Source organism: Sphingomonas sp. FG14, from assembly GCF_057809675.1.
Map to the genome: position 1 here is coordinate 1 of NZ_JBMDKK010000026.1, position 46011 is coordinate 46011.

Annotated in this window: 42 protein-coding genes and 1 pseudogene; 9 read left to right on the plus strand and 34 right to left on the minus strand. The window is 64.3% G+C overall.

Going from position 1 to position 46011, the window contains the following annotated elements; translation table 11 throughout:
• Window positions 1-222 precede the first annotated feature (222 nt).
• From ACODTA_RS28155 to ACODTA_RS28175, 5 genes are all read right to left on the minus strand, one after another.
• On the minus strand, window positions 223-1689 hold the full coding sequence (locus ACODTA_RS28155; protein WP_489070768.1) for a serine hydrolase domain-containing protein: 1467 nt from the start codon (window positions 1687-1689) through the stop codon (window positions 223-225).
• Window positions 1686-2906, minus strand: coding sequence for an alpha/beta hydrolase (locus ACODTA_RS28160; protein WP_489070770.1), 1221 nt, complete (start codon window positions 2904-2906; stop codon window positions 1686-1688). Before ACODTA_RS28160 ends, ACODTA_RS28155 begins: the two co-directional genes overlap by 4 nt.
• 28 nt (window positions 2907-2934) lie before the next feature.
• Window positions 2935-5973, minus strand: coding sequence for a TonB-dependent receptor (locus ACODTA_RS28165; protein ID WP_489070772.1), 3039 nt, complete (start codon window positions 5971-5973; stop codon window positions 2935-2937).
• Between the two features lie 99 nt (window positions 5974-6072).
• A complete protein-coding gene (locus ACODTA_RS28170) occupies window positions 6073-7128 on the minus strand; it encodes a FecR family protein (protein ID WP_489070774.1) in 1056 nt (351 codons plus the stop codon).
• Window positions 7125-7649 (minus strand): RNA polymerase sigma factor, encoded by a 525-nt coding sequence (locus ACODTA_RS28175; protein ID WP_489070776.1) that lies wholly within the window; start codon window positions 7647-7649, stop codon window positions 7125-7127. The genes ACODTA_RS28170 and ACODTA_RS28175 overlap by 4 nt, the downstream gene beginning before the upstream one ends.
• Before the next feature lie 566 nt (window positions 7650-8215).
• Here ACODTA_RS28175 and ACODTA_RS28180 point away from each other — a divergent pair.
• Window positions 8216-9214 (plus strand): GlxA family transcriptional regulator, encoded by a 999-nt coding sequence (locus ACODTA_RS28180; protein ID WP_489070778.1) that lies wholly within the window; start codon window positions 8216-8218, stop codon window positions 9212-9214.
• Window positions 9215-9287: 73 nt separating this feature from the next.
• Window positions 9288-11156: a putative bifunctional diguanylate cyclase/phosphodiesterase gene (locus ACODTA_RS28185; RefSeq protein WP_489070779.1), complete on the plus strand. Its 1869-nt coding sequence runs from the start codon at window positions 9288-9290 to the stop codon at window positions 11154-11156.
• 192 nt (window positions 11157-11348) lie between these two features.
• Here the strand turns inward: ACODTA_RS28185 and ACODTA_RS28190 are convergent, their stop codons facing one another.
• From ACODTA_RS28190 to groES, 5 genes are all read right to left on the minus strand, one after another.
• Complete coding sequence (locus ACODTA_RS28190) at window positions 11349-11852, minus strand: S1C family serine protease (RefSeq protein WP_489070781.1); 504 nt, start codon at window positions 11850-11852, stop codon at window positions 11349-11351.
• Between the two features lie 344 nt (window positions 11853-12196).
• Entirely contained in the window at window positions 12197-14095 is a 1899-nt protein-coding gene (gene htpG / locus ACODTA_RS28195) for a molecular chaperone HtpG (RefSeq protein WP_489070783.1), read from the minus strand.
• A 116-nt stretch (window positions 14096-14211) separates the two neighbouring features.
• Window positions 14212-14391: a YdcH family protein gene (locus ACODTA_RS28200; protein WP_489070785.1), complete on the minus strand. Its 180-nt coding sequence runs from the start codon at window positions 14389-14391 to the stop codon at window positions 14212-14214.
• A 210-nt stretch (window positions 14392-14601) separates the two neighbouring features.
• Window positions 14602-16218, minus strand: coding sequence for a chaperonin GroEL (gene groL / locus ACODTA_RS28205; RefSeq protein ID WP_489070787.1), 1617 nt, complete (start codon window positions 16216-16218; stop codon window positions 14602-14604).
• 54 nt (window positions 16219-16272) lie between these two features.
• The gene (gene groES / locus ACODTA_RS28210; protein WP_489070789.1) at window positions 16273-16587 is read right to left on the minus strand and encodes a co-chaperone GroES; all 315 of its coding nucleotides are present in this window, start codon (window positions 16585-16587) and stop codon (window positions 16273-16275) included.
• 268 nt (window positions 16588-16855) lie between these two features.
• Here groES and ACODTA_RS28215 point away from each other — a divergent pair, with 268 nt between their 5' ends.
• The 3 genes from ACODTA_RS28215 to ACODTA_RS28225 are packed head-to-tail and all read left to right on the plus strand — an operon-like array spanning window position 16856 to window position 17711.
• Entirely contained in the window at window positions 16856-17092 is a 237-nt protein-coding gene (locus ACODTA_RS28215) for a hypothetical protein (protein WP_489070791.1), read from the plus strand.
• Entirely contained in the window at window positions 17089-17358 is a 270-nt protein-coding gene (locus ACODTA_RS28220) for an usg protein (protein ID WP_489070793.1), read from the plus strand. The genes ACODTA_RS28215 and ACODTA_RS28220 overlap by 4 nt, the downstream gene beginning before the upstream one ends.
• A complete protein-coding gene (locus ACODTA_RS28225; protein WP_489070795.1) occupies window positions 17355-17711 on the plus strand; it encodes a hypothetical protein in 357 nt (118 codons plus the stop codon). Before ACODTA_RS28220 ends, ACODTA_RS28225 begins: the two co-directional genes overlap by 4 nt.
• 227 nt (window positions 17712-17938) lie before the next feature.
• Here the strand turns inward: ACODTA_RS28225 and ACODTA_RS28230 are convergent, their stop codons facing one another.
• The 8 genes from ACODTA_RS28230 to ACODTA_RS28265 form a co-directional block, all read right to left on the minus strand.
• On the minus strand, window positions 17939-18454 hold the full coding sequence (locus ACODTA_RS28230; RefSeq protein WP_489070797.1) for a hypothetical protein: 516 nt from the start codon (window positions 18452-18454) through the stop codon (window positions 17939-17941).
• A gap of 49 nt (window positions 18455-18503) precedes the next feature.
• Entirely contained in the window at window positions 18504-19037 is a 534-nt protein-coding gene (locus ACODTA_RS28235; RefSeq protein ID WP_489070799.1) for an NADH dehydrogenase ubiquinone Fe-S protein 4, read from the minus strand.
• Window positions 19000-19518, minus strand: coding sequence for an Hsp20/alpha crystallin family protein (locus ACODTA_RS28240; RefSeq protein WP_489070845.1), 519 nt, complete (start codon window positions 19516-19518; stop codon window positions 19000-19002). The genes ACODTA_RS28235 and ACODTA_RS28240 overlap by 38 nt, the downstream gene beginning before the upstream one ends.
• 84 nt (window positions 19519-19602) lie before the next feature.
• Window positions 19603-20079, minus strand: coding sequence for an Hsp20 family protein (locus ACODTA_RS28245; protein WP_489070847.1), 477 nt, complete (start codon window positions 20077-20079; stop codon window positions 19603-19605).
• A 492-nt stretch (window positions 20080-20571) separates the two neighbouring features.
• Window positions 20572-22719 (minus strand): TonB-dependent receptor, encoded by a 2148-nt coding sequence (locus tag ACODTA_RS28250; RefSeq protein WP_489070801.1) that lies wholly within the window; start codon window positions 22717-22719, stop codon window positions 20572-20574.
• On the minus strand, window positions 22716-23858 hold the full coding sequence (locus ACODTA_RS28255) for a PepSY-associated TM helix domain-containing protein (protein ID WP_489070803.1): 1143 nt from the start codon (window positions 23856-23858) through the stop codon (window positions 22716-22718). The genes ACODTA_RS28250 and ACODTA_RS28255 overlap by 4 nt, the downstream gene beginning before the upstream one ends.
• A complete protein-coding gene (locus ACODTA_RS28260) occupies window positions 23855-24298 on the minus strand; it encodes a DUF2244 domain-containing protein (RefSeq protein ID WP_489070805.1) in 444 nt (147 codons plus the stop codon). Before ACODTA_RS28260 ends, ACODTA_RS28255 begins: the two co-directional genes overlap by 4 nt.
• Window positions 24299-24734: 436 nt before the next feature.
• The gene (locus tag ACODTA_RS28265; RefSeq protein ID WP_489070807.1) at window positions 24735-24977 is read right to left on the minus strand and encodes a hypothetical protein; all 243 of its coding nucleotides are present in this window, start codon (window positions 24975-24977) and stop codon (window positions 24735-24737) included.
• Here ACODTA_RS28265 and ACODTA_RS28270 point away from each other — a divergent pair.
• The gene (locus tag ACODTA_RS28270; RefSeq protein WP_489070809.1) at window positions 24964-25221 is read left to right on the plus strand and encodes a hypothetical protein; all 258 of its coding nucleotides are present in this window, start codon (window positions 24964-24966) and stop codon (window positions 25219-25221) included. The genes ACODTA_RS28265 and ACODTA_RS28270 overlap by 14 nt on opposite strands.
• A gap of 507 nt (window positions 25222-25728) precedes the next feature.
• Here the strand turns inward: ACODTA_RS28270 and ACODTA_RS28275 are convergent.
• The 12 genes from ACODTA_RS28275 to ACODTA_RS28330 all read right to left on the minus strand — a co-directional run bounded on the left by ACODTA_RS28275 (window position 25729) and on the right by ACODTA_RS28330 (window position 40192).
• Window positions 25729-26097 (minus strand): hypothetical protein, encoded by a 369-nt coding sequence (locus ACODTA_RS28275; RefSeq protein WP_489070811.1) that lies wholly within the window; start codon window positions 26095-26097, stop codon window positions 25729-25731.
• A gap of 228 nt (window positions 26098-26325) precedes the next feature.
• Window positions 26326-26649, minus strand: coding sequence for a hypothetical protein (locus ACODTA_RS28280; protein ID WP_489070813.1), 324 nt, complete (start codon window positions 26647-26649; stop codon window positions 26326-26328).
• Between the two features lie 106 nt (window positions 26650-26755).
• The gene (locus tag ACODTA_RS28285) at window positions 26756-27445 is read right to left on the minus strand and encodes a response regulator (protein ID WP_489070815.1); all 690 of its coding nucleotides are present in this window, start codon (window positions 27443-27445) and stop codon (window positions 26756-26758) included.
• On the minus strand, window positions 27442-30111 hold the full coding sequence (locus tag ACODTA_RS28290; protein ID WP_489070817.1) for a DUF4118 domain-containing protein: 2670 nt from the start codon (window positions 30109-30111) through the stop codon (window positions 27442-27444). Before ACODTA_RS28290 ends, ACODTA_RS28285 begins: the two co-directional genes overlap by 4 nt.
• Entirely contained in the window at window positions 30108-30698 is a 591-nt protein-coding gene (gene kdpC, locus ACODTA_RS28295) for a potassium-transporting ATPase subunit KdpC (protein WP_489070819.1), read from the minus strand. The genes ACODTA_RS28290 and kdpC overlap by 4 nt, the downstream gene beginning before the upstream one ends.
• A gap of 13 nt (window positions 30699-30711) precedes the next feature.
• Complete coding sequence (kdpB, locus tag ACODTA_RS28300) at window positions 30712-32742, minus strand: potassium-transporting ATPase subunit KdpB (protein ID WP_489070821.1); 2031 nt, start codon at window positions 32740-32742, stop codon at window positions 30712-30714.
• An 11-nt stretch (window positions 32743-32753) separates the two neighbouring features.
• A complete protein-coding gene (gene kdpA, locus ACODTA_RS28305) occupies window positions 32754-34457 on the minus strand; it encodes a potassium-transporting ATPase subunit KdpA (RefSeq protein ID WP_489070822.1) in 1704 nt (567 codons plus the stop codon).
• Window positions 34458-34472: 15 nt separating this feature from the next.
• On the minus strand, window positions 34473-34562 hold the full coding sequence (gene kdpF / locus ACODTA_RS28310) for a K(+)-transporting ATPase subunit F (RefSeq protein WP_489070824.1): 90 nt from the start codon (window positions 34560-34562) through the stop codon (window positions 34473-34475).
• 107 nt (window positions 34563-34669) lie between these two features.
• Window positions 34670-35518 carry a TorF family putative porin gene (locus tag ACODTA_RS28315; RefSeq protein ID WP_489070826.1) on the minus strand — a complete coding sequence of 283 codons (849 nt, stop codon included), beginning with the start codon at window positions 35516-35518 and terminating at the stop codon, window positions 34670-34672.
• A 148-nt stretch (window positions 35519-35666) separates the two neighbouring features.
• A complete protein-coding gene (locus ACODTA_RS28320) occupies window positions 35667-37568 on the minus strand; it encodes a potassium transporter Kup (RefSeq protein WP_489070828.1) in 1902 nt (633 codons plus the stop codon).
• 424 nt (window positions 37569-37992) lie between these two features.
• Window positions 37993-39177: a Na+/H+ antiporter NhaA gene (nhaA, locus tag ACODTA_RS28325; protein WP_489070830.1), complete on the minus strand. Its 1185-nt coding sequence runs from the start codon at window positions 39175-39177 to the stop codon at window positions 37993-37995.
• Between the two features lie 745 nt (window positions 39178-39922).
• Window positions 39923-40192, minus strand: coding sequence for a hypothetical protein (locus ACODTA_RS28330; protein WP_489070832.1), 270 nt, complete (start codon window positions 40190-40192; stop codon window positions 39923-39925).
• A gap of 1 nt (window position 40193) precedes the next feature.
• On the opposite strand from ACODTA_RS28330, the pseudogene ACODTA_RS28335 reads away from it, so the two are divergent.
• Window positions 40194-40565: pseudogene (locus ACODTA_RS28335) on the plus strand (MBL fold metallo-hydrolase); the annotation flags it as partial.
• Window positions 40566-40641: 76 nt separating this feature from the next.
• Here ACODTA_RS28335 and ACODTA_RS28340 read toward each other — a convergent pair.
• The 4 genes from ACODTA_RS28340 to ACODTA_RS28355 form a co-directional block, all read right to left on the minus strand.
• Window positions 40642-41565 (minus strand): alpha/beta hydrolase family protein, encoded by a 924-nt coding sequence (locus ACODTA_RS28340; RefSeq protein WP_489070834.1) that lies wholly within the window; start codon window positions 41563-41565, stop codon window positions 40642-40644.
• The gene (locus ACODTA_RS28345) at window positions 41562-42353 is read right to left on the minus strand and encodes a sterol desaturase family protein (protein ID WP_489070836.1); all 792 of its coding nucleotides are present in this window, start codon (window positions 42351-42353) and stop codon (window positions 41562-41564) included. Before ACODTA_RS28345 ends, ACODTA_RS28340 begins: the two co-directional genes overlap by 4 nt.
• A gap of 37 nt (window positions 42354-42390) precedes the next feature.
• Window positions 42391-42816 (minus strand): EF-hand domain-containing protein, encoded by a 426-nt coding sequence (locus ACODTA_RS28350; protein WP_489070838.1) that lies wholly within the window; start codon window positions 42814-42816, stop codon window positions 42391-42393.
• 70 nt (window positions 42817-42886) lie between these two features.
• Window positions 42887-43369, minus strand: a complete 483-nt coding sequence (locus tag ACODTA_RS28355) for a hypothetical protein (protein WP_489070840.1) — start codon at window positions 43367-43369, stop codon at window positions 42887-42889.
• A 158-nt stretch (window positions 43370-43527) separates the two neighbouring features.
• Here ACODTA_RS28355 and ACODTA_RS28360 point away from each other — a divergent pair, with 158 nt between their 5' ends.
• Both ACODTA_RS28360 and ACODTA_RS28365 read left to right on the plus strand, forming a co-directional pair.
• Window positions 43528-44244, plus strand: coding sequence for a response regulator (locus ACODTA_RS28360; protein WP_489070841.1), 717 nt, complete (start codon window positions 43528-43530; stop codon window positions 44242-44244).
• Window positions 44241-45581 (plus strand): ATP-binding protein, encoded by a 1341-nt coding sequence (locus tag ACODTA_RS28365; RefSeq protein WP_489070843.1) that lies wholly within the window; start codon window positions 44241-44243, stop codon window positions 45579-45581. The genes ACODTA_RS28360 and ACODTA_RS28365 overlap by 4 nt, the downstream gene beginning before the upstream one ends.
• The last annotated feature ends 430 nt before the right edge of the window (window positions 45582-46011 follow it).

Below are 46011 nucleotides of genomic sequence, written 5' to 3' on the forward strand. Positions count from 1 at the left end.
CTTCATCGTGAACTCCGCCGCAACGATGCCGCAGCTGCCTTTTTCAACGGAATTGGGCGCATAGCCGACCGGCTGCTCGACAGTCAGAGCCGCTGGCACCGTAGGACGGTGACAATCTCCAATACGGGGCAAATGACGAACTGCAGACACAGCCCTCGCAAACAGGCCCACCTGCCCGCCCAATATGTCCGGCCCGCATGTTACCCTCCAATTCAAGCCGCTTCAATTGCTGAGATATGTTTCCTTCTCCACGCGCTGTCGAGGAATGACGCTCACCTCAGCCCCTGCAGTCTTAAGCGCCGCTGCAATGCCAGCTATGTACTTGTTCTTGTCGAACTTCGTACCAATCGGCGTCCAGCCGAGCCTAACGATGACGGCGTCCTGCGACGGGATGACCACCACCATTTGTTCGTTATGTCCATGCGCCGCGAAGCTATCGTCAGGCAGATCGGGGAACAGCCATTTCATCGCAGTGTCTGATTGGCCGCGGTTCAGCCAAAACTGCCCGCCATAGGGCGGTTGTGGTGTAGCCGCGACCGGGGTTCGCACAAAGTCGGCCCAGTCGCGAGACAGCACCCGCTTCCCGCCAGCCACCCCATGATCGAGGAACAACTGGCCGAACCGCGCCCAGTCGCGTGCAGTGGCGTAGGCGTACGAGCTGCCGACCGGCACTCCTACCTCGTCCGGCTCGATCAGGGCGCTATGCATGCCGGCAGGTTCGAACAGCCGCTTGCGGGCGAAGCGGGTCACGCCCTCCAGCGTCCCACCCGTCGCGCGAAAGACGATCCCGGCAAGTATGTTCGTAGTGCCCGAAGAATAACTCCACGTCGTCCCCGGCGCGTGCTCCAAAGGCCGCGACGCGGCATAAGCGCCCATGTCGCCGGCTTCGAACAGCATCCTCAGGGAATCGCTGCCGGGTTCGTAGCGTTCCTTGAACGCCAGCCCACTGGCCATGTTCAGCAACTGACGCACCGTGATCGCGGCGCGCGGATCCCCGGCGCCCTGCCATTCCGGCACCGGCGCGGGCGCGTCGAGGCTCAGCGTGCCGTCGTCGACCAGCAGACCGACGAGCGCCGCGGTGATGCTCTTCGTCGCGGACCAGCCGAGCATAGGGGTGTTGCGATCGAAGCCGGGGGCGTAACGCTCGGCCACAATCGTGCCATGCTGCACGACGACGATCGCGCGGGTGTCGGGATAGCCGCCCTTATTCTGCTCCTCGAACACGCGCAGCACCGCCGCGTCCAGAGCCGCGCGGTCTATCACCGAGCGCGGCGCAGCGCCGGACGTCAAGCGCATGCCGTCATCCCGCCGCAACTTTCCCGGGCGAAGCCGCGCGGCCTGGCGTTCCAAAACGGCGATGGGCGTGTCGCCCGTCAGCAGCGTGCAGCCGACTGCGGGACGGTAAAGGGCGGTGCGTGCCTTTGCGCCCGGTGCGGCGGCGAGGACGGTGCGGCGTTTTCGATCGACCGACAGCGTCACGGCGCGCGTGGACGGGGCCATCGCCTGGACATCGTCGCGCAGCACGTCGGCCTCAGCGCGCCCGCCGACGAAAATCCCTCCACAGGCGATCTGCGCGGCGACGGCCGTGTCGAGATCGGTGGATTGAGCGGCCGTCTGGGCTGTAGCAACACCCGTACTGGCCGCCAAACCGGCCGCAGAAAGGAAAAGGTAGGACGTAAACCCAATCATGATGACGCGCCTTTCGCAGCGGAAACGATCGGGTGAGATCGCGGGCATAGCTCCGCCTCGGCGGGAACCTGGCCTCGGGTCAGCGGCAGCACCTTTTCTGCGAGCGTCCGCGAAAGCCGGCCCGGCTCCTCGCTGAGCATCGCGTGGGCGGAATGCGGCATGTCGATCCAAATCTTGGCGGGAGCGCAGAGCGTGTCGAAATAGGCCCGCGCCAGCGTGACCGGGGTCTGCCAGTCATGACGGCCCATGATCATCACGACCGGCACCTTCATTGTCGTTCCGACCGAACCCTCCAGAGTCCAGTCACCGAGCGAGGCCACGATCTCCTCATTGCCGTTGAAGGGAAGGCCGCCGCGCCCGAGAAAGACGTCGACGAGTTCCCGGTTATCGACATCAGGCGACATGGCGAACATCGCGATGAAACGAGAGGTCCAGTCCCCCGTCCCCCTGAAATTATGCCAGGAATGACCGCTGGCGGTGATGTCGCCCTGCACGGCCTTGATCCAGGCCTGATATTCAGCGGTGTCTTCTTTCGCGTTGGGCAGCGGCCCCAGCGCTGCCAGTCTTTGGTAGCGAGCCGTGTCGCGGGTCCGGCGCGCCTCGTCCAGCGCCAGGCGACGCCCCTCCTCGAAGTTTCGCTTCCAGCCGGTCACCTGCCCGGTCGCGACATAGGCCGAGATCAGGTCGGGGCGCCTCTTCGCCACCTCCGCACCGAGTATCGTGCCCCAGGACTGCGCGAACACCACCACCTTGCGACCAAAGCGGCGGTTCAGCCGCGCGATGAGGTCGACGGTGTCGGAAACCAATTGCTCCTTCGTCATCGTGCCCTTCAGCGCGGCCCCATCGATCGCCGATCGCCCAGCGCCGCGCTGATCCCATTGCACGACGACGAAATCATCCTCCCATGGTCGCTGGAACGCATAGGACACGCTCGACAGCGCTCCGCCGGGCCCGCCATGGAGGAACAGCAGGATCGGCGCGTCACGGTCCTGCCCGCGGATCGTGATCCACTGGCGGGCATTGCCGAGCCGGATATGGCCGGCCTCGTCGATGCCGTTCGGCGAGACGATCCGCCCGATATCGCGGTTTGCCGTCGTGACCATGTTCCGGAACTGGATGAAGCCCATGCCGAAACCGGCGATAAAGATTCCCGCGACCGTGAACACGATCGCGACGACGATAGCGGCTCGCTTGAGCCGGAGCTTCCACCTGGGCATCATGCCGATCCTTCCGCTGCTGCCCGCGTCAGAACTTCAGCTTCACGCCGCCCGACATGTATCGGCCGATGACATCGTAGATCGCCGAGGTGTAGGTGACATAGGGTGGATCGCGATCGAACGCGTTCGAGACGGCGCCGTAGATCGAGAAGTTGCCGATATTATACTGGGCGTTGAAATCGACATAGGTCCGGTTGGCGATGTCGTTGTTCACGATCGGCTGGAGATGATTGTACTTGCCGCCGCCGACATAGCGCACGCGCGTGTCGAAGGAGAAATTGTCGGACTCATATCCAATGCTGGCGGTCGCTTTCCATTTCGGGGTCGTGAAACCCGCATTGTCGCCGACGTCGCCGGCACGATCATAGGTGTTCACGCCGTCGTTGATAATCAGCTTGTTCACATAGGATGCCAGCAGGCGCAGCCGCAACGATCCCGGCACGCTACTGGCGATCCGCTCGAACGGCATGCGATAGGCAAGGTCGAAATCGACGCCGTCGGTCTTGTAGGATGCCAGGTTGACCTGCGTACCGTACATTGTGGTGATCGTTCCCGTCGAATCGCGGACAATGGTCGCACAGGCGGGCTGGAAACCGGCGAAGCAGCGATTGACTGCGTCCTGAGCGGAAATTGTGCCGATCACATCGTCGATCTCGATCGAATAATAGTCGATCGAGAAGCTCAGCCCTGGCAGGAAGCGCGGCGAATAGGATCCGCCATAGCTGAGCGTGTGCGAGATTTCGGGCCTCAGGTCGGGATTGCCGCCTGTGTAGCGCGTGACCGGCACCGAGGCATTGTTGCGGAACGGATCGATGATAGTCGGGAGGGTTATCGACTGCGCCGTGAAGAGCTCGGCGATACCGGGCGAACGGATGTCGCGCGAATAGACGCCCCGCAGGCGGAGATCGTCGAAAAGGCGCACCGTGCCGCCCGCTTTCCACGACCAGATGCCACCGCTGTTGCTATAGTCGCTATAGCGCGCGGCACCGTTCAGTTCGGCGACCGCGGTCCCTTCCAGGTTCAGCAGGGGGATGACCGCGACCGCGAAGCCTTCCTTCACGTCGAACGCTCCATCGAGCGGGGTGCGGTTGTCGAGACTGAACGCTCGGGTGGGCGACATGGGATCGATGTAGGTCGTCTTGTTGGCCTGACGCCGGGCCTCCATGCCGATAGCCACCGAAACGGGGCCCGCCCAGGTGGAGAAGGGATTGCCGCGAAGCGTCACCCCGCCCGCGTCGAGCTGGGTCACCAGACGCTGCCGCGCATTGCCGAACGCATAGGCGATCGCCGCCGCCGACGCGTTGCCCGAGCCCAGAAGGTTCAGCGGGCGACAGGCGGTGGAGGGATCGGTGAGCGCAATGCGGCAGATCGCCTGTCCACCCGGGCTGATCACAGCGTCCACGGCGAGGTTGAAATTGGCGACGATGCGCTGGTTCGTGGGCGTCTCGTTATTCGTCAGGCGGCCATGATCGAAATAGGCGCTGTAGCTCCATCCGCCGCCCAGATCGCCATCCACGCCGAAGCCGATATCCAACGTGTCGCGCCGATAGGCGAAACTGAACATCTTCGATGGCCCGATATCGTCGAGCAGGCGCACCAGCGTGAAGCCGCTGGCGCCGCCGAGCGCGGACCTGAGCTGCGGCGAGAGAAAGGCATTGTCCCGCTGGATCGTCACCACCGCATTTTCAGGCAGGAAACCGAATTGCGATTCCACGCGATTGAAATTGCCGTCGATCCAGAGTTTCGCGGCCGGGCTGATCTCGAAGCTGGCGCGCGCATAACCATTATAGCGTGTATAGGGCGACGACACCGCGAAATAGTCGTTCACGCCCCGCGTGCTGCCACCCACTGCCTGTGATCCGTTGCTCGGACTGCCCACGATAATCGGGGAAAGCGTGCCATCGCTGTTGAAGACATTCCCGGCAAAGGGACCGCTGGCCACCAGGCCGCCGGGCGCCGTGACGATCAGATTGACGTCGTTCCGGAGCGAAAGCTGCCCGGTGCTGCTCGTGAACAGCGCGGAATCCAGGTTCGGACGACTGCCGTCGTTGCGGCCAAAGGCACCGCGTTCGCGGAGATAGCCGGCAGCGGCGATGAAATGGCCCCGCCCATCGGCGAAGCCTGCGCCGTAGGTCGCCGTCACATTGTACCGCGCAGCATCGCCCCGAGACGAAATGCCGGTATCGGCGCCGATCGTCAGCCCGGTGAGCTTGTCGTTGAGGATGATGTTGACGACACCGGCGACCGCGCCCGATCCCCAGTCGGCCGATGCGCCGCCGGTGACGACTTCGAGCCGCTGGACGAGTCCCATAGGAACCGATCCGAGATCGGCGCTGCCGATGAACCGGCGGCTGTTGAGCAAGGTCAACGTCCGCTCCGAACCGAGGCCGCGCAGATCGACGGCCGAGGTGCCCGAATTCGTGTTCACCGGCGTGGTGGCCGGCGTAATGGTGCCCCGGAAGGCAGGCTGGTCGTTCAGCAACAGCGCGACATTCGTGCGATCGCCCTGCCTGATCTCGGCGGCGCCCAGAACGGTGACCGGCGTCGGCGCCTGGAATCCCTTGCGATCGACGCGCGAGCCGGTGACCACGATCGGGTCGGCGGCTGCGTCCGCCGCCGCCTGGGCGTTGGCCAGCTGTAAGTTGGCCGCCTCGTTCTGCGCCGCGGACGACGGTTGGGACGGTTCGCTCGCGACCGCGGCCTGCGCATAGGCTGGACTTCTGACGGCGGCGGTGCGCCCGACCGGACGGGCGATGGCGAAGCCACCTGATGCCGTCCGTCGCAACTGCAGCCCCGAGCCGCCGAGCAACGTGCGCAGCGCGGCTTCGGCGCCCAGCCGTCCCCGCACACCCTGGCTCGTCCGGCCGCGAACTGCCGCGGGATCGAAGGCCACATCGACGCCGCTCTCTATGGCAAAGCGGCGGAGCGCATTTCCCAGATCCTGACGCTCGATCGCATAGTCGCGCATCGCGGTGGTTTGGGCGGCGGCAACAGCGCTCTGGGTGATCCCCATCACGGCGATTGCCGCGCCCAGCATGATCGACGCCTTCATGGCTTTAACGCCCATTCCCATATCCCCCCAAAGAGTTGTGGGCGGCGCTCTGTGCACCTGACCCTCCCTCCCCAGGGACGCAGCAATTCTCCGACACCCCCGCGCCGGAGCCGATTATTTTCGAAGCGGGCCGTTTTCAGTGGTCAGCACGATCGTTTCCGCATCCTCGTTCGCGACCTTCACCGCCAATGCGGCCGTGACGCCCTCGACGAACGCTTCCGGCCGCTTCGTGTGGAAGACGCCGCTGATCCGGAGGTCGGTCATGAACGGTTCGGCGAGCACGATGCGGCGTCCGCCATAACGGTTCATGTCCTCCACCGCCTCGCCCAGCCGCGCCTCGTCCAGGATCATCTGGCCATAACGCCACGCCTGCGAGCGCGGAATGTCCACCGCATCGACCGTCGGCAGCGCCGCCGGCCGCAATCGCGCCTGTTGCCCGGCCTTCATCAGTGTCAGTGGCCGATCAGTGCCCGATACGGGCGCAACGAAGCCGGCCCGTAGGGACAGATCGTTCGGCGCCGTACCGCGATAGAGGGCGACCACGCCCTCCTCCAGCACCACCCGGACCTGACGCCGATCGAGCTGCACATCGAAAGCTGTGCCAATCGCGCGGACCTCGTCTTCGCCCGCGAAGACCCGGAAGGGTCGCGCCGCGTCCTTGGCGACGTCGAAATAGGCCTGTCCTTCTTCGAGGAAGATGTGTCGTTCCCGTCCGGTGAATGAGACGCGCAGACGAGAGCCGGTATTGAGCATGACCGAGGAACCGTCCGCCAGGATGATCCGGCGCTGTTCGCCCAGCGCGGTCTCGTAGCGCTCCCCGCGGAAAAACGGCAGCGCAATCGCGCCGACCGCGGCGGCAGCAGCAGCCGCGGATCCGCCAAGGATAACCCTGCGGCGACTGATGCGTAGTCGCGACACCGTCGCGGCGGGCCGGTTCATGCCCAGTATGGCGCGCGCCTCCTCATCGTCGCCCAGTTCGGCCATGCCGTCCCACAACAGCCGGTGCTCAGCATAGGCGTGCGCATTTGCCGGATCGTCGGCCAGCCATTGCTCCAGCGCGTCGTTGTCGGCGCGCGTCCGCTGGTCGGACGCACCGCGCACCACCCAGGCAGCGGCCTCTTCTCCATGAGCGACCTCGCTCGCCGGGCCGATATCGGTCGACTTGGTCATCGGCCGAACCGAACTCTCAGATGTGCAAGCGCTTTGGTCATATGTTTCTCGATTGAACTGACGGTGATGCCGTAGCGTGCCGCCAATTGCGTGTTAGTCAGCCGGTCTAGCCGGCTGAGCAGGAATATCTCGCGCGTGCGTTCGGGCAGTTCGTCGAGGACCGCAGCCAGCCGGGTCAGCGCTTCCTTCCCCTCGAATATCCGCGCCGCCGATGGCGCGTCACTGCGAATGTCGATCCCTTCGATCGAGTCATGCTGATCCCGACAACGCACGCGATCGCGACGAGATCGATCGATCATGACGCTGGATGCCGTCGTGAACAGATATGCCTCCGGTGTGTCCACGCCTTGCAGCCGGCCATTGGCCAGCCGCGCGAACACTTCATGCGCCATGTCCTCCACGCTGTCGGCGGGAACGCCGCGCCTGGAGAACCAGCGGATCAGCGGCTCGCGATAGCGCGTGGCAAGCGCTGCGATGCCGCCATCACCCCGCTCGCCATTCGCCCGCGCGGCATCGTTCAATTCGTCACCCCGGCGCCTTGACCTTTATCTTGCGCGACAGTCGCGCGCGCTTCGCACTTTCCTAGACGCAGCCCTATGGAGATACCCCACCAAGAAGATCAAAATTTCAATGGGCTACACGGCTCGACGGCTGGCATGGGGACGCATTTAGGGCAAAATTGAAGGAATGGCAGCTTTCAGGGTCGCTCGACAGCTGCACGAGGGTCCGGAATTGCGGCGCATTCCAGACCGGCAGCTTCATCAAACCGGCCAGACTGCTCCTGGGCCGTTTGCGAACTGGCAGCTTTTCGGGCGTGTTCCTAACAAAGCCGCCATTCGATCGCCGACCCTCCCCGGGGTAAGCCAGATGCCCGCTCTCGGTACGCGGAGTTGCCTTTGGCTGATGCTTTCAAAATCCCACATCGCTAAGCCGCCAACTTGCCGAAAATATGAGGAGATTCACATATGCGCGCGACCGGAAGTCCGAATTTTCGGGATGCTGCCCAATATCCTAGGTAATCGGCCAATAGCGGCCTAGGCTGTCTTCGGTTGTCTTCCTGGCGCCGCCACCGAGCGGAGTACCGGCCATGCTCATCACAATTTTCGTTCCCGACAACGTTCATTTGCTAGAGATTGCCGGTATCCGCGACGCGCTTTTCGAAGCGAACTGCAAGATGGCATCCGGCGATACCTATCGCGTCCGCCTGGTGACCGATCAGGGGGTCGCCACGGAGAGCGCCTCGGGCGTTAAATATGTGCCAGACGCGGGCATCCGGGATGCAACTCAGCCCTGCGACACCTTGATCGTCGTCGGCCCCTATGGCGTACCGGCTCGCCCGAGCGACAGGGTAACGCAGTGGCTACGCGAGCAGGCCCTCAATTCGCGGCGCTACGGATCGACCTGCACGGGCGCTTTCTTGTTGGCGCATGCAGGGCTGCTGGACGGGCGCCGCGTCACGACCCATTGGGAATATGCCGACCGTCTCGCCGCCGAATTTCCGGATATCCGGGTCGAGCCCAACCGCATTTTCGTTCGCGACGGGTCAGTGTTCTGCTCCGCCGGGGTGACCGCCGCAATCGACTTGGCCTTTGCACTGATCGAAGAAGATCATGGCCGCGCGCTCGCCCTGTGGGTGGCGCGCCGCCTCGTCGTCTTTCTGAAGCGACCGGGCGGCCAGTCGCAGTTCAGCGCGGCCTTGACCGCGCAAACCGCGGCCACCGGCCCGATCGACAGGATCAGACTGCACATCCTTGAAAATCCCCGCGCGGACCTGGCACTCGAGGCGCTTGCCGAAGTGGCAGGGGTGAGCCCGCGCCATCTCTCGCGGCTGTTTCGCGCCGAGTTGGGCATGAACCCGGCCGTTTATGTTGAACTGACGCGGATCGACATTGCACGGCGCCTGCTGGAAGATAGCGCCGCGCCGATCAAGGCAATTGCCTATGCTGCCGGCTTCGGTTCGACAACCACGCTCAGGCGGGCATTCCTGCGCAGAATCGGCGTCGCTCCACTGCAATATCGTTTGCGATTCCAGAGCGCGGGGTCTGGTAAGGCGAGCGAAGACGAAAGTGTCGCCGATTTGTCCTGATATGCCGCTCCGCCGGCGTTGAAGCGTCGGCGTGGGGACCGCATTGTCAGGACCGGAGGCCATGACATGCGAATTGATCCCGCCGGGCGTAGAGCAGCGAATATTGGACTTCGAATGCGTGGCGCCTTGGTCGGCAGCGGGGAAGCGCCGCAACATGTCGCGTGACGCAAAGGAAAGCTGCGGCCAGGCACGGAGTATATCGGGCTTCAAAGCTGTGCGATGGCCCCGGCTGACACGGCGGCCGGACGAAATCGCGGCACCCATCGCGGCCTCCCTGCTGGCGCTCGACTATATCTGCGATGCAGTGGTGGTCGCCGACATGCGCCTGCGAGGACACCCCATTGTCCATGTAAATCCGGCATTCGAGGCGGTCACCGGCTATACCGCCGCTGAGGCGATCGGTAAGAATTGCCGATATCTCCAAGGCAGCGATCGGCTGCAGCCCGAAATCGCCGAAGTCCGGGCTGCCTTGGCCGAAGGTCGCGAATGTTCGGTGTCGCTTCGCAACTATCGGCGTGACGGAACGATGTTTCGCAATGCGCTGCGGCTGATACCCTATCGCGAAGGCGGCGGGCAGGTGACGCATTTCGTCGGCATGATCCGAGATGTCACCCATGCGCCGGGCATCGATCGCCTGACCGGCTTGCTCGATCGCTACGGCCTCCTCGACCAACTGGCGGCGATCGACGCCCCGGCGACCTCCGCCGTGCTGCTGATCAAGCTCGACATCCTGCGTTTTCATGATGTCAACAACGGGTTCGGCTATGATGTCGGCGACGGCCTGCTGCGGTCGGTTGCCGCGCGTCTCGCGACGTTACCGGCCGCCGCCGTATCTCGCACGGGCACGAACAGCTTCGCGCTTGCGTTTGAACTCGACGATGCCGGCCGCGCCGCTATCATCGTAGACGATGCCTTGGAGCTGTTGCGGCCTCGCTTTGTGCTGCCTGGTACGTCGCTTACGGCCCATTTCGCCGCTGGCTATGCCGTCGGTGTCATCGGCGCGGACCAGCTCCAGCTCGTTCGGCAAGCCGGCGCCGCATTGCAACGATCGAAGGCGATGCCGGCCCATGCGCCGCATCCCTATGCCGCAGCGGACGAACGCGACGCGCGCAATCGTATCCGGCTGGCGAGCGACCTCCAGGCAGCCGTTCCGAATCAGGAGCTACTTTTTCACTATCAGCCCCAGGTCGATCTCGGCTCGGGCGACATGGTTGGCGCCGAGGCCCTGCTGCGATGGAACCACGGGGCGTTCGGTCTCCAGCTGCCCGGCCGCTTCATCGGCGTTGCCGAAGAAACCGGCGCAATCCTGGACATCGGAGCCTGGGGCCTCCGCACGCTCGCGGCGCATGCGGCGCAGGTTAACCGGGCCCGCCGCGCGCCGATCCGCTTTTCGTTCAACGTGTCGGTCATCGAATTCACCCGGCGCGACATGGTGGCCTTTGTCGAACAGGTGCTGGACGAGACTGGCTGCCTGGCCGAATGGCTGACACTGGAACTGACCGAGAATCTGATGGTCCCCGAACCGGAGGAGATTCGCCGCGCATTCGGGACCCTGCGGCGCCTTGGCGTCGGGATCTCGATCGACGACTTCGGCACCGGCTATTCCAATCTGCGGTACCTGGAGAGCTTTCCGCTCAGCGAGATCAAGGTCGATCGCAGTTTCGTGCACGACGCCGCGCATAGCGCGGCCAAGCGGGTCATCGTCGAGAGCATCGTCAAACTCGGCGCGGCGCTGGACATTCGCGTCGTTGCCGAAGGGATCGAGACCGAGGGCGAACGCGCCATCATGCGGGCGCTCGGATGTTCGGTGGGCCAAGGCTATCTTTTTGCACCGCCGATGGACGCGCGCGCGTTCCAGAGGTTGTTGGACGAAGGGCTGATCTTGCACGAGGCGTGGGACGTACGACGCCTTCTGACGGTGCTCGACGGCGCTGGCGCTTAGGTCGGGCGGATAAACCGTCAGGATTCCTGCGACATAGCGTAATTGATGTAGTGCCTCAACTCACGACTTGATCGAACGTCCGCTCTCAGGTGCGTCGCAATTCGCTCTGGACGGCCGGGAATGGGGCGCAAAACAGACGTGACAATGGCGCGCCTACGATGCTGCCTCAACTGGACCGCAAGACAAAGCGACTCAGATGTTCGCATTGGCCTGGCGGAGGATGGCACGCACAACACTCGCCGGAACAGCGAAACCGATCCCTATGTTGCCTTCGCCGCCAGGCGCCAATATCGCGGTGTTGATCCCGATCACCTCGCCGCGCATGTTGATCAGTGGCCCGCCCGAATTGCCAGGATTGATCGGTGCATCGGTCTGGATGAGGCCCATGCCGCTCTGGGGGTTTAACCCGCGTCCGAGCGCGCTGACGATGCCTGCGGTAACTGTCTGACCCAGCCCAAATGGATTCCCGATCGCGACGACATAGTCGCCTACCTCCGCGCTGTCGGTCTTGGCAAGCGGGACAGCCTTGAGTCGTTCCGGCGGAATGCGCAGCACGGCCAGATCGGCGCCGGGGCTTACCCCAACAACTTCCGCCTTGAACTGGCGCTTGTCCTGCAACATCACAATGATCGCCGAGCCCTCGCCGATCACATGGTTGTTCGTCAGGACCAGGCCCTGCGCGGCATCGATGATCACACCCGAGCCGGCCGAAAGGCGAGGCTGAACCGCGGTATCGGGCACACCCATGAAGCGACGGAAATAGGGATCGCGAAGTAGAGGATTCTGCGCATATGGAGATGCGTGGGCGACCGCGATGTTGACCACGGCCGGTGAGACGCGGCGAACGAGCGGCGCGACGCTAAGCTGGTTAAGTGGCACCGGCTCGCCGGAGGCCGCGAGAGCGACACCATTTTGCGGCGCCTCGCCCCCGCCAAATCTTTCGCAAGCGGGTATCAGCGCGGTAGCGCCGATCAACGCTGCCAATGCCAATACTGGGTTCCTCATCGCTCGCTCTCGTCCGTTCGCCGTATCAAATGCGCTCAATCCAATCCGCGCTGCAATACACGCGCCAACCGCGCCGAGAAAGCACGCGGATCGGCCGGCAACTCTCCATCCGCGATCCTCGCCTCGTCGAACAACAGACGCGCGACATCCTCTCGAACCGCGGCCCCATCGCCGTCACCCTCGCGCAATTGCACGATCAGCGGATGCCGCGGATTGATTTCAAGAACCGGCTTCGAGATCGTGCCGATCTGTCCCGCGCTTGCCAGCAGCTTTTCAAGCTGCCGGTCCATCGCATTGTCGGAGGCGACCAGGCACACGGCACTCTCGGTCAGCCGCTGGGATGCGCGCACGTCGGAGACCGCATCGCCGAGCACTGTCTTCAGATAGGCGATGATGTCCACCAAAGCGTCGGCTTCGGGCGGCGGCGTCGTCTCACCCTCTGGCAATGGTATCAGCTGCAGATCGGCCTGCCCCTGCATGACCGATCGAAAAGGCTTGCCTTCGTAATCGATACCGGACCCGGCCCAGAAATTGTCGATCTGGTCGGTCAGCAACAGAACTTCGATGCCCCGCGCACGGAACCCTTCCAGCTGCGGCGAGGACGCCAGCCGGTCGAGATCGGGGCCCGTCGCATAATAGATTGCCGTCTGATTTTCCTTCAGACCGACCACATAATCCTTAAGTGAACGCCAGTCACCCGAGCTGGCCGAGCTGCGAAAACGGGCGAGAGAAAGCAGTGTCTCGCGTCGGGCCGGATCTTCATACAGCCCTTCCTTCAGCACCGCCCCGAAATTGTCCCAGATTTTCAGATAGGTCTCGTGATCGCTCGTCGAGAGCTTGTCGAGTTCGCCGAGGACGCGGCTCGCCACGCCCTTCTGGATCGCCGCCAGCGCCGGGCTGTCCTGTATCATCTCCCGCGACACGTTGAGCGGAAGGTCGCTCGAATCCACCAGGCCGCGCACGAAACGCAGATAGCGTGGCAAGATCTGCGTTTCGTCGGTGATGAAGACGCGACGGACGTAGAGCTTCATTCGGCCGGCTCGATCGGGATCGAAGAGGTCGAACGGCTTCATAGCCGGAACGAAGGCGAGGACATTATATTCGTGGAGGCCTTCGGCGCGATAATGAAGGGTCAATGCAGGTTCGTCGAACTGTCCTGCGACGCTACGATAGAAATCCCGATAATCGTCCTGGCCGATGTCGGACTTTGGCCGCGTCCAGAGCGCAGCGCCGTCAGTGATTTGCTGCGGCTCAGCCTCTGGCGTCTCCTTGAGAAGGATCGGCACCGGTACATGGCCGGACTGCGCCTTGATCATGCGCTCGATGGCTGAACGGTCGGTGTAGGCAGCGGCATCCTCTTTCAGGTGCAGTCGGACGCGGGTGCCGCGGGCCGGCGCGTCGGCGAGATCGGCGGGCCCGACCGAATAGGTGCCGAGACCGTCGGACGACCAGATCGCCGCGCTACCAGCGCCTGCGCGGCGCGAAGCAACCTCAACCCGGTCGGCGACGATGAACGCCGAATAAAAACCAACGCCGAACTGGCCAATCAGCTGATTGCCCTGTGCATCCTTGCTGCCGGCAACGCGATCCATGAACGCCTTGGTGCCGGAGCGTGCAATCGTGCCCAGCGCCTCGCTCAACTCCGCTTCGGCCATGCCGATGCCGTTATCCTCGACCGTTAGCATCTTTTGTTCTTGATCGAGGGTGACAGTGATGCGGGGCTGGGGATCGTCACCAAGCAGATCGGGATCGCTCAAACCCTCATAGCGCAGCTTTTCCGCAGCATCGGCAGCATTGGAAATGAGTTCGCGCAGAAAGATGTCTTTGTCCGAATAAACCGAGTGCACCATCAGGTGCAGCAGTTTCGCGACATCGGCTTCAAACGGACGGGTGCCGGGCGTGGCGGTGAATGCGTCGGTGGCAGTCGTTGTCATGGTGCTCCCGATGATCTCCCCTGTTCTGTCGGCACCCAGATGGACACCGGAGCAATGGTTTCAAGATGATGATCAATAGCAATGCGGCGAAGCCCGAGCAGCTTCGCCGCCAGATGTCATGCAGCCTCGCTGCCGGTCAGGCCGCCAGCGGCAGCCATTTCATCCTTGATGGCCAGCTTCAGCTTCTTGAGCCGCGCAATCAGGACTTCATCCGGGCAGCGCGCCTTGGTTATACGGGCAATCTCATCGTCGAGGCGGGCATGCTCGCGCTTCAGATAACTCAAATGTTTGGACATGCTTGTCTCCGTACCAGTAGAGAATGAGCGCATCCGGCAGATGTAGTGCGCAGACAGCATTGCGCGGACATAGATAGCACGTCGTGGTGGAAACCATCGCGGTCACTCCGCATGGCGTCGCGCCGCGCGCTACTGCCCGTGCGTCGCTCACCGCCTTTTGCTGCTCTCGTGGAAAGGATGGGAGGCCCAGCGCACCGGGCCTCCCGCCAATCAATAATCCATCGGCATCGGCGCGGACTTCTCCTCCTTCGGCAGCTCGGCGACGAGTGCCTCTGTCGTTATCAGCAGCGAAGCGACCGAAGCAGCGTCTTGGAGCGCTGTGCGCACGACCTTTGCCGGATCGATCACGCCCGCCTGGACAAGATCCTGATACTCGGCGGTCGCGGCATTGAAGCCCCAATTATAGTCGGAGCTCTCGAGCAGCTTGCCCACGATATAGGCGCCGTCCTCACCGGCATTTTCGGCGATCTGCCGCGCGGGCGCACGAAGCGCCCGGCGGATAATGTCGATGCCGGACTGCTGGTCGTCATTGGCGGCCTTCAAACCGTCCAGCGCCTTGATCGCGCGAAGCAGCGCGATACCGCCACCCGGCAGGATGCCTTCCTCGACCGCGGCGCGGGTCGCATGGAGCGCGTCGTCGACACGGTCCTTCTTCTCCTTGACCTCGACCTCAGTCGCGCCGCCGACCCGGATCACCGCCACACCGCCGGCGAGTTTGGCCACGCGCTCCTGCAGCTTCTCTCGGTCATAGTCGGACGTGGTGGTCTCGATTTGCTGGCGCAGCTGCGCAACGCGGCCGTCGATATCGGCCTTCCGGCCCACGCCGTCGATGATGGTGGTGTTGTCCTTGTCGATCGTTATCTTCTTCGCCCGGCCGAGCATATCGACCGTGACAGTCTCGAGCTTGATGCCGAGGTCCTCGGAGACGACATTACCGCCCGTCAGGATCGCAATGTCCTCGAGCATCGCCTTGCGGCGATCGCCGAAGCCCGGTGCCTTGACCGCGGCGATCTTGAGTCCACCACGCAGCTTGTTGACCACGAGCGTCGCGAGCGCCTCGCCCTCGACATCCTCGGCGATGATGAGCAGCGGTCGGCCTGACTGGACGACCTTTTCGAGCAGAGGCACGAGCGCCTGCAGGTTCGAGAGCTTCTTTTCGTGGATCAGGATGTACGGGTCATCCAGCTCCACCTTGAGCTTCTCTGCATTGGTGATGAAATAGGGCGAGAGATAGCCGCGGTCGAACTGCATGCCCTCGACTGTCTCGAGCTCGGTCTCGAGGCTCTTGGCCTCCTCGACCGTGATCACGCCCTCATTGCCGACCTTTTCCATCGCCTCGGCGAGGATCCGCCCGACCTCCTCGTCGCCATTGGCGGAGATGGTCGCGACCTGCGCGATCTCGCTGTTGGCGCCGACCTTCCTGGCGTGACTTTCGAGATCCTTGACCACGGTGCTCACAGCCAGGTCGATGCCGCGCTTGACGTCCATCGGGTTCATGCCGGCGGCCACGGCCTTCGAACCTTCCCGCACGATGGCCTGGGCGAGAACGGTCGCGGTGGTGGTGCCGTCACCGGCCTTGTCGTTCTGCTTGTTGGCGACCTCGCGCAGCATCTGCGCGCCCATATTCTCGAATTTATCCGCGAGTTCGATTTCCTTGGCGACCGTCACGCCGTCCTTGGTGATGCGGGGAGCGCCGAAGCTCTTCTCAATGACCACGTTGCGGCCTTTGGGGCCCAGGGTCACTTTCACCGCATTGGCTAGCGTATCCACGCCGCGCAGTATGCGGTCGCGCGCGTCCGACGCGAACTTCACTTCCTTGGCAGCCATCGCTGCTACTCCTTTCTATGTCCTTCCTGATGGTTAGAGGGATGACAGATGGGATCAGGCCGCCTGCTTCAGCGGCACGACGTTGTCGATCACGCCAAGGATGTCGCTCTCCTTCATGATGAGCAGATCCTCGCCGTCGATCTTGACCTCGGTGCCTGACCATTTGCCAAACAGGATCCGGTCGCCGGCGTTGACGGACAGCTCGACAAGCTGGCCGCTATCGTCGCGGACACCGGGGCCGACGGCGACGACTTCGCCTTCCTGCGGCTTTTCCCTGGCAGTATCGGGTATGATGATGCCGCCCGAGGTCTTCTCCTCGGCGTCGATGCGGCGGACGACCACACGGTCGTGCAAGGGGCGGAAATGCATGCATAACCTCCAGATGCAAAACAGATTGTGATGTCCCTCCCGTTCAAAAGAACGACAGGTGCGGGTGAGCTAGGCGAAGAGATTTTCGCGTTCAAGAGGGGGAAGGAAATTTTTTGGCACTCCGCCGCGCAGAGTGCCAATCCAGTCCTCTTCCACACCGGGCGACGACGTCTTCCCTCTTGACGCGACTCGGACCAGCAACAAAATCTTGAGCCGTGCGGCACCGCACGCCTGAGAAAGGAGCGACACAAGGAAAGGAGCCACGGCTATGTCGCAGCCATTTTCCCGTTTTCTGCACCCATTCGACGTTGCGCACCATCCCAGCCTCGAACCCGAAGTGAAGCGTGCCATCCTCGCCACCTGGGCGTCGGATCGATTCACGGTGAAGGATCAGCCGGCGATGCGAAAGCCGCCCGGCGCGAAGCGCGCCGTCCCGATCGACGATGTCCTCGCCGCCATGCGTTCGCTCGATGGGCAGCTGACGGTCGGCCCGTCGCTGCAATGAGCGATCGAGCCTTCACCGCGCAGCTCGAGGGTTACGGCCTAACCACCGCAGAGATTCATTATTATCGGCCCGATGCGCCGTCGCTTCTCCAGATATTTATCTGGCAGGAATATGATCTCGCGCCGGATTTTCCCGCGTTGTTCGACTTTCTCGAGCATTGGCGGCGCGAGATCAAAGCCGCGCTCCATTCCGTTCGGATCGCACATCGCGAATTGATCGGAGCGAGAGAATGGCGCGCAGTCGATGGCACCATCCCGCTCCGATGACGCACGGTCTTGGCGAGCGCTGGCGCCGGCGAGGCGGACGGACGGTCCGCCTCGTCCTCGCCTTCGACGACATCATGGAATTCGCGCTCGCGCTGCTGTCGGTCCCGCCCGATGAGCTGGAGGCGCTGGGCTGGAGCTTTGCCGACCGCAAGCGGCTCCTCGATCATTTCCTGCGATCCGGCAAGGCAGCGCAGCGCATCCCGCGCGACGCGCTGGGGCAAAGCCTGATCACGTTGCGGCTGCCGCGGCGCGACCTTGCACCGCTTCAGCGCTTCGCCCGCCGCGAACTGCCCAAGGCCGCTTCCAACGCCGCCATGCTCGACCGGGTGCTTCGGGTGATCGAGGCCGCATAGCGGCTGATTCAGCCGGCCAGGAACGGCGAGGCCGCGAGACCGTCGAAGACGAACTGGACGGCGAGGCCGGTGAGAAGCACACCGGAGATGCGGCCCACGACGTCGGCACCGGTGCCCCGGGCAACAGGACAAGGCAGTCAGCCGCGAGCATCTCGAGCACGCCGCCGCCGCCCTTATAACTCAGGTGGCTTTGAATGGGCTGCCGGGATGGCTGACAGCAGACTACCTCATGTGCGGCGCATCCCGTCCGTTCGGTTGGGGTGGGCGACAATCGCCGACGGCACCTCGCGGCAGTCACCGGAGCTGTTCGATATGACCTTCGCTTGGCGCCCCGAGCCGACCGAGGTAACCTGAACGCTCCGACTGCACGTGCGTCCCCCGTTGGTCGTCGAGACGAAACTGTAGCTGACGGTGCCCGGAGGCAGGCCGCGCAACGCCGTCAGGTCGATCTTCCCGTCATCGGCGATTGCCGGCAGCGGCAAGACGCGGACCTGACGCATCACCAGGTCGCTCTGCCGGTCCATGTCGGCCGCGATCCGATCGAACAGCGCGAATGGGGCCGGCTCGAATGGATCGAGCCAGGCGATCGGCGCAACGCTGGAGGCAGGCGCGACCGTGACCTTGGGCGCGACATCTCCTTCATATTCTATGCGGGCGACCGTACCATCCGGCAGGCCGACCTTCATCACATGGCTGTCATGGCTCGCCGCCACCGCGGTACCAATGGCGGCGACCGCCGCCACGCCGGCCAGGAAGGCTGTACGAATTTTTCGCATCAATCGTCTCCTCTGATCATGGTGAATGTGAAAATGCCATCCCCCCGACGCCAAACGCGCTCCCCGAGCCAAGGGCGCTTTCAGGCGCGGCCGGATACCGGCTGCAGCATCGCGCGGGCGGACTGGTAGGCCAGCAGCACGGCACTCGCGTAGGTTCCGGCGGCAGATGACCGTGAAGCGGGTGCTGGCGACCCGGTGCGCCATGGATCGAGAAGTCCAATCCCTGGCGCCGACAGTAGTCCGCTGCGGTCTCCACGTCGGGAAAGCGCAGCTCGATCGTCTCGAGCGGATCGCCGCCGCCGGTCCATCCGATCAGGGCATCGGCCACGGGCCGCCAGCGCGGCGCGAAGCGCACCCGCCATTGTCCGCGCCCGCGGCGTCCGCCCTGGTTGGTCGCGCGCGGCACCGGCTCGATCACGGCCCGCGCATCTGGCGGTAGCGCGCTCGACGCGCATGGCCCGGCGTGATTGTCGTTGACGAATGGCCCGGAACGGAAGTCCCGGGCCAGGCCGTCAGGCCGCCTTGCCATTGACAGGGATGCGGCGGACATTTTCGTTCGCCGCCGTCTTCGGCAGGGTGACCGTCAATACGCCGTTCCTGAAGGTTGCGGCGGCGTGGTCCCGATCGACGCCCTGGGGCAGTCCGATAGGCCGTTCGAAGTGGCCGTAGCTGCGCTCAGTATAACCGCGATCCTTGTCATCGACTTCGGACCGCTTCTCGCCCCGGAGGGTCAGCGCGCCGTCTTCGACGGTAATCTCCACGTCCTTCTCGTCGAGACCCGGCAGCTCGGCCATGACGCGGATCTCCTTGTCGGTCTCGCCGAGCTCGACATGGGGCCAGCCGGCGGCGCGGTCGAAGCCGGCCAATGCGGGCACGCCGAAGCCACGGAAGACGTGGTCGAACAGCCGGTTGACCTCGCGGTGGAGCGAGAGCAGCGGGTGGGTATCACTGTCGCGGACGCTCTCGGCGCTGACCGGGACGGGGAGCCGGTTTTCCTGCCGGCTCCAGGGAATGAGATCACGAAAAGCCATGATGGTCATCTCCTTTTCTGGCTGGAAGGGACAAGGCCTGCCGGCCCGCCGAGGGCGGCGCCGGCAAACCTTTTGATCAGAGGATCAGGCCGCTTCGCGGGCCTCATCCCTGGGTGCTTCGATCTGATCCTGAGCGGCCTTGCCGCCAGCGATCTCGATCCGGCGGGGTTTCATCGCTTCGGGCACCACGCGCTTGAGCGCGACGCTCAGCAGGCCGTTCTCGAAGCTGGCATCGCCGGCTTCCACGAAGTCGGCAAGCTGGAAGCGCCGCTCGAACGCGCGTGCGGTAATGCCACGGTGCAGATACTCGCCCTGACCGTTGTCCTCGGCACGCTTGCCGGTAACGGTGAGCTGGTTCTGCTGGGCCACCACCTCGATGTCCTCGGGGCGGAAGCCAGCGACCGCCAGCGTGATGCGATAGCTGTCTTCACCTTCTCTCAGAATGTCGAAGGGGGGATAGCCATCGTCTTCGCGCGTGCCAGCTTCGAGCAGGTTGAAGAGCCGATCGAAGCCCACGGTCGAGCGCCGGTAAGGCGCAAAGTCAAAAGCAGTCGTTCTCATTTCCAAATCCTCCTGATTGAGCAATTCGGGCATGAGGCGCGCCGGAGAGAGCCGGCGCTCTCAATGTCCACCGGACCCGATTTCAAGCGTCCGGCCAGAAAAACTTAGGAAACACCGAACCGGTTTCAAGAGAGATTTTTCGATTGGCCTCCGCCCCCGTTCTGTCTGCGGTTAGACGATCCCGCCAGCCGTTCAAACCGCTTGAGATCGCCCCTCCGATCCAAAGGCGCGGCAAGGTCATCGGCGGGAATGGAGTGATTTTGGCACCCGACGGCGGTAATTCCGGCATCGTTTTGGGGGTGCCGCCATGGATCGAGCCGTGGCCGGCGGAACTCAGACGAGGCTTGGCCCGCCCAGGCGCTCGCGTGCCATGGGCAGGACGACAAGGCACCATATTTGGCCGCATTCGTGGCAAGCTCATAGAAGATCAGCGTGCTATGGTCGATTTTTCCCACGACAGATACTTTCGGAAATTTCAAGCGGCAGGACGGCTCAGAAGCGCTTGCTGAACGAGAGTTCGACGCTGCGCGGCGCGCCGACGAAGACAAGGCCCGAGGCGTAGCCCGACCAGTCGGCGTAGAATTCGTCGGTGAGGTTGCGGCCGCGCAGTGTCAGCGTGCCGAACGGCGCGTTCCACGACACAGCGGCGTCGAAGGTCGTGAAGGCGTTGACCTTGGTGACGTTGGCGGTCTCGGTGTAGAAATCGCCATTGTGGCGGACGCTGCCGACGATCGTGATCGGCAGCGCCTTGGGCGCATACGTCACGACCAGATCGGCGAGCCGCTCGGGCACATTCTGCGGTCGGTTGCCCGCGCGATTGACGCCGCCGGCCTCGATCAGCTGGAGATATTTTGCGTCGAGCAGCGTGCCGCTCGCCGTCACATTCAATTCCGGTGTGACGGGCAGGTTGACCGACAGTTCGACCCCGCGCGAGCGCTGCCCGCCGCCCTGGAACACGACCGCCGGATTGGTCGGGTCGCGGGTCAGGATATCGTCCTGCCGGATGTAGAAGGCCGACGCGGTTAGCTCGACCCCCGTGCCGGTGAGCGAGGTCTTGACGCCGCCTTCATAGCTGTAGCCGGTGGTGAGCTTGAACGCGGCATTGGTGGCGCTGAGGAACAAGAGGCCGCTGACCGGCGACACCGCATGGGTATATTGCGCGAAGATCTGCGTGCGCGGGGTGACGCTATAGACCGTTCCGGCCCGCCATGAGATGGGATGATAGCTCTGGCCGTAGGTCTGGACCGCGCCGCTGGTGGCGTTGAGCACGCGGCGGTCGAACTTGACGTCGTCGTAGCGGACGCCGCCGACGACCAGCCACTCATCGGTCAGGTTGAGCGCGTTTTCGGCGAAAATTGCGAGGCTGTCGACCTTGGCGGTGACGTCCTGCCGGGTCGCGAAATTCGCGGGCGTGTCCGCCGGGAAGGTGCCGCGCACGGGATTGAACGGGTCGAGCAAGGTCCCCGTGCCGAAGCGACGCACGGTGAAGAAGTCGGTCTCGCCATATTCCGCGCCGATGGTGAAGCGGTTGCGGAAGGTTCCGATGCGCCCGTCGAAGGCGAGATGCAGTCGCTGGTTCCAATATTGATGGTCGTGGCTGATATAGGTCGCGCCGCGCCCGATCAGCCCGGTCGCCGTGTTGAAGCTATATTCGTCGGCGTCCTTGTAGTCGCGGAAGCTGTCATAATAGCTCGTGTCGCTGACGATCTTGAGCGTGTCGGTCAGCGCATATTCGGCGCGGGCGCGCAGCCAGGTCGTGTTCGACCCGTCATGGCCGTCGGTATAGTCATAATTGTTCCGGCGCATCGCCTTGTCGAGCACGAGGCCCGAACTGCCGGACACGGCCGAGGACGGGTCACGGGCGACCGCGCGGGAGACGACGGGCGTGCCGTAATAGGCCGTGTTGAACCGATCCTCGAAATGATCGACCGACACCACCAGCGAAAGACGATCGCTTGGCTTGAACAGCAGCGACCCGGTGGCGGCGAAGGTGCGGCTGTCGGTATCGTCCATCCAGCCCGAGGAGCGCGAAAAGGAGACGTCGCCGCGCACCGCGACGGTCTTGCCCAGCGGCATATTGATGTCGCCGGCGAGCCGCGCGGTATCGAAGCTGCCATAGCTCGCCAGCATCTCGCCGCTGATCCCATCGAGATTAGGACGCCGGGGCACGAAATTGATCGCGCCCGCAAGCGCGCCTTCGCCCGAGGTGACCGAGGCAGGGCCCTTGATGACCTCGATCCGCTCGAACGACCAGGCGTCCCAGTTGCGCAGGCCGACATCGGAATTGGCCATCCGCACGCCGTCATAGAGATAGTTCACCGCGCGGTGGAAGCCGCGCATCGACACCGAGCCGATCGAACCTGGCAGGTTGCCCGATGCGACGCCGGGCGCCGCATTCATTGCCTCGATCGCCGTGCGGACGCCCTGCAGCTGGAAATCCTGCTGGGTGACGACGTCAACAACCGCCGGGGTCTCGCGGATGGTGAGCCCGAGCCGGCCGGAAACTTCGGTTTCCTTCTCAAGCTGCTGGCCGGTCACGATGATATCGCGATCGGAGCGATCAGCGGTGTCGTCCGCGGTCTGGGCGAGCGCTGGCGATGCGACGAGGCAGGCCGCGACGGCGATGAGAGATGATTTCACGAGAGACTCCCTGTTGCATTTGATTGGGCGCGGGCCGCGAGACGGCGGCGCCAGTGAAGAAACCCGGTGACGAACAGACCGAGCGGAACGAAACCAAGGATGATGGCGAGGATGCGGGTCGCGAGGCCGCCAACCGATCCGTCGTGGAGGACGCGGATCCATTTGGCGGTCGTGGTGCTGGCATTGCCTCGCCGAACGTCATGCACGGCCAGCACCTCGCCCGAATATTGATCGACGAACACGAAGCTGCTCGGGAAGCGGCTGTGCGGATCGCCGGGCATTTGCACTCGCATGCGGAATGGCTCTGACCCAATGCCCGGTATGTCGATGAAGGCGAGCCTTGCTTCGGGGACCGCACGGTGCGCAGCCGCCAGTGCTTGCGATATCGGTATTTGCGTGCCGCTCGATGCGCTCGACTGTGGGTCAGGCACCTTGTCGGGCACAGTGATCGTAGCGCTGAGCAGCTGCGTCTTGATCGCCGGCAGCGCCAATAGCGCACCGGTGCCGACCAGGATGAAGAGCAATGCCATGCTCCACACGCCAGCCAGCTTGTGAAGATCGCGGAGGCGGCGGATCGGCGGAGCCTTGCGCTTGAATGCAAGCGCCTTGCGCCAAGACCCGCGCGGCCACCAAACGACGATGCCGCTCACCAGCAGCACCAGCATCGCGAAGCCCGACCAGCCGACGATCTGGCTGCCGAACTCGCCTGCAAGCAGGTGCATGTGCAGCTCGTAGAGCCAACTCATCAGATAGCCGCCCCATGGCTCGGCGCGCAGCACATGGTCGCCGTCGGCCGAGAACCACACCATTTCGCGCTCAGCGTGATGGCTGTGGTGAGCGGAGGGATAATAGCGCGCCGGGATCGCGCCGCTTTCGCCGGTGGCTTCCAGCGACCAGCTGCCATGGGGGTCGTGCCAGCGCGCCCGGCCGGTCGCGAGCGCCTGATCCCAGACGGGCGAGGCCCAGTCCGGCGCGGGCGTGCTGACCTGCGCCTCGATCGCCGGGTGCAAGACCCGGTCGATCTCGATGTAGAAGACCAGCGCGGAGCCGGTCAGCCCCAACAGGGCGAACAGGCCGCCGAGCGCGAGACCAAGCCAGAGATGGAACTGACGCAGCAGGATGCGCGTGCGCGCGGTCATGCGGATCGGCCTCGCGCGCTGTCGAGGATCGCGCGGATGCGTGGTTCGAGCGCGCGCCGCTCTTCCGCCGACACGCATTGCCCGATCCGGTGCCGCTCGCGCCGGAACACCAGCCACAACTCATGGTCGAGTTCGGTGCGGCCGCTCGCTTCGAGCCGTGTCCAGAAGGCGGGCAGCGTGATGCGCGACCGGCGGCCGCGACTGTCCATCCGCTCAAGTTCGACCTGCCCGCCGACGACGCGCAGCCGCTCTTCCGGCACGGGGGTGCGGTTGAAGATATGAAGCGCGACGGCGAGCGCGCCGATGTCCAGCACCGAGAAGATCAGCACCGGCCAGGCGCCGAGCAACACGAAGCGCAGCGAGACAAGCGCGGCCGCGGCACCAGCAGCTATCAGCAGAAAGCGGCCGGGAACGGGAAGCGTCGAACGCGGCGAGACCATGCGGATTTCGGCAACTCCGCGGGCTGGGCGGTCCCACGGACCCGTCCGATCCGTCCAGCCGACCGCCGTCATCGCTTTGCTCCCATCGCCATGGCAGGCGATCCGGAGCTGATCGCGCCGTCATGGACCAGTGCGTCACCGGCCCGGAACAGCAGGCACATTCCAATTGCCAGCCAGGCCGAACGCCGGGTTCGGCGGAGCCAAGATATGATAGGCAACATTCCGTCCGCAGCCGGCTGGTGGCTGCGCCTCGCGGCGACGGGCGCGAGGCCCGCCGGTCCGGCAACAAAACAGTTCATGTGAAGAATCCTCGGCACGCCTAGCCTAGGCGACGACACGCTTAGCCCGGACGATCTGAAACGGATGCATCAGCGCGCGGTCCGCAGGCACGCTCTTGCATGCCCGCGTCCCACCCTCGCTCACGCGACCAGTGAAATCAGATTGCCGGAGGACCCCTTAGCGGCGGTCGAAGATAGGGAATCGCGCTGGCCGCCGGAAGCAGCAGCGGGCGCATGCCGAGCGCCAGCACAAACAGGATCGCGGCGGCCAGCAGGATCGGGTCGGCTGCCGCCAGCGATGGCGCGGAAAGGCCTGCAAAAGCGCAAGGCTGTTCGGTCTTGCCGTGCTGGCTCCCGCCATCCGACTTGCCATGCTCAAGCCCGGGGATGGTGATCATCATCGTGGTGGGCTCCATGCCGGAGCAGACACTGATGACGATCTGGCCATTCGACATGGTCGGCATGAAGCCGGAGGGAATGACAAACTTCATGATCAGCGCGAACGCGATGATCGCGCAGGCGAAGGGCCGATTGGCAAGGACGAGGCGCCGCAGCCGATGCACGAGCAACGCCCATAATGAAAGAGCGTGTCCCTGTCATGCCCAGAACGCGGTGCTCGGAACAATTGCGAGCCGGCTCCGGTGACGGGGATTTTTTTCGTCGCCTGCTGTCCAGTTGACTGCCAAGCTTGGGGCAATGATCGGCTTTCGAATGGCTGAGTTATCACCGGCAAACCGTGACTGGTCCAACGCGGCGCTTCGGGTCTGTGAAGCGGCTCTTTTGAAGATATCGCTTCCTGTCCGGGTTGAACAAATTCTTCGCGTGATGCGTGAACGCGCCTCAAGGCGGCTGAGCCGACGGAACGAGCGCGATGGCCGCTAAGAGCCCGTCGCCGAGCTGATCACGGAAATGGGGTCATCGGTCCTCGATAGCGACCGTATCTTCGCCAGGGCGCGCGATGAAACGCGCAAGGGGCGTTCATGATCGAGGCCTTGGGAGCAGAGGGTCGAGCCTCCAACCGTGCGTTTCTCGACCGCTGCGCGGGTCACCGGCTTAGCCGCTCGCGCACCAACGGACCGATCCAGTCCGGCGACCGAGAGACGACCGAGGCCGGACGAACGACCTTGGTCCAGTATCTGAGCCTGGAACGGCTCACCCATGACGCAACAGGCGACGCACCCGAGGGGCCGTAGATGCCAGCGATCGCCTCAACGCGGCACCGCTCAGATAGGCCTCGACCCGCCTCCAGTCGCTACCGGATTGGATCCTGCCAGCCGTGTCGCCCTGGTGCCGACCGTCGAGCGACCGCTTCCCATCTTCATGCAGCCTGCCGCCATACACGAGGTACAACGTCCCCATAGAGCCGAAACAGAAGGTGGCGAGACCGAGCGTCACCTCGAGAAGTGTCGCGGGACCATATCGAGCGACAAGCCAGACCTCGCGATGAATGAGGGTGCTGACACCCATAGCGCACAGCAGCAGAATGCCGACGCAGCGATAGATCACATCATTGCGGTTCATTGTTGCGCTCCCGCGCAGGTCGCGATGTCACCGCCGTTGTCGTCGACGGTGCGTCGATGGCATCCCAGAAATCGCTCAGGCTGAGGCGCCCTGCGAGACGCGGACGCGCCGTCCCGGCGCGGATGTCGTCACCATCTCGCGCCTGCGGACTGCGATTGGCCCGCTGCCTTCGACGGCGGGGCGTAATCGCCTCGGATTGCCCGTCTGGAGGCATCTTCGTCCTCATGGTCATGGCGCCCTGTTCAGTTCTGAATCCGATATGTCGCGTGCCGTGGTCGGTGAACGATGATCGACCGGCACGGCTGCCCAGCGCGGCGAAACCGGTACACGGTCATGGATATGTCGCCCGAGCGCGGCGAGCGCGGAGCCGAAGCTGGCGCCGAGAAAGCCGATGGCCGCGAGGACGAATTCCGCGACGGAAGCCTCATGCTGGGGCGGCAGATACATGCGGCGATAAAGCAGACGGATTGCAAAGGCGCCGAGCGCGATCAATCCGAGGCCGGCAAGACGCAGCACCAGATCCTGCACCACTGGATTTTGGGGACCGCGCATATCGCCCTCCGATCAAGCGACAATCCAGATATCGGGCGCGTCATAAGGTTTCGAGCCGTCGAAACGGCGATCTTCATAGTATTTCCATAGCATCAGCCGCGCCTGATCAGCCGGCGACGATCAGCCGGTAACCGATGCCCAGCTCGTTCATGATCAGAGCCGGACGGGCCGGATCATCTTCGAGCTTCTGGCGAAGGTTGCGCACCACGATGCGCAGATAGTCGATGCGCCGGTCATGCTCATATGGCCACGCGGCCTCCAGCACGCGCTGGTGAGTCACGACGCGACCCGGATGCAGCGCCAGTTGGTTCAGCACCTCGAATTCCTTGCGGGTCAGATGCACTTCCTCGCCGTTTCGGCTTACGAGCCGATTGGCGAGATCGATGGTAATCTGCCCGGCCGTCACGACCGGGCTCGCCCCCTGCGCCTCGACGCGGCCGCGAAGCGACGCACGCAGCCGCGCCAGTACCTCTTCGCTGTCGAACGGCTTGGTCACATAATCGTGCGCGCCCAGATCGAGCGCGGCCACTTTCTGATCGGTGGCGTCGCGCGCCGAGACCACGATGATCGGAGCTTGGCCGATACCGCGCAGCAACTGGATGATCTCGAGTCCGTCGCGATCTGGAAGGCCAAGGTCGAGCAGGATCGCATCGGGCTTGCCGCGCCGCGCCTCGTCGAGTGCTTCGGCGGCGGTGGTTGCTTCAAACGTGTCATAGCCGCCGCGCACCAGCGTGCCTTGCAGAAGCCGCCGTATGTGAATTTCGTCGTCGACGATGAGAATGCGCTGACCGCTCATATGTCCATGCCCTGTTCCATGCCGCGTACCAGCAGCGCCTCGGGAAAGCGGATGCTGAAGCGCGCGCCCGGCCTGTCCTCGCGATTGGCGGCCTCGACGCGCATTCCCATGCTCTCCGCGAACCCCTTCACGATCGCCAAGCCGAGCCCGGTACCACTGACTGATCTATCCGATCCTTCAAGGCGCCGAAACGTCTCGAACACTTCCTTCTCCCTTCCCAGGGGCAGGCCCGGCCCTTCATCGAGTACGGAGAGAATGAGTTCGCCGTAGATCCGCTCGGCGCGCACGGTGATCGGCGTGCCGGGCGCGCCGTAACGCCCGGCGTTGTCGAGCAGATTGAGCAGGCAGTGATGGAAAAGCTGCGCATCGACCCTGACGAGCGGCAAATCGGGCAGAACCTCGAGTTCGATGGCATGGCCCTCAAGTGAGCGCCGCGTGTCATGAACCGCGGCCCCGACGGCATCTGTCAGGTCGACCGGTTCCACATTCAGCCGCAGCGCGCCAGCCTCGACCCTTGCCATGTCGAGCAGGTTCGCGACGAACCGATTTAGCCGCAATGCCTCGCTCTCGATCGTGTCGAGCAGCGGGTCGGGACTGCGCTGACGCAACTCAGCCGCCGCACCCAGCACCGATGTCAGCGGGGTGCGCAGATCGTGACTTACCGATGAGAGCAGCGCAGCGCGCAGCCGGTCGCGCTCCCGCACCTTGTCGACGTCGCGCATTTCGGTTTCGAGCCGCAGACGTTCAAGCGCGAGCGAAGTCTGATCGAGCAGGCTGCCGAGCAGCGATAGCTGGTCTGATCGAACCGGGTCGCCCCCGTCGTCGCGCGCCAAGCCGAGCACCGCGAGAATAGTGTCACCGGCCCTCAGGGGCTGGAATTGCCAATCCGATGCGGTGAGACTGCCGGTACCGCGTCCCGCCGGTTGTCCGGTATCGAGCACCCATTGCGCCGCCGCGAGCTCCATCGTCTCCATGAGTGCCCCGGGCTCGCTCATCGCCTTGATCGAAAGCCCGGAGGTATCGCTATGCTCGAGGATCACCACGCGCAGCTTCAGCAGCAGGCCGATTTCCTGGCAGGCGGCCTGCGCCACCTCGTCAGCAGTGCCTAGCGCGGTCAGCTGGCGCAGATAACCCGCCAGCGCCGCATTGGTGCGGGCACTCGATGCCGCCAGATCGGCCTGCGCGCGCACGTGCGACGTGAGCTGGCTGGTCACCACCGCGACGCCGAGCAGCACGAAGATCGAGATCACATTCTCGGGATTGTTGATCGTTAGGGTGCCGGTCGGCGGGAGGAAGAAGAAATTGTAGCATAGGCTTGACGCGAGACCGGCGAACAGGCCGGTCCGCAAACCGAACAAGCTCGACGCAGCCATGACCGGCAGCAGATAAAGCAGACCGACATTGCCGAGATCGAGGATGTGGAACAGCCCCGAGCCGAGCACGGTCACCACGGCGACAAGCAGCGCGGTCCAGAGATAGCCCGACGGCGCGCCCCAATCTCCGCGTCGCAATTTTGGACGGGGCGCGGGCGCCAGGGTCTCGTCGATCGGCAGCACATGTACCGCGACGCCCGGCGTCTCGCGCACCAGGCGGTCGACGACCGAGCCGTGGCGCAGTTCGAACCAGCGCGAACGCGTCGACTTGCCCACCACCAGCTGTGTCGTCCGCGCCTCCGCCGCATAGCTTTTGAGGCCTTCGATCACGCTCGCGCCGGGGACCGACGCGACGGTCGCACCAAGGCTGGAGGCGAGATGGAGCGCAGCAGCGATGCGGCGCTGCTCGTCAGCGCCGAATTGCTGGGCACGTGGGGTCTCAATATGGATGACGCTCCAGGGGGCTCGCGCCGCATCCGAGATGCGCTTGCCGGCGCGCACCAGTTCCTCGGCGCCGGGAAGCTCGCTGATCGCGACGAGAATGCGCTCGCTCGCACCCCAAGTGCCGCCAAGCGCCTGGCTGCGCAGATCCTCGAGCATGCGCGCGTCAACCGCCTGCGCTGCACGGCGCAAGGCCAGTTCGCGCAGTGCCGACAAATTGGTCTTGGAAAAGAAATGGGTGAGCGCGCGGGTCGCTTCCTGCGGCAAATATACCTTGCCGGCCTTCAGCCGCTCGATGAGCTCGTCGGGCGGAATGTCGACCACCTCGATCTCGGCCTGCTCGAGCACACTGTCGGGGACGGTCTCACGCACGCGGACGCGGGTGAACGAGGCGACGACGTCGTTGAGGCTCTCGACATGCTGGATATTGAGCGTCGAATAGACATCGATCCCGGCATCGAGCAGCTCCTCGACATCCTGATAGCGTTTGGGATGGCGGCTCCCCGCCGCATTAGTGTGCGCAAGCTCGTCGACCAGCGCGAGCGCCGGGCGCCGCTCGAGCAGGCCATCGAGGTCCATTTCGGCAAGGACATGGCCTTCATATTCGATCTGCCGGCGCGGCAGGATCTCCACCTCTTGGGTCAGGGCTTCGGTATCGAGGCGGCCATGCGTCTCGATGACGCCGGCCACCACATCGACGCCGGCGCGGCTGCGCGCGGCGCCCTGGACCAGCATTTCGAACGTCTTGCCCACGCCGGGCGCCGCGCCGAGAAAAATCTTGAGCCGGCCCCGGCCTTCCTGCGCCGCGGCGCGCAAAAAGGCTTCGGGTGCCGGCCTTTCGCGCTCGCTCAAGGTGCCGTGCCGGGCAGCTTGTCGAGCTGCTGATTCAGCGCGAGCACGTTCACGCGCGGCTCGCCGAGGAAGCCGAGCAGCGGCTGTTCGGTGTTGCGCGCGACGAGATCGCGCAGCTGCGCTTCGCCGATGCCGCGCACCCGTGCCACGCGGGTCACTTGGGCCAGCGCCGCCTCGGGCGACAAGTCGGGATCGAGGCCCGAACCGCTGGCGGTCACGAGGTCGGCGGGGACCGCCCCGGTGACACCCTCGGCGCGACGCTTCTCGATGTCCGCCGCGACGCGGTCGCTGAGCGCCTGTGCGGTGGGTCCGAGATTGGACCCGGCGGAAGCCAGTCCGTCATAACCTTTGCCGGCGGCGGAAGGGCGCGTCTGGAAATAGCGATCAGAGGTGAATGCCTGACCCACGATGGTCGAGCCGATCACCACGCCCTTGCTATCGCGAACGAGGCTGCCGTTCGCCTGCGACGAAAAGAGTGTCTGTCCGATACCGGTCATCGCCAGAGGATAGAGGATCCCGAGCAGGATCGCGAACAGGATCGTCAAGACGATTGCCGGGCGCAGGGCGGAGAGAAAGTCCTTGGACATGTGATGCGCCTCCTCAGGCGAGACCCAGGCCATTGACGGCCAGGTCGATGATCTTGATGCCGATGAACGGCGCGACGAGCCCGCCAAGACCGTAGACGGCGAGATTGCGGGCGAGCAGCGGCCCTGCGCCCATCGGCTTGTAAGCCACGCCCTTAAGTGCAAGCGGCACCAGCAGCGGGATGATCAGCGCGTTGAAGATGATCGCCGACAGGATCGCGCTTTCGGGCGTTCCAAGCCCCATGACATTCAGCACGCCGAGCCCGGGGTAGAGCGCGACGAACATCGCCGGTATGATTGCGAAATATTTGGCGACGTCATTGGCCACCGAGAAGGTCGTGAGCGCACCGCGTGTCATCAGCATTTGCTTGCCGAGTCCTACGACCTCGATGAGCTTGGTGGGATCGCTGTCGAGATCGACCATGTTGCCCGCTTCGCGCGCCGCCTGCGTGCCGGTGTTCATTGCCACGCCGACATCTGCCTGGGCGAGCGCCGGAGCGTCGTTCGTGCCGTCGCCGCACATCGCGATGAGGCGGCCGCCCTGCTGCTCCTTGCGGATCAGGTCGAGCTTGTCCTCCGGCGTCGCCTGCGCGAGGAAATCGTCGACTCCGGCCTCGGCCGCGATCGCTGCGGCGGTGAGCGGATTGTCACCAGTGATCATCACCGTGCGAATGCCCATGCGGCGCAGCTCCGCAAAGCGTTCGCGCACACCAGCCTTGATCACGTCCTTAAGCGCGATCGCACCCAAAAGCTTGCCATCCTGCGCCACGGCGAGCGGCGTCATACCCGCGCGGGCGATTTCGTCAGTCACCCGGCGCAATTCGGTGGCAGCGGCGGTTTCGCCGAGCCTCGGATTGGCGCGAAGGATCGAATCGACCGCACCCTTCTGGATGAGCGAGCCGCCGGTCTTGACGCCGGAAATGCGGGTTTGGGCAGTGAACGGTATGATCTCGGCACCTGCGGGAAGCAACGTCGTCGTCACCTTGAACTTCTCGCGGGCAAGGACGACCACCGATCGTCCTTCGGGCGTCTCGTCGGCGAGGCTGGCCAGCAGCGCTGCTTCAGCGAGCTGCTCGGGTCGCACGCCGCTGACCGGGCGGAACTCGGACGCCTGGCGATCGCCGACGGTGATCGTACCGGTCTTGTCGAGCAGCAGGACATCGACGTCGCCCGCCGCCTCCACCGCGCGGCCCGACTTGGCGAGCACGTTGAAGCGCACCAGCCGGTCCATGCCGGCGATGCCGATCGCCGAGAGCAACGCGGCGATCGTCGTGGGGATAAGGGTAATCAGCAGCGCTGCCAGGATCGCGACCGGGATCGAACCGCCGGCATAGCTGGCGAAGCCCGGGATAGTGCCGACCGCGATCAGGAAGATGATGGTCAGGCCGACGAGCAGGATGGTGAGCGCGATCTCGTTCGGCGTTTTCTGCCGCTCGGCGCCTTCGACCAGCGCGATCATGCGGTCGAGGAAGCCCTGGCCCGGATCTGCGGTCACCTTGACCTTGATCTCGTCGGAGATCACCCGCGTGCCTGCCGTCACGGCCGAGCGGTCGCCGCCGGCCTCGCGGATGACCGGTGCGCTTTCGCCGGTGATCGCGGCTTCGTTGACCGAGGCAACGCCTTCGATCACCTCGCCATCCGCCGGGATGAGGTCGCCGGTCTGGACGAGCACGATGTCGCCAGCGCGGAGCTGGCTTGCCGCTACATCCTCGGTGCGGCCGTTCTTGAGACGCCTGGCGGTCAATTCGGCCTTCGTCGCGCGCAGCGACGCCGCCTGCGCCTTGCCACGCCCCTCGGCCAGCGCCTCGGCGAAAGTGCCGAACAAGACGGTCAGCCAGAGCCAGATTACAAGCTGGAGCTTGAACCCGGTTCCCAGCATGTCGCTGCCGATGACGAGGAGGATCGTCATCAGGAGCGCGACACTGGCGGTCACGAACATCACCGGGTTGCGGATCAGGTCTTTGGGATTGAGCTTGATGAAGGCGTCGCGGATCGCCGGAACGATCAGCTCGGCGGTGAACATGGACTTGGTGGATGTGCGGGACATGTGTCGCCCCCTCAGAAAAGCTGGCCGTTGATCATGCTGAGATGATCGGCGATGGGTCCAAGCGCGAGGCTCGGGAGGAAGGTGAGGCCGCCGACGATCAGTACGATGCCGACCAGCAGCCCGACCCAAAGTGCTCCGGTGGTCGGGAACGATCCGGCGCTTTCGGGCGTGTATTTCTTGGCCGCCAGACTGCCGGCGATCGCCAGCATCGGCACGATCACGAAGAACCGCCCCAGCCACATCGCGATGCCGAGCAGGCTGTTGTAGAAGGGCGTGCCCGCCGTCAGGCCGGCGAAGGCCGAGCCGTTATTGCCGGTGGCCGAGGTGAAGGCGTAGAGGATCTCGGAGAAGCCGTGCGGTCCCTTGTTGAGCGGACCCGCGAGCCCGGCCGGAAGCACCGCCGCAATCGCCGTGAAGCCGAGGATGCACAGCGGCAGGATAGCGATCGCCAGCACTGCCAGCTTCACCTCGCGGCTCTCGATCTTCTTGCCGACATATTCCGGGGTCCGCCCCACCATCAGCCCGGCGACGAACACCGCCAGGATGGCGAAGAGCAGGAAGCCGTAGATGCCCGCACCGACGCCGCCGATCACGACCTCGCCCAGCTGCATGTTGAACAGAGGGATCATGCCGCCAAGCGCGGTGAAGCTGTCATGCATCGCATTGACCGCGCCGCAGGACGCCGCGGTGGTGACGACGGAGAACAAGGCGGAGGCGGCGATGCCGAAGCGCACCTCCTTGCCCTCCATATTGCCCCCGGCGACGCCGAGATTGTGGAGGATCGGGTTGCCGGCGGCTTCCTGCCAGTAGGTGACGGTGACGCCGGCGAGGAACAGCACCAGCATGGCCGAGAGGATGGCCCAGCCCTGCCGCGTATTGCCGACCGCCTTGCCGAAACACCAGGTGAGACCGAAGCCGATCACGAAGATCGACAGCATCTGGACGAGATTGGTGAGCGCGTTCGGGTTTTCGAACGGGTGCGCCGAATTGGCATTGAAGAACCCGCCGCCATTGGTGCCGAGCATCTTGATCGCTTCCTGGGACGCGACCGGGCCAAGCGCGAGCGTCTGCTTGACGCCTTCGAGCGTGGTCACGTCGATCGAAGCGGCGAGCGTCTGCGGAACACCCGAGGCGATCAGGAAGACGGCGTAGACGATGCAGATCGGCAGCAGCAGATAGAGCGTGATCCGTGTGACGTCGGCCCAGAAATTGCCGAGCGATTTCGCCTCGCGCCGCGCGAATCCGCGGAAGAACGCGAAAGCGAGCGCGATGCCGGTCGCGGCAGACAGGAAATTCTGGATCGTGAGGCCCAGCATCTGGCTGAGGTTCGATAATGCCGCCTCGCCGGAATACCATTGCCAGTTGGTATTGGTGGTGAAGCTGATCGCCGTGTTGAACGCGCCGTCCGGTGCGACCGCGCTGTAACCGAGGCCATTGAGCGGAAGCACGCCCTGCAGACGCAACACCGCGTAGGTGAAGATCATCAGGACGAAGTTGAACAGCAGCATGTTGACGGCGTAGCGGCTCCAGCTCTGCTCCTCGCTGGGATCGATCCCGGCGAGCTTGTAGAAGCCGGCCTCGATCGGGCCGAGGACGGCATGGAGAGGCGTGCGGCGGCCCTCATAGAGTGCGAACAGCCACGCGCCGACCGGTTTGGTCAGCGCAAGCAATATGCCGACAAAGACAAGGATCAGGATCCATCCCTGGAAGGTCATCGTCCAGGTTCCTTTCTAAAAACGCTCGGGACGGATCAGTACCGCCACGAGATAGAGGAGAAGACCGAGCGCGGTCACCGCAGCGAGCCAGAGATCGAAGGTCATGGGTACGCCCTCACGCCTTGTCGCAGAGACGGGCGTAGGCGAGCGTTGCCGCCAGCAGCCCGATCATTGCCGCGATCCAGAGAAAATCCTGCATGTGCGCGATGCTCCTAGAACGATGCGGTCAGCGCCACGACGAGTGTCCCGTTCGCGATCGAACCGGTGCCGTCCTGGCCCTTGCTGAAGCTGGGTTGGAGATAGGCCGCCTCGCGGCGGCTGATGTCGGTGCCGAGATAGGAGACGCCGAGCGTCAGGTTGCGCCAGGTCGCGTCGACCCCGAGCGACCAGTCCCAGTAGCGTCCGGTCGGCGCGACACTTGTGGCATTGGGGCCAAGGCCGGGATTACCGTCGGAATAGCCGATGTGCGCCTTGGCGGTCAGCGGCGTGCCGGCGATGGCCAGAGCACCGTCTCCCCAGAGGTAGAGATTGTCATCCTTGGCGCCCGCATCGGTATAGACGCCTGCGGCTGCGTCGGCGCCAGTTCGATACCAGCGGCCGAGCGCCTGCTGCCTGGGGGCATAGGCCGCGCCGGCGGTCAGCGTGACTGGACCGGTCGTGCCCGTCAGCTTGACATAGGGTTCGGCGAAGTCGGTCTTGTCTGCGCCACCCGGATACATGTACCAGGTCAGGCCGACGTCGAGCGCCAAGTTGTCCGTCAATTTCGCCTTGTAGCCGGCGATCAGGTCGAGCTCCATGTTGGCGCCGTCAAAAGTGCCCCAACCGGACAGATTCGAGGCCCAGGTACCGACATAGATGCCACTCTCATGAGCGATGGTGAGGCCTCCCTGGATCGCCATCTCTTTGTCGGTCTGCGACACGCCGCGGAAACGATAGTCCGACGCCAGGGTCGCTGATCCGGTGACGGTGACCCCGGATGCGGCCTCGCCATCTTGTGCGAAGGCGGGAGCGGTCGAGCCGAGGAAAACAAAGGCGGCCGCGAGGGCCGGTACGCTTTTCATTTCAATGTCCCCTTGAGCGCGCGCCGGGAGAGGCCCGGGCGCGAGTCGTGAGGGGACCCAAATATTGCGCTTCTCCATAAAGGTTCGAGATCGGGAAGCAGCGATCTTCATAGTATTTGCATAGTGATGGCGTGCGGCCGTCACGGCCTCAGATCTCGACCTGCGAGCCAAGCTCGACCACCCGGTTGGTCGGCAGCCTGAAGAAGTCCATCGCGCTCTCGGCGTTGCGCTGCATCCAGGCGAACAGCTTTTCGCGCCATATCGCCATCCCCGGGACCTCGGAGGCGATCAGGGTCTGGCGACCTAGGAAATAGCTCGTGTCCATCGCCTTCAGCGGAGGCTCCCATTGCTCGGCGCCAAGCGCAGCGGGCAGGTCGACCTCGTCCATGAAGCCGTAGTGGAGGACGACGCGGTACATCTGGTCGCCGGCCGCGATCACCTCGGCCCGACTCTCTGGCGGCACATGCGGCACGCGCTCGATCGCGACAGTGCAGACGATGTTGCGCTCGTGCAGCACTTTATTGTGCTTGACGTTGTGGAGCAACGCAGGCGGCACGGCCTCCCGGCTCGATGACAGGAATACCGCGGTTCCCTGCACCCGAATGAGCCGTTTCGCTGCCGAGGCGCCAAACAGATCGAGCGACATCGCGCTGTCCTCCAGCCTGGCATGCATCAGCCTGCGACCGGTCTTCCAGGTGGTGAGCAGCAGGAACACCACGGCCGCCACCAGCAGGGGGAACCAGCCCCCATCCGGGACTTTGGTGAGCGTGGAGGCGAAGAACATCGCATCGACCACCAGGAACAAACCTGTCAGCGACAGTGAAGCCCAGGCCGGCCAGCGCCAGACCGCGAATGTCAATATGCCGAGCATGCAGGCGGTAATGAACATCGTACCGGTGACCGCGATGCCATAGGCTGCGGCGAGGTTGCTCGAGCTCCTGAAGCCGATCACCAGCGCGATCACGAACCCGAGCAGCAGCCAGTTCACCAGCGGGACATAGATCTGCCCCGCCGCCTTGGCGCTGGTATGGAGGATACGCAGGCGCGGCAGGAATCCGAGTTGCACCGCTTGCTGGGTGACCGAGAAGGCGCCCGAAATCACCGCCTGGCTGGCGATGATGGTCGCGAGTGTGGCGAGGATGACGAGCGGCAGCCTCGCCCATTCCGGGGCGAGGAAAAAGAACGGCGCCTCGATCGCGGCCGGATTGCCCATCAGCATGGCCGACTGGCCAAGATAATTGAGCATCAGGCACGGAAACACCGCATAGAGCCAGGCGATGGAGATCGGCTTGCGTCCGAAATGCCCCATGTCGGCGTAAAGCGCCTCGGCGCCGGTGACGGCCAGCACGACCGATCCGAGCGCCAGAAACGCGAGGGGAAAGTCGATCATGAAGAAGTTGAACGCCCACCAGGGGTTGAGTGCCGTCAGAACGCCCGGTCGCTCGGCGATATTGATGACGCCCAGCACTGCCAGGACGATGAAATAGATCGCCATCACCGGACCGAAGAAGGCGCCGACCTTCGCGGTGCCGTGGGACTGGATCATGAACAGCCCGATGAGGATCGCTATCGCAATCGGGATAACGTATTTGCTGAAATCGTCATGGACCGCGCTTAGGCCCTCGACCGCCGACAGGACCGAAATGGCAGGCGTAATGATCGCGTCACCATAGAACAGCGCTGCCGCAAAGATGCCGAGCATCACCACGACCGGCGTCCAACGTGAACTTTTGAGCCTGCCTGATATCAGAGCGAGCAACGCAAGACTGCCGCCTTCGCCCTGATTGTCGGCGCGCAGAATGATCCAGACATATTTGATCGTGACGATGAGCAGCATCGTCCAGAAAATGAGTGATAGCACCCCGAAAATATGGACTTGGTCCACTGCAAGGGGATGGTGGCCGACGAAGCTTTCCTTGAGCGCGTAGAGTGGCGAGGTGCCGATGTCGCCGAACACGACACCGAGCGCGCCGAGCGCGAGCTTGCCGGTACTGTCATTATGGCCATGACCCGAAAACTGGGCCGGGGCCGCTTTGTCAGGCGCGGTCATGTCAGCCCCGGATCAGTGGTACCAACCTTGACCTTCGGACTTTCCGCATAGCATTTCGAGAGCGGTTCGCAGCGAAACGCATATGTTTTGCATAGTGTTTCGCAGTTTATGTCAGACCTTTGTCCAAGCAGCGGACTTCGGTTGATGCGGGGACTGCTTCAGCAACAGCCCACCAGCTCGTCGTAGGCGGCCGGCGCGTTCCAGCCTCGCCATGTAAAGCGTGCATAAAATCGCGATCAGGCAGATAGCGATCGTGACGAGGAACTCCGGGGGCATGACAATGCGGCCTAGCGGTCAATGGACTGCGTACCCAGCTAGCTCCTCTGGCGTAGTAATTCGAGTTCGGCAGTGGCTCGATCGCATAGTATTTTCGTAGTGATGGCGGCAAATATCTTCGCGTCGAATTGCATCCTGGCGAAGGAGCCTAAGCCTTTCGCTCGCTGAGTTGTGATTTCACAGATCGCAGGATCACGAACCCCAGGAGCCCGGCCGCAAACGATCCGGCAAGGATGCCGATCTTCGCCTCGGCCTGCAGGATGGCATCTGCCGGGAAGGCGAGGAGCGTGATGAACAGGCTCATCGTGAACCCGATGCCGCACATCAGCGCAATGCCAAGCATCTGTGTCGTCGTCGCGTGCGCGGGCATGTCCGCAAGCTTGAGCCGGATTGCTGCCATCGAGAAGCCGAACACCCCGATCACCTTTCCGACGAGAAGGCCAAGGCCGACCCCGAGTGTAACCGGTGCGACAAGAGCCTCTCCTGGAAGATCGACGAACCGCACGCCCGCATTCGCGAGACCGAAGATCGGCACGATGATAAAGCCGACCGGCCAGTGCAGCAGATGCTCAAGATGATGGAGCGGGCTGCGTGCTTCGTCGTCCGGTTTTCCAGGCGTACCCTGCAGCGGGATGGTGAATGCGAGGATCACGCCCGCTAAGGTCGCATGAATGCCCGACCGCAGCACAAACGCCCATAGCAGCACGCCCAGCACGAGATATGGGCTGAGCCGGCGTACCCCGTAGCGGTTCAGGCAGATCAGGGCCGCGACGATGAGCCCGGCGGCAGCCAGGTCAACCACCGAAAGCGAGGCCGTGTAGAAGACGGCGATGATGATGACCGCGCCGAGATCATCGATGATGGCGAGAGCGGTGAGGAAGATCCGCAGCGAGCCAGGCACCCGCTTGCCGAGCAGCGCGATTACGCCCAGTGCGAAGGCGATGTCGGTCGCGGCCGGTATCGCCCATCCGTGTGCGCTCGCCCCTGAATTGAAGGCGAGGTAGATTAGCGCGGGGACTGCCATGCCGCCCGCGGCCGCAATGCCGGGCAGCATCCGACGGGACCAGCTGGATAGCTGGCCGTCCAGCACCTCTCTCTTAATCTCCAGGCCGACCAACAGGAAAAATACCGCCATGAGGCCGTCGTTGATCCAGTGGTGGAGCGACAGTGGACCGAACATGGTGTGGAGCAGATGCTCGTAGCTGTTACCAACGGGTGAGTTGGCGACGATAAGCGCGACAAGGGCTGACGCCATGAGCATGATGCCGGCCGATGCCTGGCCTTTGAGGAAATGACGCAACGCGCTAAGCGGCTTGGCTGGGGAGAGGGCCATGGGTGCTCCGGACTGGTCAAGAACGCTGGCGGCCCGACCAGCGTAAACACCTGCCCGCCACGATCGCGCGCGCACCCAAAACTTCTCTCGCACTCCCCTCTCGGCCGCGCAATCGTAATAGATGCCTCTGCCGGATAACTTGGGGTTGTTGAGCCGGCACCTCGATATCGGTTATGCGGCAGGAGGCCGTGGATGGCCGCTGCTCGATAATGCCGCCAAGCTAGGCGGCGCTCATCATCTCCGGGTCATTCGGGTTGTCAGCTGTTCCAGCTATGTGAGTGACGGCTGCTCCGGCTCATCGACAGCTCAGTGATCAGAAGGTCATCATTGGACGGGTCCAAGCCTTTCAAATCGCTCGAATTCTGGACGCTGGTGGACCCGTTTGGACGGCACTGGACGATGGGCCAGAAGAGCTTTCGGCCGGGCGACCTAAGCGATTGATTTCGCAGTCAAATCATAGACTTACGAACTCGCCAAGAGCATGAATAGCACGATCTGGATTCGTGGAAAAGGCTGGACGTGAATGGACAGGGCGGTTCGAGTCCTCCTGGGGCTGGCTCATGTCCGAAATAGGACTGCAAATTTCGGACAGTTAGCGGGTAAATGAGACGCGGCTGCTCGTGCATAGCGGCAAGGCGCGGATCAAGATCGAGACATCGCCCAGCACGCGCCGCACCGTGCACCGGCCGGCAATGCGATCGGTCACCGCAGCGGTCGAGGACGACCTGGCTTCGCGGAGTGTCGACTATGTGGACTTTGTGTTCAGCCAGCCATGCTCGAGCATGCTGTCCACCGAAGCGTTGACGATCTCCACGATATCAGAATGCTGGTAGCAATAGGCGTCGGGGCGATTGGGTACGTAGCGGTTCGGCGTGCCGATCTTGCTGATCATGCAGCCGACCTGGGCCGAGAAGACGCTGGCGACCCCCAGGATCCAGGTCGGAATGATCCAGGGCTTGGGCTTGAACCCGATGTGTCCGTAGTTCCTGCGGATGACGTCGGTCATGTCGGACATCTTGCCGGTGCCCGACTATGGCACGGCGCGCGCCGACTTCCCCGGTGGCGATGCGCATCGGCTGTTCCGGTCGATCGGGCGCCTGCTCGCGCTCCCGGACGAGACGCGGCTGTTCCTTTGCCACGATTACAAGGCGCCGGGCCGTGAAGACTATCGCTGGGAAACGACCGTCGGCCGGCAGCGCCGCGGCAACGGCCATGTCCATGATGGCGTGGGCGAGGAGGCATTCGTCGCCATGCGGGAGACGCGGGACTCGGGGCTGCCGGTTCCCAGGCTCTTGTTGCCCGCGATACAGGTGAATATCCGCGGTGGACGCCTTCCGGAGGCGGAAGGCAATGGCGTGCGGTTCTTGTGCATTCCGGTGAAATTCCGAAAGCCCGCCAAGGAGCGTGAGAAAACGGCGTCCGGACGCGCGGGATCGGACACCTGCGAATGCGCGGGGAGAACCGCTAGCGGTGCTCGAAACGGTCGCCTGGGGGCAGGCTCGCGCCGAACCGAGCAAGTTCCGCGCGAGCGGCCGCGTCGCCGCGCAGCTCTACGCGCCAGAACAATGTGGTCGCCGCGATCACAGTATCACGGATGTGCGGCGTGGCGGTGGATGCGGGCCCGCGCAGCCCGTCCTGGGCATTGAACATCATGTGGTTGGCGCCTTCTAGCACGAGCAGATACTTGTCCCCCGGCGGCATCGCGCGGAACGGGCGCTCGCGATCCCTGGCGGTGACGTTCGGCGTGATCGGCGCGGCGTCTGCGGTGCCGGTGACCGAGAAGAAGGGGATGGCGATGGCGCCGAACGCGGCATTGTCCGATCCGCGCATCGGCGGTGAGGGACTGAACGCGATCGCTGCTTTCACCCTTGGATCGGCGGCGATTCCTGGAACGGGAAAGCGCTGGCCGGCGATGGCCTGGGTCGTGTGCGCGCCGAAGCTGTGGCCGGACATGCCGACATGGGCGAGATCGACCCGGTGCAGATCGCACGCGCCCTCGCGCGGACGCCGGCCGAGCTCGTCGAGCACGAAATGCACATCGTCGACCCGCGCGGCGAGCTGCGCGGGCGCCATCGCCGCGGCGATCCGACCCGAACCGAGTATCGAGCGATCGCTGCCCGGGTGCTGGAGATTGACGACGATGAAGCCGGCCTTTACCCAGGCCACCGCCCAATTGGTGCCGCCGTCGAGCGAACCGCCCAGGCCATGGCTGAACAGGATCACTGGCGCCCTGCCGGCGCCCGCGGGCATGCGGATTCGTACCGGCACGTCCCGATCGCGCGCTTTATCGCGCCACACGGCATCGCAGGTGGTGACGGCATCCGCCGGTGCCGGATGCGCAACCGCCGGTGCCACCAGCATGGCGGCAAGGAACATCGTCTTGATCATGGCAATTCCTTGATTTGCGGCATCGCGAGCAGCGCATGCGCCTTCGCGCGCCATCCCCCCGCTCGCCGGGCGTCGCCGAGCATCATCGCCCATTCGCGGAAGGCGAGCCGCAAAGGATTGCCCGTCGCCGGGCGATGCGCGAGCCCGTAGCGGATCGGCTCGCCGGCCCGTTCGTGCGCGAGAGTACCAAACAGCCGGTCGAACAGGATCAGCACGCCGCCGAAATTCCTGTCGATATAGGCGTCGTTGGAGGCGTGGTGCAGCCGATGGTGCGCGGGGGTGTTAAACAGCCATTCGATCGGCCCGAGCCCCCCCACAGCTTCGGTGTGGAGGAAGAACTGGTAGCGCAGATTGATCGCCAGCAGCACGACCAGCACGAACGGCGGCAACCCCGCGAAGATCAGGGGCACGTAGAACACCCAGCCTGCCGAGAAGAGGTTGGTCCAGCCGAGCCGGAGCGAGGCGAGCAGCGTCATCTGCTCGGCGGAATGATGCACCGAATGCGATGCCCAGATCCAGCGTATCCGGTGGCTGGCCCGGTGAAACCAGTAATAGGCGAACTCGACCGCGACGAATCCGCCTGCCCAGGTGGCCCAGTGGTCCGTCGGCCAATGGACCGGTGCCGCCGCCCAGACCGCGCCGAATGCCAGGCTCAACCCGGCTGCGTTCATCGCTGCGAAGGGCAGGTTGCCGAGGACCAGTCCCAGCGTAGTTAGCGCCGCGCGCCCGTCGCAGCCGCGCCCGCGCCCGATCCGCCAGCCGGCCTCGGCCAGCACCAGCGCGAGCATCGCTGCGAGCCATAGCGGGGAGCGCTCGAGGTTCATCTCAACGCTGCTGCTTCATCGCTTCGATGCGCGCCTTGGCGGCGGCCATCTCTTTGGCGTCGATCCGCCCGTCGCCATTGGCGTCGGCACGGTCGAACAGCGGCATCGGCGCCGCGTCGAACTCGGCACGGGTCGCCTTGCCGTCCTTGTCGGTGTCCATCGCGGCGATCAGCGTATCGAGACGGCTTGCGGCATCGGGTTTGAAGCGCGCGAGCCGCTTGAAATCGGCTTTGCTCACCGCGCCGTCCTTGTTGCGGTCCATGCGCGTGAAATTGGCGGCGCGCGCCCGGGCATATTCGTCGCGGGTGACGACTCCGTCACCATTGGCATCGGCATTAGTGAGCATTTTCATGCCGTCGCCCTGCGACTGGGCGTAGGCGGCCGGCGCGGCGAGCAGCGCTGCGGCGGCGAGGATCATTGTCTTCATCATGATTCCTTTGAGTTAGGGGTGCGGCCGCGCTCCACGGACGGGGGCTGGAGTGCGGCCGGAAGGAAACTCAGCGCCGCGGCACCGTGCCCGAGACGGTACGCGAGCTGCCGTCGGCGCGGGTGAGCGTGCTGTTGTAGCTCGCGGTGCCGTCGCCATTGTTGGTCGCGCTGGTCGTGCGGTCGCGCGTCCGGCCGTCATTGGCGGCGATCGTGTGGCTACCATTATATGCGCCGTCGCCCCAGTTCGCATCGCGCGAATTGGCAACGCCGCGACCATTGTTGGCCTGGACACTACGGTCGCTCGAATAATAGCCGGGGCCGTAGTTGCGGCTGCGCGATGCTTCATAGCCGCGCCCGCTGTTGGTCTGCAGGCCACGGCTGATCGTCGCGGAACCGCGCTGGCGGGACGCCGAGCGCCACTGCGTGTAGCCATGACCGCGCGCGCCCTGGACGCTCACGGCGTGACCGCGGCGCACCTGCGCTTCGGCGGGAACCGCGGTCGCGGCCAGTCCGGCGGCGAGCGCGGCGAGGCTCAAAACAACCTTGTACATATCTCACTCCTTGCATCGACGACGATCCGGCCGTCGCATCGGGCTTATGCAGGCATGAGGTAATCTGGCTGCGTCGGGAGGGTGACGAAGCGTAACAGAGTGTAACTGGCCAACGCATGCCCTTCGCCGGAGCCGATGCAGGCGCTATTTGAGCATGCATGGAAACCAGCCGCATCGCCGTGATCGAGGACGACCGGGAAATCCGCGCGCTTGTCGTCGACCTGCTCAACCGCGAAGGCTTCGAGGCGGTCGGCTGTCGCAGTGCGGCCGAGTTCGACCAGCTCAATGAGCGTCGGCGCGTCGATCTCGCCGTGCTCGACATCATGCTTCCGGGCGAGGACGGACTGTCGCTTTGCCGCCGGTTGCGGGCCACCCGGGACATGCCGGTATTGATGGTCACCGCCAAGGGCGACGACATCGACCGTATCGTCGGCCTGGAAGTCGGCGCCGACGACTATCTTCCCAAGCCCTTCAACCCGCGCGAGCTCGTGGCGCGCGTCCGCGCGATCCTGCGGCGCACGCGCGACCAGCATCGCGCCGCTCCGGCGATTGCCAATGAGCGCTATCGCTTCGCAGGCTGGTCGCTCGATGTCGGCGCACGTGCGGTTTCCAGTCCAAACGGAAGCGACGTCGAACTCACCGCAGGCGAGTTCGATCTGCTGCTGTGCTTCGTCACCCATCCGCAGCGCGTCCTCAACCGCGACCAACTGCTGGACTGGACGCGCGGCCGCAGCGTCGGGCCGTTCGACCGCGCCGTCGATGTCCAGCTCAGCCGCCTGCGTCGCAAGCTCGCTGCGGCGCCCGGGGGCGAGACGATCATCAAGACCGTGCGCGGCGGCGGCTATCAGTTCACGCTGCAGGTGGAGCGGACATGACGATCGGATCGAACCTTTCGCTGCGCCTCGCCGCCATCCTGCTGGTCGGGTTCATTGCGCTGCAGCTCGTGCTCGCCGTCGTCCTGCCCTCGTCGGACGATGCGCGCCGGCCCTATAATCTTCCGCGCGCCGAGGCGGCGGCGGCAATCGCGAACGCGCTCGACCGGACGCCTGGAGGTGAGCGTGCGGGCCTTGTGGAGGCACTGGACGGTGCGCTTTACTCGATCAAACTCCTCCCGGCGCCGCCGGCGCCCGGCCGCCGCTCGGACGACCTGCGGGATCTCGAGACGAGCTACGGCGCGACGATGCCCGGCCGCCAGGTGAACGTTGACGGACGGCGGCCGCGGCTCGGGCGCTGGATCGGCTCCGCAGCACGGCCCGCACGCTTCTTCGCGCCGATCCGCGTGACGATCGGCTTGAACACAGGGGGCGTGCTGTTGATCACCAGCCAGCCTTCGGACTCGGCGCGCGCCTATCTGCAGGGCCGCGCCGTGGTGGGCGCGCTGGGCGGGGTGGTGCTGCTCGTCGCTCTGATGCTGGCAGTACGCCAGACCACACGCCCGCTCAGCCAGCTCTCGGGCGGCGTGCGCCGGTTCGCCGGCAATCTCGACACGCCGGATCTCCCGGTCGTCGGCCCGCGTGAGGTGCGCGAGCTCGCCTCCGCCTTCAACGAGATGAAGGCGCAGATTCGTACGCTGATCGGCGAACGCACGCGCGTGCTCGCGGCGATCGCGCACGACCTTCGGACCTATCTGACGCGGCTGCGCCTGCGCGCCGAGTTCATCGATGATGCCGATCAGCAAGCCCGAGCCGTGCGCGATCTCGACGAGATGACTGCGCTCATCAACGATACGCTGCTGCTGGCGGACCGCGACTCCGCGCCGCCCAGTCACCCCGAACGCGTGGAACTCGCCCATGTGCTCGCCGAGATCGTCGACGCGCACCGCGAGCTCGGCGAAACCGTCACGTTGGCGCCCGTCCCGGCTGATCTCGCGATCGCCGCCACGCCGCTCTCGCTGCGCCGCGTCCTCGACAACCTCATCGCGAACGGTCTCCGTCACGGGAACGCAGTGACGGTCTCGGCCCGCGCGTCGGGAGAGGCAGTGGATATCGTCGTCGAAGACGACGGACCAGGCGTTCCTACCGACGCGCTGGCGGGCCTCGGGATACCTTTCCAGCGCTTCGACCCCTCCCGCAGCCGGGAAACAGGCGGTGCCGGTCTCGGGCTGGCGATTGTGCGGGCGCTTGCAGGTCGTGATCATGCGGAGGTGATCTTCGCTCAGGGATCGGCCACCGGACTCCGGGTAACGATCCGCTACCCTCGCGTTGGGGGCTGACGGCACTGGCCGGAGCCGACCAGGAGTCGCGCGAAATGCCCTCGACAAGGCCTCAATTTTTATGACCAAGATAAGCGCAGGGTATATCCATGGCGTAAAATACAATGTCCTTCGAGCGCTGGATGTAACTCGACGGGCGGATCGTATCCGTCTGGGCGTTGGGCTGGATTGTCCGAAATATGGCTACAAATTTCGGACAAGTGAGGGGATCATCGCATCCGCTCAACACGATAACCTAAAAATTGTGTAGCAAAAAAAAGCCTAATGGCTGCGCATGAGAAGGTGAACCTGGCGACCACCTCCCCAAAAGGAGGTTCGCCGAAGCGCTCTTTGCGCTTCGCGCGGTCCAGCGAGCAGCCGCGCGGGTGCTGTCAGTCTAGGTGTTTGATCCCACGGTTTGATGGTGCGATCCTTTCATTGGAATGGAAGG

Bases quoted from the DNA above. Each gene is read 5' to 3' on its own strand.
- ACODTA_RS28155 (WP_489070768.1), bottom strand. From the start codon at position 1,689: ATGATTGGGTTTACGTCCTACCTTTTCCTTTCTGCGGCCGGTTTGGCG.
- ACODTA_RS28160 (WP_489070770.1), bottom strand. From the start codon at position 2,906: ATGCCCAGGTGGAAGCTCCGGCTCAAGCGAGCCGCTATCGTCGTCGCG.
- ACODTA_RS28165 (WP_489070772.1), bottom strand. From the start codon at position 5,973: ATGGGCGTTAAAGCCATGAAGGCGTCGATCATGCTGGGCGCGGCAATC.
- ACODTA_RS28170 (WP_489070774.1), bottom strand. From the start codon at position 7,128: ATGACCAAGTCGACCGATATCGGCCCGGCGAGCGAGGTCGCTCATGGA.
- ACODTA_RS28180 (WP_489070778.1), top strand. From the start codon at position 8,216: ATGCTCATCACAATTTTCGTTCCCGACAACGTTCATTTGCTAGAGATT.
- htpG (WP_489070783.1), bottom strand. From the start codon at position 14,095: ATGACAACGACTGCCACCGACGCATTCACCGCCACGCCCGGCACCCGT.
- ACODTA_RS28200 (WP_489070785.1), bottom strand. From the start codon at position 14,391: ATGTCCAAACATTTGAGTTATCTGAAGCGCGAGCATGCCCGCCTCGAC.
- groL (WP_489070787.1), bottom strand. From the start codon at position 16,218: ATGGCTGCCAAGGAAGTGAAGTTCGCGTCGGACGCGCGCGACCGCATA.
- groES (WP_489070789.1), bottom strand. From the start codon at position 16,587: ATGCATTTCCGCCCCTTGCACGACCGTGTGGTCGTCCGCCGCATCGAC.
- ACODTA_RS28215 (WP_489070791.1), top strand. From the start codon at position 16,856: ATGTCGCAGCCATTTTCCCGTTTTCTGCACCCATTCGACGTTGCGCAC.
- ACODTA_RS28220 (WP_489070793.1), top strand. From the start codon at position 17,089: ATGAGCGATCGAGCCTTCACCGCGCAGCTCGAGGGTTACGGCCTAACC.
- ACODTA_RS28225 (WP_489070795.1), top strand. From the start codon at position 17,355: ATGACGCACGGTCTTGGCGAGCGCTGGCGCCGGCGAGGCGGACGGACG.
- ACODTA_RS28235 (WP_489070799.1), bottom strand. From the start codon at position 19,037: ATGTCCGCCGCATCCCTGTCAATGGCAAGGCGGCCTGACGGCCTGGCC.
- ACODTA_RS28240 (WP_489070845.1), bottom strand. From the start codon at position 19,518: ATGGCTTTTCGTGATCTCATTCCCTGGAGCCGGCAGGAAAACCGGCTC.
- ACODTA_RS28245 (WP_489070847.1), bottom strand. From the start codon at position 20,079: ATGAGAACGACTGCTTTTGACTTTGCGCCTTACCGGCGCTCGACCGTG.
- ACODTA_RS28255 (WP_489070803.1), bottom strand. From the start codon at position 23,858: ATGACCGCGCGCACGCGCATCCTGCTGCGTCAGTTCCATCTCTGGCTT.
- ACODTA_RS28260 (WP_489070805.1), bottom strand. From the start codon at position 24,298: ATGGTCTCGCCGCGTTCGACGCTTCCCGTTCCCGGCCGCTTTCTGCTG.
- ACODTA_RS28270 (WP_489070809.1), top strand. From the start codon at position 24,964: ATGGTGATCATCATCGTGGTGGGCTCCATGCCGGAGCAGACACTGATG.
- ACODTA_RS28265 (WP_489070807.1), bottom strand. From the start codon at position 24,977: ATGATGATCACCATCCCCGGGCTTGAGCATGGCAAGTCGGATGGCGGG.
- ACODTA_RS28275 (WP_489070811.1), bottom strand. From the start codon at position 26,097: ATGAACCGCAATGATGTGATCTATCGCTGCGTCGGCATTCTGCTGCTG.
- ACODTA_RS28280 (WP_489070813.1), bottom strand. From the start codon at position 26,649: ATGCGCGGTCCCCAAAATCCAGTGGTGCAGGATCTGGTGCTGCGTCTT.
- ACODTA_RS28285 (WP_489070815.1), bottom strand. From the start codon at position 27,445: ATGAGCGGTCAGCGCATTCTCATCGTCGACGACGAAATTCACATACGG.
- kdpC (WP_489070819.1), bottom strand. From the start codon at position 30,698: ATGTCCAAGGACTTTCTCTCCGCCCTGCGCCCGGCAATCGTCTTGACG.
- kdpB (WP_489070821.1), bottom strand. From the start codon at position 32,742: ATGTCCCGCACATCCACCAAGTCCATGTTCACCGCCGAGCTGATCGTT.
- kdpA (WP_489070822.1), bottom strand. From the start codon at position 34,457: ATGACCTTCCAGGGATGGATCCTGATCCTTGTCTTTGTCGGCATATTG.
- kdpF (WP_489070824.1), bottom strand. From the start codon at position 34,562: ATGACCTTCGATCTCTGGCTCGCTGCGGTGACCGCGCTCGGTCTTCTC.
- ACODTA_RS28315 (WP_489070826.1), bottom strand. From the start codon at position 35,518: ATGAAAAGCGTACCGGCCCTCGCGGCCGCCTTTGTTTTCCTCGGCTCG.
- ACODTA_RS28320 (WP_489070828.1), bottom strand. From the start codon at position 37,568: ATGACCGCGCCTGACAAAGCGGCCCCGGCCCAGTTTTCGGGTCATGGC.
- nhaA (WP_489070830.1), bottom strand. From the start codon at position 39,177: ATGGCCCTCTCCCCAGCCAAGCCGCTTAGCGCGTTGCGTCATTTCCTC.
- ACODTA_RS28330 (WP_489070832.1), bottom strand. From the start codon at position 40,192: ATGTCCGACATGACCGACGTCATCCGCAGGAACTACGGACACATCGGG.
- ACODTA_RS28340 (WP_489070834.1), bottom strand. From the start codon at position 41,565: ATGATCAAGACGATGTTCCTTGCCGCCATGCTGGTGGCACCGGCGGTT.
- ACODTA_RS28345 (WP_489070836.1), bottom strand. From the start codon at position 42,353: ATGCTCGCGCTGGTGCTGGCCGAGGCCGGCTGGCGGATCGGGCGCGGG.
- ACODTA_RS28350 (WP_489070838.1), bottom strand. From the start codon at position 42,816: ATGAAGACAATGATCCTCGCCGCCGCAGCGCTGCTCGCCGCGCCGGCC.
- ACODTA_RS28355 (WP_489070840.1), bottom strand. From the start codon at position 43,369: ATGTACAAGGTTGTTTTGAGCCTCGCCGCGCTCGCCGCCGGACTGGCC.
- ACODTA_RS28360 (WP_489070841.1), top strand. From the start codon at position 43,528: ATGGAAACCAGCCGCATCGCCGTGATCGAGGACGACCGGGAAATCCGC.
- ACODTA_RS28365 (WP_489070843.1), top strand. From the start codon at position 44,241: ATGACGATCGGATCGAACCTTTCGCTGCGCCTCGCCGCCATCCTGCTG.